This window comes from Streptacidiphilus sp. EB129 (genome assembly GCF_041262645.1).
Classification (GTDB): Bacteria; Actinomycetota; Actinomycetes; order Streptomycetales; family Streptomycetaceae; genus Streptacidiphilus.
In genome coordinates, this window is record NZ_JBGCCS010000011.1 from 1 (window position 1) to 55,819 (window position 55,819).

51 protein-coding genes, 1 tRNA gene and 1 pseudogene (1 of these 53 cut by a window edge) are annotated in these 55,819 nt (G+C 72.1%); 37 read left to right on the forward strand and 16 right to left on the reverse strand.

What is annotated here, in order from left to right:
* The coding region (locus tag ABH925_RS15700; RefSeq protein ID WP_370148323.1) for an acyl-CoA carboxylase epsilon subunit at positions 1 to 187 on the forward strand (187 nt) is incomplete at its 5' end.
* Between the two features lie 88 nt (positions 188 to 275).
* Positions 276 to 797, forward strand: coding sequence for a hypothetical protein (locus ABH925_RS15705; RefSeq protein WP_370148325.1), 522 nt, complete (start codon positions 276 to 278; stop codon positions 795 to 797).
* On the opposite strand, the gene ABH925_RS15710 is transcribed toward ABH925_RS15705, so the two are convergent.
* From ABH925_RS15710 to ABH925_RS15725, 4 genes are all read right to left on the reverse strand, one after another.
* A complete protein-coding gene (locus ABH925_RS15710; RefSeq protein ID WP_370148327.1) occupies positions 771 to 1,169 on the reverse strand; it encodes a hypothetical protein in 399 nt (132 codons plus the stop codon). The genes ABH925_RS15705 and ABH925_RS15710 overlap by 27 nt on opposite strands.
* A 114-nt stretch (positions 1,170 to 1,283) precedes the next feature.
* Positions 1,284 to 1,604 carry a hypothetical protein gene (locus ABH925_RS15715; protein WP_370148328.1) on the reverse strand — a complete coding sequence of 107 codons (321 nt, stop codon included), beginning with the start codon at positions 1,602 to 1,604 and terminating at the stop codon, positions 1,284 to 1,286.
* On the reverse strand, positions 1,604 to 2,209 hold the full coding sequence (locus ABH925_RS15720; RefSeq protein ID WP_370148329.1) for a TIGR03086 family metal-binding protein: 606 nt from the start codon (positions 2,207 to 2,209) through the stop codon (positions 1,604 to 1,606). Before ABH925_RS15720 ends, ABH925_RS15715 begins: the two co-directional genes overlap by 1 nt.
* Before the next feature lie 161 nt (positions 2,210 to 2,370).
* Positions 2,371 to 2,841, reverse strand: a complete 471-nt coding sequence (locus ABH925_RS15725) for a pyridoxamine 5'-phosphate oxidase family protein (protein WP_370148330.1) — start codon at positions 2,839 to 2,841, stop codon at positions 2,371 to 2,373.
* Positions 2,842 to 2,977: 136 nt separating this feature from the next.
* Between ABH925_RS15725 and ABH925_RS15730 the strand changes: the two genes are divergently transcribed.
* Entirely contained in the window at positions 2,978 to 6,298 is a 3,321-nt protein-coding gene (locus ABH925_RS15730) for a LysM peptidoglycan-binding domain-containing protein (protein WP_370148331.1), read from the forward strand.
* Positions 6,298 to 7,533, forward strand: coding sequence for a transglycosylase family protein (locus ABH925_RS15735; RefSeq protein WP_370148332.1), 1,236 nt, complete (start codon positions 6,298 to 6,300; stop codon positions 7,531 to 7,533). The genes ABH925_RS15730 and ABH925_RS15735 overlap by 1 nt, the downstream gene beginning before the upstream one ends.
* A 165-nt stretch (positions 7,534 to 7,698) precedes the next feature.
* Here the strand turns inward: ABH925_RS15735 and ABH925_RS15740 are convergent, their stop codons facing one another.
* Both ABH925_RS15740 and ABH925_RS15745 read right to left on the reverse strand, forming a co-directional pair.
* Positions 7,699 to 8,856 (reverse strand): acyl-CoA dehydrogenase family protein, encoded by a 1,158-nt coding sequence (locus tag ABH925_RS15740; protein WP_370148334.1) that lies wholly within the window; start codon positions 8,854 to 8,856, stop codon positions 7,699 to 7,701.
* A gap of 234 nt (positions 8,857 to 9,090) precedes the next feature.
* Entirely contained in the window at positions 9,091 to 12,276 is a 3,186-nt protein-coding gene (locus ABH925_RS15745; RefSeq protein WP_370148336.1) for an N-acetylmuramoyl-L-alanine amidase, read from the reverse strand.
* 279 nt (positions 12,277 to 12,555) lie between these two features.
* Between ABH925_RS15745 and ABH925_RS15750 the strand changes: the two genes are divergently transcribed.
* The 11 genes from ABH925_RS15750 to ABH925_RS15800 all read left to right on the forward strand — a co-directional run bounded on the left by ABH925_RS15750 (position 12,556) and on the right by ABH925_RS15800 (position 26,942).
* On the forward strand, positions 12,556 to 13,593 hold the full coding sequence (locus ABH925_RS15750) for an aldose 1-epimerase family protein (protein ID WP_370148338.1): 1,038 nt from the start codon (positions 12,556 to 12,558) through the stop codon (positions 13,591 to 13,593).
* 95 nt (positions 13,594 to 13,688) lie between these two features.
* Positions 13,689 to 14,456 (forward strand): rhomboid family intramembrane serine protease, encoded by a 768-nt coding sequence (locus ABH925_RS15755; RefSeq protein ID WP_370148340.1) that lies wholly within the window; start codon positions 13,689 to 13,691, stop codon positions 14,454 to 14,456.
* Positions 14,457 to 14,555: 99 nt separating this feature from the next.
* Positions 14,556 to 15,317 (forward strand): response regulator transcription factor, encoded by a 762-nt coding sequence (locus ABH925_RS15760; protein WP_370148342.1) that lies wholly within the window; start codon positions 14,556 to 14,558, stop codon positions 15,315 to 15,317.
* Entirely contained in the window at positions 15,314 to 16,825 is a 1,512-nt protein-coding gene (locus ABH925_RS15765) for an ATP-binding protein (RefSeq protein WP_370148344.1), read from the forward strand. The genes ABH925_RS15760 and ABH925_RS15765 overlap by 4 nt, the downstream gene beginning before the upstream one ends.
* Positions 16,826 to 16,920: 95 nt before the next feature.
* Complete coding sequence (locus ABH925_RS15770; RefSeq protein WP_370148345.1) at positions 16,921 to 19,140, forward strand: glycosyltransferase family 39 protein; 2,220 nt, start codon at positions 16,921 to 16,923, stop codon at positions 19,138 to 19,140.
* Between the two features lie 185 nt (positions 19,141 to 19,325).
* Positions 19,326 to 20,414, forward strand: a complete 1,089-nt coding sequence (locus ABH925_RS15775) for a S1C family serine protease (RefSeq protein ID WP_370148347.1) — start codon at positions 19,326 to 19,328, stop codon at positions 20,412 to 20,414.
* 205 nt (positions 20,415 to 20,619) lie between these two features.
* Entirely contained in the window at positions 20,620 to 21,852 is a 1,233-nt protein-coding gene (locus ABH925_RS15780) for an amidohydrolase family protein (protein ID WP_370148349.1), read from the forward strand.
* Positions 21,845 to 22,768: a TIGR03619 family F420-dependent LLM class oxidoreductase gene (locus ABH925_RS15785; RefSeq protein WP_370148351.1), complete on the forward strand. Its 924-nt coding sequence runs from the start codon at positions 21,845 to 21,847 to the stop codon at positions 22,766 to 22,768. The genes ABH925_RS15780 and ABH925_RS15785 overlap by 8 nt, the downstream gene beginning before the upstream one ends.
* A 92-nt stretch (positions 22,769 to 22,860) precedes the next feature.
* Positions 22,861 to 23,706, forward strand: a complete 846-nt coding sequence (locus tag ABH925_RS15790; protein ID WP_370148353.1) for an SDR family NAD(P)-dependent oxidoreductase — start codon at positions 22,861 to 22,863, stop codon at positions 23,704 to 23,706.
* Between the two features lie 158 nt (positions 23,707 to 23,864).
* The gene (locus ABH925_RS15795; protein WP_370148354.1) at positions 23,865 to 24,995 is read left to right on the forward strand and encodes an LLM class flavin-dependent oxidoreductase; all 1,131 of its coding nucleotides are present in this window, start codon (positions 23,865 to 23,867) and stop codon (positions 24,993 to 24,995) included.
* A 207-nt stretch (positions 24,996 to 25,202) separates the two neighbouring features.
* Positions 25,203 to 26,942, forward strand: coding sequence for an amidohydrolase family protein (locus ABH925_RS15800; RefSeq protein WP_370148356.1), 1,740 nt, complete (start codon positions 25,203 to 25,205; stop codon positions 26,940 to 26,942).
* Between the two features lie 73 nt (positions 26,943 to 27,015).
* Here ABH925_RS15800 and ABH925_RS15805 read toward each other — a convergent pair whose 3' ends face one another.
* The 3 genes from ABH925_RS15805 to ABH925_RS15815 all read right to left on the reverse strand — a co-directional run bounded on the left by ABH925_RS15805 (position 27,016) and on the right by ABH925_RS15815 (position 29,841).
* Positions 27,016 to 27,837: a sensor domain-containing protein gene (locus ABH925_RS15805; protein WP_370148357.1), complete on the reverse strand. Its 822-nt coding sequence runs from the start codon at positions 27,835 to 27,837 to the stop codon at positions 27,016 to 27,018.
* 165 nt (positions 27,838 to 28,002) lie between these two features.
* Positions 28,003 to 28,440: a hypothetical protein gene (locus ABH925_RS15810; RefSeq protein WP_370148359.1), complete on the reverse strand. Its 438-nt coding sequence runs from the start codon at positions 28,438 to 28,440 to the stop codon at positions 28,003 to 28,005.
* A gap of 189 nt (positions 28,441 to 28,629) precedes the next feature.
* Positions 28,630 to 29,841 carry a sensor histidine kinase gene (locus tag ABH925_RS15815; protein WP_370148361.1) on the reverse strand — a complete coding sequence of 404 codons (1,212 nt, stop codon included), beginning with the start codon at positions 29,839 to 29,841 and terminating at the stop codon, positions 28,630 to 28,632.
* Positions 29,842 to 30,175: 334 nt separating this feature from the next.
* Here ABH925_RS15815 and ABH925_RS15820 point away from each other — a divergent pair, with 334 nt between their 5' ends.
* The 12 genes from ABH925_RS15820 (at position 30,176) to ABH925_RS15875 (ending at position 42,091) form a co-directional block, all read left to right on the forward strand.
* Positions 30,176 to 30,592, forward strand: coding sequence for an NADH-quinone oxidoreductase subunit A (locus ABH925_RS15820; RefSeq protein WP_370148618.1), 417 nt, complete (start codon positions 30,176 to 30,178; stop codon positions 30,590 to 30,592).
* A complete protein-coding gene (locus ABH925_RS15825; protein ID WP_370148363.1) occupies positions 30,583 to 31,275 on the forward strand; it encodes an NADH-quinone oxidoreductase subunit B in 693 nt (230 codons plus the stop codon). Before ABH925_RS15820 ends, ABH925_RS15825 begins: the two co-directional genes overlap by 10 nt.
* Positions 31,272 to 32,471, forward strand: coding sequence for an NADH-quinone oxidoreductase subunit C (locus ABH925_RS15830; RefSeq protein ID WP_370148365.1), 1,200 nt, complete (start codon positions 31,272 to 31,274; stop codon positions 32,469 to 32,471). Before ABH925_RS15825 ends, ABH925_RS15830 begins: the two co-directional genes overlap by 4 nt.
* Positions 32,468 to 33,430 (forward strand): NADH-quinone oxidoreductase subunit H, encoded by a 963-nt coding sequence (locus tag ABH925_RS15835; protein ID WP_370148367.1) that lies wholly within the window; start codon positions 32,468 to 32,470, stop codon positions 33,428 to 33,430. Before ABH925_RS15830 ends, ABH925_RS15835 begins: the two co-directional genes overlap by 4 nt.
* Positions 33,431 to 34,027 (forward strand): NADH-quinone oxidoreductase subunit I, encoded by a 597-nt coding sequence (locus ABH925_RS15840; protein ID WP_370148368.1) that lies wholly within the window; start codon positions 33,431 to 33,433, stop codon positions 34,025 to 34,027.
* On the forward strand, positions 34,024 to 34,593 hold the full coding sequence (locus ABH925_RS15845) for an NADH-quinone oxidoreductase subunit J (RefSeq protein WP_370148369.1): 570 nt from the start codon (positions 34,024 to 34,026) through the stop codon (positions 34,591 to 34,593). The genes ABH925_RS15840 and ABH925_RS15845 overlap by 4 nt, the downstream gene beginning before the upstream one ends.
* A 5-nt stretch (positions 34,594 to 34,598) precedes the next feature.
* A complete protein-coding gene (gene nuoK, locus ABH925_RS15850; protein ID WP_370148371.1) occupies positions 34,599 to 35,069 on the forward strand; it encodes an NADH-quinone oxidoreductase subunit NuoK in 471 nt (156 codons plus the stop codon).
* Positions 35,066 to 37,156: an NADH-quinone oxidoreductase subunit L gene (locus tag ABH925_RS15855; RefSeq protein WP_370148372.1), complete on the forward strand. Its 2,091-nt coding sequence runs from the start codon at positions 35,066 to 35,068 to the stop codon at positions 37,154 to 37,156. The genes nuoK and ABH925_RS15855 overlap by 4 nt, the downstream gene beginning before the upstream one ends.
* 52 nt (positions 37,157 to 37,208) lie before the next feature.
* A complete protein-coding gene (locus ABH925_RS15860) occupies positions 37,209 to 38,801 on the forward strand; it encodes a NuoM family protein (protein ID WP_370148374.1) in 1,593 nt (530 codons plus the stop codon).
* A gap of 3 nt (positions 38,802 to 38,804) precedes the next feature.
* Positions 38,805 to 40,370 carry an NADH-quinone oxidoreductase subunit N gene (locus tag ABH925_RS15865; protein ID WP_370148375.1) on the forward strand — a complete coding sequence of 522 codons (1,566 nt, stop codon included), beginning with the start codon at positions 38,805 to 38,807 and terminating at the stop codon, positions 40,368 to 40,370.
* Between the two features lie 315 nt (positions 40,371 to 40,685).
* Entirely contained in the window at positions 40,686 to 41,552 is an 867-nt protein-coding gene (gene htpX / locus ABH925_RS15870) for a zinc metalloprotease HtpX (RefSeq protein ID WP_370148376.1), read from the forward strand.
* Between the two features lie 137 nt (positions 41,553 to 41,689).
* Positions 41,690 to 42,091: a YccF domain-containing protein gene (locus ABH925_RS15875; protein WP_370148378.1), complete on the forward strand. Its 402-nt coding sequence runs from the start codon at positions 41,690 to 41,692 to the stop codon at positions 42,089 to 42,091.
* Here the strand turns inward: ABH925_RS15875 and ABH925_RS15880 are convergent.
* Entirely contained in the window at positions 42,036 to 42,521 is a 486-nt protein-coding gene (locus ABH925_RS15880; protein WP_370148380.1) for a DUF3995 domain-containing protein, read from the reverse strand. The genes ABH925_RS15875 and ABH925_RS15880 overlap by 56 nt on opposite strands.
* Positions 42,522 to 42,719: 198 nt before the next feature.
* Here ABH925_RS15880 and ABH925_RS15885 point away from each other — a divergent pair, with 198 nt between their 5' ends.
* Positions 42,720 to 43,223 carry an RNA polymerase sigma factor gene (locus ABH925_RS15885; RefSeq protein WP_370148382.1) on the forward strand — a complete coding sequence of 168 codons (504 nt, stop codon included), beginning with the start codon at positions 42,720 to 42,722 and terminating at the stop codon, positions 43,221 to 43,223.
* Positions 43,220 to 43,678, forward strand: a complete 459-nt coding sequence (locus ABH925_RS15890; protein ID WP_370148384.1) for a hypothetical protein — start codon at positions 43,220 to 43,222, stop codon at positions 43,676 to 43,678. Before ABH925_RS15885 ends, ABH925_RS15890 begins: the two co-directional genes overlap by 4 nt.
* A gap of 140 nt (positions 43,679 to 43,818) precedes the next feature.
* Here the strand turns inward: ABH925_RS15890 and ABH925_RS15895 are convergent, their stop codons facing one another.
* The 3 genes from ABH925_RS15895 to ABH925_RS15905 form a co-directional block, all read right to left on the reverse strand.
* Entirely contained in the window at positions 43,819 to 44,415 is a 597-nt protein-coding gene (locus tag ABH925_RS15895) for a PadR family transcriptional regulator (protein WP_370148386.1), read from the reverse strand.
* A gap of 27 nt (positions 44,416 to 44,442) precedes the next feature.
* Positions 44,443 to 46,464: an FAD-dependent oxidoreductase gene (locus tag ABH925_RS15900; RefSeq protein ID WP_370148388.1), complete on the reverse strand. Its 2,022-nt coding sequence runs from the start codon at positions 46,462 to 46,464 to the stop codon at positions 44,443 to 44,445.
* Between the two features lie 129 nt (positions 46,465 to 46,593).
* Complete coding sequence (locus tag ABH925_RS15905; protein ID WP_370148390.1) at positions 46,594 to 47,112, reverse strand: ArsI/CadI family heavy metal resistance metalloenzyme; 519 nt, start codon at positions 47,110 to 47,112, stop codon at positions 46,594 to 46,596.
* Positions 47,113 to 47,227: 115 nt separating this feature from the next.
* Between ABH925_RS15905 and ABH925_RS15910 the strand changes: the two genes are divergently transcribed.
* The 4 genes and pseudogenes from ABH925_RS15910 (at position 47,228) to ABH925_RS15925 (ending at position 49,618) form a co-directional block, all read left to right on the forward strand.
* Positions 47,228 to 47,644: an ArsR/SmtB family transcription factor gene (locus ABH925_RS15910; protein WP_370148392.1), complete on the forward strand. Its 417-nt coding sequence runs from the start codon at positions 47,228 to 47,230 to the stop codon at positions 47,642 to 47,644.
* Positions 47,641 to 48,318 (forward strand): annotated as a pseudogene (locus ABH925_RS15915) (aquaporin); the annotation flags it as partial. The gene ABH925_RS15910 and the pseudogene ABH925_RS15915, both read left to right, overlap by 4 nt.
* 374 nt (positions 48,319 to 48,692) lie before the next feature.
* Positions 48,693 to 49,112 carry an arsenate reductase ArsC gene (locus ABH925_RS15920; RefSeq protein WP_370148393.1) on the forward strand — a complete coding sequence of 140 codons (420 nt, stop codon included), beginning with the start codon at positions 48,693 to 48,695 and terminating at the stop codon, positions 49,110 to 49,112.
* Complete coding sequence (locus tag ABH925_RS15925; protein ID WP_370148395.1) at positions 49,109 to 49,618, forward strand: N-acetyltransferase family protein; 510 nt, start codon at positions 49,109 to 49,111, stop codon at positions 49,616 to 49,618. The genes ABH925_RS15920 and ABH925_RS15925 overlap by 4 nt, the downstream gene beginning before the upstream one ends.
* A 109-nt stretch (positions 49,619 to 49,727) precedes the next feature.
* On the opposite strand, the gene ABH925_RS15930 is transcribed toward ABH925_RS15925, so the two are convergent.
* Positions 49,728 to 50,216, reverse strand: a complete 489-nt coding sequence (locus tag ABH925_RS15930; protein WP_370148397.1) for a YajQ family cyclic di-GMP-binding protein — start codon at positions 50,214 to 50,216, stop codon at positions 49,728 to 49,730.
* Positions 50,217 to 50,443: 227 nt separating this feature from the next.
* Between ABH925_RS15930 and ABH925_RS15935 the strand changes: the two genes are divergently transcribed.
* Positions 50,444 to 50,528 (forward strand) — tRNA-Tyr (locus ABH925_RS15935).
* Positions 50,529 to 50,701: 173 nt separating this feature from the next.
* Here the strand turns inward: ABH925_RS15935 and ABH925_RS15940 are convergent.
* On the reverse strand, positions 50,702 to 51,292 hold the full coding sequence (locus ABH925_RS15940; RefSeq protein ID WP_370148399.1) for a Uma2 family endonuclease: 591 nt from the start codon (positions 51,290 to 51,292) through the stop codon (positions 50,702 to 50,704).
* Between the two features lie 313 nt (positions 51,293 to 51,605).
* Positions 51,606 to 52,001 (reverse strand): nuclear transport factor 2 family protein, encoded by a 396-nt coding sequence (locus tag ABH925_RS15945; RefSeq protein ID WP_370148400.1) that lies wholly within the window; start codon positions 51,999 to 52,001, stop codon positions 51,606 to 51,608.
* Positions 52,002 to 52,516: 515 nt separating this feature from the next.
* Between ABH925_RS15945 and ABH925_RS15950 the strand changes: the two genes are divergently transcribed.
* The 3 genes from ABH925_RS15950 to ABH925_RS15960 all read left to right on the forward strand — a co-directional run.
* Positions 52,517 to 55,210, forward strand: a complete 2,694-nt coding sequence (locus ABH925_RS15950) for an AAA family ATPase (RefSeq protein WP_370148403.1) — start codon at positions 52,517 to 52,519, stop codon at positions 55,208 to 55,210.
* Between the two features lie 61 nt (positions 55,211 to 55,271).
* Complete coding sequence (locus ABH925_RS15955) at positions 55,272 to 55,679, forward strand: 6-pyruvoyl tetrahydropterin synthase family protein (RefSeq protein ID WP_370148405.1); 408 nt, start codon at positions 55,272 to 55,274, stop codon at positions 55,677 to 55,679.
* A 137-nt stretch (positions 55,680 to 55,816) separates the two neighbouring features.
* On the forward strand, positions 55,817 to 55,819 hold the 5' end (the start) of the coding sequence (locus ABH925_RS15960) for a GNAT family N-acetyltransferase (protein WP_370148407.1). Its footprint extends 534 nt past the window's final position; 3 of the gene's 537 nt are visible here — the first part of the coding sequence; the start codon lies at positions 55,817 to 55,819; the stop codon falls past the right edge of the window.

Sequence of the window (55,819 nt, forward strand, 5' to 3'; positions counted from 1 at the left end):
CGGGACCGCCGCCGTGGTCCGGGTCGTCAAGGGCCACCTCGCCGCCGAGGAACTCGCCGCCCTGACCGCCGTCCTCCTCGCCCGAGCCGCCAACCTTCGTACCGTCAAAGGCCACAGCCGTCCCCGGGCACGCTGGCACCGGCTGGGGCTGCACTCCGCCTACCACTCCCCGCTCAGCTGGCGCTGACGTACTCCCGGCACTCCAACGCTACCGGCACTCCAACTCTCCTAAAAACACAGCTCCTCTGGCTGGACCTCTGGAAAGGACGGCCGCCGTGACCCACTCCGCGACCCTGCACCTGCACGGCGTGCTGGTCGTCTTCGAACGCGTCCCGCTGCTGAGCTGGGACTACACCGCCCCGGTGCACTGGACCCCGAGCGGGCAGTGGCCCAGCCCCCGGCAGCGCCGGGAACTGCAGGAGCATCTGGACCAGGGTGCGCCGCTGCTGGTGGTGGTCGGCGAACCCGCCGGACCGTCGGCCTCGGCCGCCCCGCTGGACTGGCTGCCGCAGGCCCTGCGGGCCCGTGGCCTCGGTTTCCTGCAGGCCACGGGGGTCAGGATCCTGGAGACCCCGGCCGCCCTGCGGCCGCCGCTGCTGCTGGACGACGTGGCCGGAGGCCAGGTCCGCTTCGGCCGCTGGACCGGCACCGACGCCGGTGCCGCCGCATCGCTGGGCGCTGTGGTCCGCACCCTGTTCGGCGCGGCGGCGATGGGTGCCTACGTGGCGTCAGCCGGCTTCCTGGAAACCGACATCGACCCGTTCTGCTGGTCAGTGGCCCGGCCGGAGACCGACTGAGCGGCGCCGGACCAGGACCAGGGTCAACGCGCCGAGGGCGAAGAGCAGCAGGCCGGAGACCAGCCAGGGCCAGGGGCTCCACTCGTCGCTGCACTCCTGGCCGCCGCCGGCCAGCGCGCTGCACACCGTGCCCGGACCGGAGCGGTTGAGAAAGGCCACGTAGAACAGCGGGAGGCTGATCCCGGACACCAGTCCGGGCAGCCCCCGCACCGCGGCGGGCCGCCGCACCAGCAGCACCACGCCAACGACCACCACCGGCGCGATGTACACCCCCACCGTGAGCAGCGTCAGCAGCGACAATGTGCCCGCGCCCCCGGCCACCGCCCAGGCGACGAACCAGAGCCAGTCCCGTCTTCCGTCCGTGCCGGTCATTTCGCTCTCCCCGTGGTCGATCACGGCGCGGCGGACCGCCGCCTCCGCGTGACGATGTCGAGCATAGGCAGGCCCGCGCCTCCAGGGCTGCCCCGCCGTCCGTTGGCGTCTCCGTCAGCGGGGCATGGCGAGGGCGGCTTCGGTCAGCGGGAGCCACTGCGTGTGCTGGGCGAGCGGTACGCAGATCCAGTCCTTCATCGGCCGACCGCCCATGGGGTCGAACAGGTGCGCCTCGGGCAGGGCGAGCGCGTCCGCGTGCACGGTGGTGTCCCGGTTCAGCCGGACCACGAGGAGGCCCTTGTGCAGCCCGACGAAGGCCTTGCCCGCGCTGTCTTTCAGGCAGGGCATGCCGAACATGGTCGAGGTCTTCACCCCGTAGGGCTCCAGCTCCTCCGCGAGTTCGGCGAACAGCGACTCGGGTGAGGGCGCGGACATCAGGCCACCGTCGCGTCGGCGGTGCCGGGGGTTACCGGGGTGCGGCCGGTGAAGGCGATCAGGCGGTCCAGCGCCGGGGCGTCGGCCGGGACCACGACCTCCGGGCCGAAGGCACCGGCCGACCGGGCGTCCGGGGCGATCTGCGCGGCGACCGCGGCGGCGGTGGCGACGATGTCCGGGTCGGTACGGAAGGGCTGGCCGGTGGCGGTGGCCAGGTCCCAGCCGTGGACCGTCAGTTCCAGCATGGTGATCATCCCGGCCAGCATCGCCGGGAAGGTGCCGGGGCCGAAGGGGGTCTCGCCCTCCCATGCCTCGGGCCGGGACCAGGCGGCGGTCAGCCGCTCGACCAGCGGCGGGTAGGCGTCCCAGGGAGGCTGCGTCAGCGTCATCGGCGCGTCGGCGGGCAGCGCCTCCTTGGCGGCGGCACAGCTGCTCATGGTCAGTACGCCGAGCAGGTGTTCGCTCAACTCGTGGACGGTGAACTTCGTGCAGGGCGTCGGGAATTCACGCTTGCCGTCGAGGGCGGGCTGCTGCGCGTGCGCGAGCAGGGCGCTCGCGGCGCGGGCGAGCTGGTCGGAGAGTTCGGTGGGGGTGCCGGTGCTCATGGCAGTTGCTCCTGGTTTGGTTGAGGATTAGCACCAGTGTGTCGGCATACGTCCTATTCTGCTTGCTTTGACGTCGGCTTCGGCACGGTCTCCCGGCGGTGACCCGGGCCCGGACATCCGGATGCCGCAGGCGGGCGCGGCGGTCGGCCGCGCTCAGGACGTCACGGGGCCGTCCACTCCAGTTTGTGGCCGAAGCCGCGCGCGTTGTCGACCAGCCGCAGCCGGGTCGGCCGCAGTTCCCACAGCTCGGTACGGGCCAGCGCCCCGGCCAGCCGGGGGTCGGCGTCGACGAAGGGGAAGCGGGCCCGGTACACGGCCCAGGCCCGGTCCCGCTCCGCGCCGGTCAGCAGGGCGCAGACGCCACTGCCCTGGATGCCGGTCAGGCTCTGCCAGTCCTGCCCGTCGGCCTGCGCGGTGAAGGCCACCGTGCCGTCGGCGGCCAGCGCCCGACCGTGCCGGGTGGTCCGGGCCGAGACGAAGACCAGCCGCCCCTCCGGCGTCACCGCGTACAGCACGGCACAGGCACCGGGGCCGTCGGCGTCGCCGTAGGCGAGGGTCACCGTGGTGTGCGCGTCCAGGCCGCGCAGGATCTCCGGCGGGCAGTCCTGGGCGTCGTTCGTACCGGGAGTCATCCCATCATTGTGCCGCCAGGGTGACCATCCTTCTTGTCGACTGCCTCTGGCGATCACTGGGGCGAGACGTCACAGTTGTCACGTACGTGAGTGATGTCCTTGGTGAGCGATGTCCGTACGCCCGAGGGGGAGGGCCATGGGCCCGGTGAGACAGAGCGACGCGGGTGGGTCGCGGCTGCCCGTGCTGCTGCGCGGGATCGCAAGCCTGGTACTGCTGTTGGGACTGCTGGGCGGGCTCCCGGTCGGCCTGTTCCTCGGCACCCGGCTGCTGGCCGGGGTGGACGGGCTGTCCCTGCACGGCGGCCTGACGGCGTTTCTGTCCCGGCCGGACCAGGGCCAGTTGTTCGTCTGGGCGCTGGCCGTGGTCGGCTGGATCGCCTGGGCGTGCTTCGCGCTGTCGGCCGGGGTGGAACTCCGGTCCCGGCTGCGGGGGCTGCCCGCGCCCCGGATCCCGGCGCTCGGCTGGTCCCAGCGCGGGGTCGCGGCGCTGCTCGGTGCGGTGTTCGCGCTGCTGCCGGCGGCCGGAGCGATGGCTGCGGACGCAGCCCCGGCGGTCGCCGTGCACGCAGCGGCGACGGTCGCGCCCAGGCCGGTGGCGGCGGAACCGGCGGTGCGGCCTGGCTACACCGTGCAGGACGCCCGCCCGGCCGAGACGCTGTGGTCCATCGCGGAGCGGCAGCTGGGCAGCGGCGACCGCTGGACCGAGATCGCCCGGCTGAACGAGGGCGCGGTCGTCGCCCCCGACGGCAGCGTCTTCCGTGCGGACGCGGCGCTGCGCCCCGGCTGGACCCTGTCCATGCCTCCACACGCCCCCACCCCCGGCCCGGTCACCACCCCCCACCCCGCCCCCGCGCCGAGCGGTGCTGTCGGCCCGGGAGCCGTCGTTGTCGTGCGGGCCGGTGACACCCTGGCGGGCATCGCCGCCCGGCACGGGCTGCCCGGGGGCTGGCAGGCGTTGTACGCGGCGAATCGTCAGGTCATCGGCCCCGACCCGGACCTGATCCAGCCGGGCGTCCGGCTGACGCTTCCCGGAACGGCCGCAGTCGCGACCCCCGGCGAGGTCGATGCCGCCTCGATCCCGGCCCCATCGACGACCGCGCCCGCCTCCGGGCCTGCGCCCGCGGCGGCGATCGCCGCCGCAACCGCGCACCACCCCGAGCCCGGCACCCCCCTCGCGCCCGGCTCCGAGCCCGCGCGCGCTTCGTCCCTCGCGCCCGGACCGGGGGCGCCGTCCGGCCCGGTGACGCCGCCCGGATCGGTATCCGGCCCGACGCCCGCGCCTGCCGCCGCGCCCGCATCTGCCGGCGCGCCCGCGCCCGCTGCGGCGCGCGCGGACGCGCCGGTGATGCCCGCCGCAGGCGTCGGCGCGGCCGGGTTCCTCGCCGCGAGCCTGCTCGGCCTGCTGGCCCGGAACCGGCGCGTCCAGCAGCGGAGCCGCCGTCCGCGCCGTCGCATCCCGCTGCCCGACGGCAGCGCCGAGCAGCGGTTCGAGGCAGCGCTCCACGCCGCCGCCGACCCGGTCAACCTCGACCTGCTGGACCGCACGCTGCGCACGCTCGGCATGTCCTGTCTGACCACCGGCGCGGAGCTGCCCGCACTGGCCGCCGTGGCCGTCCACCCCGACGGCACCGTCGACCTGCACCTCGCCGAGCCCGCCGCCGGACCCGAGGCCGCCGGACCCGGGGACGGCACCAGCGGCATCGCACCCTTCCGCCCGCTGGAGGACGGGCGGATCTGGCGCTGCCGAACCGCCGACGCCGAGCTGCTGGACCCGGAGCAGGCCCGCGACGTCCCCGCCCCGTACCCGGCCCTGGTGACCCTGGGCCGGGATCGCGACGGGGCGCACGTCCTGGTCGACCTGGAGCAGATCCGGCACCTGCGGCTGGACGGTAGTCCGGCGCAGGTCGCGGCCGTCGTCCGGGCGCTGGTCGTGGAACTCGCCGCGACCCCGCTCGCGGATCCGGACCAGCTGACGCTGACCGCGCTGGGCAGCTCCGTCCCACTCGTGGGAACCGCCGACCTCGACCGGCTGCGTACCGAGGCCGACGCCGAGCACGCCCTGCTCGCGCTCAGTGCCCACCGTCGGGCGGTGGAACGCGTGCTGACGGCTTGCCAGATGGCCCATCCCAGGGCCGCGCGCTCCCGGGGTGTCGCCACCGCCTCCTGGGCCCCGGCGCTGCTCTGCACCGACGAGCCGCTCAGCCCGGACGAGACCGACCTGCTCGGCTGGGCCCTGGCCGGGCGCGAGCACAGCTGTCTGGCGGCGGTGACCCCGGTCGGCGACGCCGACGACGGCGCCGGACGCCGTCTGCACGCCGGACCCGGGTACCAGCGCATCGGCACCGGCCTGCCCTTCGAGGTGGCACTGCAGCGCCTGGACGAGGCCGAGTTCGCTGCGGCGCTGCGGCTGCTCGCCGTCAGCGTGGAGGAGTCCGACCGCCCCGCGCCGGAGTGGACCGGCCACGACCCGGAGGACCCCTACGTCTTTCCGGTGCTGGCGACCCGCTCCGCCGCGACGGCGGGGGCGGACCCGGCCTCGGCCACCGCCGTCCCGTTGCTGAGCCCGGACATCCCCAGCGCCTTCACCGCGCCGTCGCTCCCGGGCGTCGGCCCCCGGCTGCTGTTGCTCGGACCGCTGCGGCTGACCGGTGCGACCGGTGTCGCCGCACCGGCCCGGATGCCCCGGCTGACCGCCGTCGCCGCCTACCTCGCCCTGCACCCGGACCCCGCGCTCCGGGCCGGCTGGCAGGCCGAAGCGGTGCTCGGCCCCGAGCGCAGCCCCGAGCGGGCGGAGACCCTGTCCCTGCTGCGCGACTGGCTCGGCCCGGACGCCCACGGCGCCCCCTGCCTGGACGTGGACTCGGCCCGGCTGCACCCGGCGGTCAGCTGCGACTGGACCGACTTCCAGCAGCTCTACCGCCAGGGAATGAACGCCCACGGCATGAAAGCTAACGGTATGAACGCCCAGGGCATGCACGGCGTGGGCCTGAACGGTGTCGACCGGACCGCCGACTCCTGCCTGCGCGCCGCCCTGGACCTGGTCCGCGCCGCGCCGTTCGCCGGCGCGTCAATGCCCGAACTGCTGTGCTGGGTCGAGCCGTTCCGTCAGGACATGCTCGCGGCCGTCGTCGACGCCGCGTACGAGCTGGCGATGCGGCTGCTCGTGGCCGGCGACCACGACGGCTGCGAGCGCGCGCTGCACCATGGGATGGCGGCCGTCCCGGAGGCGGAGAGCCTGCACCGGGGGCTGATCCGGCTCTACCGGGCCACCGGCCGGCGCGACCACCTCTCCGCGACGCTGACCCAACTCGCGCAGATCAACGCCTCATTGGGACGTCATGGCTACGAGCCGGAGACGGTCGAGCTGTTCGACCTGATCTCCGGGCGACACCCTCGGACCGGGTCGGTCGGTCCGAGCCCGCAACCCCGTCTCCACCTTCCCCAGGGAGCATCCTGATGGCCGGCACCAACGGACGACACCGCAAGCCCCAACCCCCGGTCGCCGGCGTCACCCTGGCCAAGGCGGCCGGGGTGACCGCCGTCGGCGCCGCTGCCCTGCCCGCGCTCACCGCCGGGGCCGCGCACGCGGCCACCGCCGGTTCGGTCTGGGACAAGGTCGCCGCCTGCGAGTCGGGCGGCGACTGGCAGATCAACACCGGCAACGGCTTCTACGGCGGCCTGCAGTTCACCGCGTCCACCTGGGCCGCGTACGGGGGCACCCACTACGCCGAGCGCGCGGACCTGGCCGACCGGAACCAGCAGGTCACCGTGGCCCAGCGAGTGCTCCAGGGACAGGGACCGGGCGCCTGGCCGGTCTGCTCGGTCCGGGCCGGCCTCACCCGGGCCGACGGCGCCACGGCCCCCGCCGTCCCGACGCCGAAGCCCGCCAAGGCCGCGAAACCTGCGAAGCCGGCCGCACCGGCCGTGCCCGCGATGCCGGTCAGACCGCCCGTGCCGCACCAGCCGACCGGCGGCGGGCGTTCCGAGTACACCGTCAGAGCCGGTGACACCCTCTCCGGCATCGCCGAGTCGCAGCACGTCCCGGGCGGATGGCAGGCGCTCTACGCCGCCAACCGCACGGCGATCGGCGCGGACCCCAATCTGATCCAGCCCGGCGCACGGCTGTACTGGGGCCCGGCCAAGGCCGCGCAGGCCCCGGCGAAGCCGGCCGCCGCGAGTCAGGCCGCTACGAACAAGACGCCTGCGAAGCCCGGGAGTTCGGCCGGGCCCACCTGGGCCACCAGCATCGTCCACCACCCCGTCACGCCGTCCACTCCGGCGGAGACCGGCTTCGTCGCCCCGCTCAGCGGGCACATCGTGATCTCCGAGGGCTACGGCGTCCCGGGCCCCTGGGCGGCGGGCCACCACACCGGCGTGGACCTCGCGGTGCCGGTCGGCACCCCGGTCCGCGCGGTGGGTGCCGGCACGGTGGTCACGGCCGGCTGGGGCGGCGCCTACGGAAACATGGTGGTGATCCACCACGCCGACGGCCGCTACAGCCTCTACGCCCACCTCTCGGTGATCGACGTCCATGTCGGCGAGACCGTCGAGGCGGGCACCGGCCTCGGCCGCTCCGGCGCCACCGGCAACGTCACCGGACCGCACCTGCACTTCGAGGTGGACACCGCCGACCACTACGGCACCGACATCAACCCGATCCTCTGGCTGGCCTCGCACGGTGTCCAGCTCTGACCGGCGTCCAGCTCTGAACGCGGCGGCTCCCGGCGGGGCGACCCGGGTACGGGCGGGGGACTCCCGCCCGTACCCGGGGTGGGGGTGGGTCAGGCGGTACGCGGACGCACCCGCCCCGCCCCCGGTGTTCGGCCGGGGACGGGGCGGGTGCGTGACGAGGGCCGGTTACAGGCCCAGGGACTTCGCGATGACGAGCTTCATGACCTCGCTGGTGCCGCCGTAGATGCGGAACACCCGGTTGTCGGTGTAGAGGCGCGCGATCGGGTACTCCAGGATGTAGCCGTAACCGCCGTGCAGCTGCAGGCACTTGTCGACCACGCGGGAGCACACCTCGGTGGTGAACAGCTTCGCCTTGGCGACGTCCGCGGCGGTCAGGTCGCCGGTCTCGAACTGCTCCAGGGCGCGGTCGACCACGGCCTGGGCGGCGTCGACCTCGGCCTCGCAGCCGGCCAGCTCGAACTTGGTGTTCTGGAACTCGGAGACGGCCTGACCGAAGACCTTGCGGTCCTTGGTGTAGGCGACCGCCAGGTCCACCGCGGCGCGGGCGGCGGCGTACGCGCCCACCGCGATGGCCAGGCGCTCCTGCACCAGGTTGTGGGCCAGGTAGAAGAAGCCCTTGCCCTCCTCGCCGAGCAGGTTCTCGACCGGGACCTTGACGTCGACGAAGGACAGCTCGCCGGTGTCCGAGGTGCGCAGGCCGATCTTCTCCAGCTTGCGGCCGACCGTGTAGCCCTCGCTGGTGGTGTCGACGCAGAGGATCGACAGGCCGGTGCGGCGGTTCTCCGGGCTGGCCGGGGAGGTGCGGGCGACGACCAGCATCAGGTCGGCCTGGACGCCGCCGGTGATGAAGGTCTTGGCGCCGTTGAGGACGTAGTGCGTACCGTCCTCGGACAGCTTGGCGTTGGTGGTCATACCGGCCAGGTCGGAGCCCGTGCCGGGCTCGGTCATGGCGATGGCGGTCATCATCTCGCCGGAGACGAACTTGGGCAGCCAGCGCTTCTTCTGCTCGTCGTTGCCGTACTCCATCAGGTACGGCAGGCACAGGCCGGTGTGCACGCCGGCGCTGCCGAAGCTGACACCCGCCCGGGCGCACTCCTCGGTGACGATGGCCTGGTACTTGAACCCGGTCATCCCGGCGCCGCCGAACTCCTCCGGCACCTCGATGCCGAACACGCCCAGCTCGCCGAGCTTCAGGTAGAAGTCCTTGGGGGCACGGCCGGACTGCTCCCACTCGGAGTAGACCGGGACGACCTCCTTCGCGATGAAGTCGCGGATGGTCTCCCGGAACGCCTCGTGGTCCTCGGTGAATACGGTGCGGCGCACGATGGCGCTCCCTTCTGAGCTGATCCAGGCTGAGCCGTTCAAAACTGTCGAACGAACGTTAAGTTAATCGCCAGTAGCCCGCCTGTCCAGAGGGGGCGCGTGTGACCTGCGCGGCAGTCGCGCCGCACCGCGCAGAACGATCGATAGGTAACGGCGGACGGCGCCGCCCCCCGCGAGTGGATCGCGGGGGACGGCGCCGTCTTGATGAGGCCCGCCCCGAAAGCTCCGGCCGGCTCAGCTCGTGTAGTAGTACCCGGTGAGGTCGGCCAGCAGGTCGACGTTCCCCTGGTTGTTGTAGAACGTGACCTGCCCGTTGTTCACCGGGACGATCACCAGGTTGGGGATGGTCTGGTTCGCGGTGAAGTTGATGTTCGACACGCTCGGCACGCCGGTCTGTCCGCCCGCCCTGACCGCGACGTAGCCCGCCGTCGACGGGTTGACCACCGTGACGTTCAGGACCACGGCGGTGGCGTTCAGCGGGACCCCGTTGTGGGCGCCGACCTGAAGGGTCACCACGCCGCCGGGGCCGACCGGCCCGGAGCGGACACCGGTACCGGCCAGCGTGCTCATGACGCGGGTCGGGCCGGCCGTGTGGAAGACCGCCCCGGTGCCGTCCTTGGTGTAGTAGCCGGTGATGTCGCCGGCCAGGTCGACGGTGCCGGCCGAGGCGAAGAAGTCGACCTTCCCGTCGTAGACCGGGACGATCACCAGGTTGGCGATGGTCTGGTTGGCGTTGAAGTTGATGTTGGACACGCCCGGCTTGCTGACGCTGTCCGGGTAGACCGAGACATAGCCCAGACTCGACGGGCTGATCGCGGTGACGTTCATGACGACCGCGGTGACACCAGTGGGGGGCACGTTGTTCGCCCCTGTCACCTGCAGGCTGACCGAGCTTCCGCCGTTGACCTTCGCCTTCGGCACGCCCGTGCCGGCCCGGGTGTCCATGATCCGGTTCGGGGTCAGGCTGACCAGCTTCGCCCCGCTGCCGTCCTGGATGTAGTAGCCGGTGAGGTCCGCGGCCAGGTTGACGGTGCCCGCGTTGTTGTAGAAGTCGACCCTGCCGTCGACCACGGGGACGGTGACCAGGTTGGCTATGGTCTGGCCGGCGGGGAAGTTGAGGTTGGACACGCCCGGCCTGGGCTGGCCGTCCGGGTAGACGGCGACGTAGCTCGCGGCCGACGGGCTGATCGCGGTGACGTTCAGGACCACGGCGGTGACGCCGGTGGGGGGCACGTTGTTCGCCCCCGTCACCTGCAGGCTGACCGAGCTTCCGCCGTTGACCTTCGCCTTCGGCACGCCGATGCCGGTCCGGGTGTCCATGATCCGGTTCGGGGTGAGCGGGACGAGGGTGCCGCTGGGCGGAGCGGCCGCCGTGATCGTCTGGACGTCGGACGCCTTCACAAAGGCAATCCGGTGGTTGTAGCGGATCTGGTAGTACTGGGTGGTTCCGATGACCTCGACGCAGGCCGGTGTCGTGCAGCCGCTGTCGTCGTAGTTGTAGTAGTCACCCGCGACCTCGGCGGACGAGGCGTAGGCCTGCCCCGCCGGGATGGTGTAGTGCGGCAGCGGGGTGATCGCCTGCGCCGCCGACGCGCCGAAGGCGCTCAGCGAGCCCTGGTAGGCGGCCGCCTCCGGGTAGGCCCTGCCGTACACCGGAACGGCCGCGGTACCCACCGGGGTGATCAGGGTCTGCGTCGTGCCACTGTTCGCGAAGGCGTTCTGCCCACCGGGGTTGTAGAACCACGCCTTCTGGCCGCCGTACCAGATGGCGGTCCAGTCGCCCGACAGCTGCGCCACGACGAAGGTCTGGCCGTAGACCGCCTTGTCGCTGACGTCGCCGCCCTGGGTCGAGGCGGACGCCATGCCGACCGAGCTCAGCAGCGAGTCGCCGATCAGCGCGGAGGTGGCCGACGGGTCGGTGTACAGGTAGACGAAGTTCGTCGGACGTGCGGCGCACGCGGTCGTGCTGGAGCCGCAGCCGGTCAGCGCGGGCTGGTTGGCGGAGGAGTACGACGGGGCGATGGTGACCGTGCCGCCGACGACGGCGGTGCCGTTGCCGCTGAGCGGGTTGCCGATCAGGGTGAGGAAGTGGCTCCAGTCCCAGTAGGGGCCCGGGTCGTAGTGCTGGGTCGTGACGGTGGTGCCGAGCGCGTAGGGCGCGTCGTCGTGGCCCAGGATGTGCTCCCGGTCGAGCGGGATCTGGTACTTCCCGGACAGGTACTTGACCAGCGTCGCGTCGGTCTCGTACTCCTGCTCCGTGAACCAGCTCCCGGAGACCAGCGCGTAGCCCTCGTTCTCGATGCCGACCGAGTGCATGTTGACGGTCTTGTTGTCGGCGTGGATGCCGGTGTCCTTGGTGTCCACCAGCTGCGTCAGTCCACCGGTCGCGGAGGCGACGTAGTGGGCGCTGACGCCCGCACCCGTGGAGGAGAAGAGGTTGACGGCGCCGGCGGCCGAGCCCTCGGTGTCGTGGATGACGATGTAACGGATCGCGTCGCCGTCGGCGGGCCGGTTCGCCACGTCGAAGGCGGTCGACGCGGCGGCCGTGAACGTGCAGCTCAGCCCGGAAGGGATTTCGGGGCACGGGGTCGTGGTGCCCGCGGTGGCGTTCGCGCTCCGGGTGACCCCGCCGGCCGCCGAGGAGGTCTGCGGTGTGACCGAGGGGTCGGCAGCAAGGGTCACCGACTGGTCCTCGGTGGTGACACGGGAGGCGCCGGTCCTGATCGTCTCGTAGACCCGGTTCGCGAACTGCTGTGCCGTGCCCGCGTCCTGTGCCTGGGAGTACTCCTCGACCGCCGCGTACCACTGGCCCGGGTCGCTCGACAGCGAGCCGCGCAGCTTCTGCTGGTAGGACGCGATGAGGGCGGCACCGCCGCGAACGCTCTGCTTCGAGTCGCCGCGCAGCGCCGATGCCGGTTGCCGGAGCAGTGCCGCGGCCTGGTCCAGGGTGTGCAGAGCGGGGAGTGCGGTGTTCACCGTGTCGACCTCGGCGAGCAGCTTCGAGGCGTTGGCCGTGGCAGCAGCCGCGCGCCGCTGGTTCTTGCCGACACGGTCGTGCACATCGTCACCCGCGCCGTCGAGGTCCGCCTTCTTGTCGGCGGTACTGATCGGCTTGAGGTCGGCGGGGTTCACCTGGGTGAGCCCCATCACGTTGTAGTTGCCGGTGGAGCTGGGCTGCCCCTGGTGGGACTCCCAGAGCGTCTCCTGGTACGACAACGCCAGCAGCACGCTCGCCGGGACGTGGAACTCGCCCGCCGCCGAGGTGAAGTCCTCCTGCAGCGTGGTGAGCGCGGCGGGCGTGGTCGACGGGGCGGGACTGCTGGTCGCGGCCGCCGTCGAGGAGGTGGTGGGCGCGGCCTCGGCGACCGCGCCTATCACCAGTGCGGACACGGCCAGTGCGGCGGCGCCGCCGGTCCACATCCGGGATTTCTTGCGTGTGTGCCTTGCCTTCACTGCCCGACCATGTCGTGCTGTCAACGCCGTACCCCTGCCATGTCTTCGGATCCGGGCCGACCGTGGTGACAAACCCTCGGTTCCATGCCCCGCTGCGTGAGTATCGCCTTGCGCCACCAACGACGGTGGTGACTGGCCCCCGCGCCAATCGAACACGCGTCAAATGTTTTGAGACGGTAGCAGGGCCCGCCACGCTAGGGACCGTTGGGGCGGCTGGGAACTTCCTGATCGTGCGACGATGGCTCCATGGCCGACGCGAACCGCATCCCCGGTACTGACACCGCGAGCATCGACACCGCCAGTAGTGACACCCCCGGCGGCGACACCCCCCGCAGCGGGCGGAACGACCGGAGCGAGCGCAGCGAGCCGCTCGCCCCGACCGGCCCGCAGCAGGTGATCGAGTACGGCGACTACCGCGCGGTGCTCACCGGCGTGGGTGCGGGCCTGCGCGGGCTGAGCCATCGCGGCCGTCCACTGGTGGTCAAGTACCCGGCGGAGCAGGCCCCGCCGGGCGGTGCCGGCCAGCTGCTGGCCCCCTGGCCCAACCGGGTCCGCGACGGCCGGTACGGCTTCGACGGCCACGAGCAGCAGCTGGACATCAGCGAGCCGGCCAACCACAACGCCAGCCACGGCTTCGTCCGCTGGCTGCCCTGGCGGGTCGTCGCCGAGGACGCCGCCTCGGTCCGTTTCGGGTTGCGGCTCTACCCGATGCACGGCTACCCGCACATCCTGGAGCTGACGGCCGGTTACCAGCTGGGTGAGGACGGCCTCAGTGTCGAGGTCGCCGCCCGGAACGTCGGCCCCACCCCGGCCCCGTACGGCATCGGCGCGCACCCCTACCTGACTCTGGGCCGCGGACCGGGCAGCGTCGACGGTGCGGTGCTGGAGCTGCCGGCCGACACCTGGATCCCGGTGGACGAGCGGCTGATCCCGGTCGGCCGCGAGGACGTGTCCGGCACGGCGTACGACTTCCGCAAGGCCAGGCCCATCGGCGACACCGTCCTCGACACCGCCTACACCGGCCTGACGCGGGACCGGGACGGCCGGGCGACGGTCCGGCTGACCAGCGGCGACGGCGGCCGCGGGGTGGAGCTGTGGGTCGGCCCCGAGATCGGCTGGCTCCAGGTCTACTCCGGTGACGGCCTCCCCGCCGCCTACCGCAGGGCCGGTGTCGCGGTCGAGCCGATGAGCTGCCCCCCGAACGCGTTCGCCACCGGCGAGGACGTGCTCCGCCTGGAGCCGGGGCAGCGGGTCGCCCACCGCTGGGGCATCCGCGCGCTGTAGCCCGCGTGCCCCGGTACCGTGCCCCGGTCCGTGCCTATGGGCCCGGCCCCGTTCGGCATAGAGTTGGGAGCAGGGCGGAACGAGGGGGCGGACTGATGGTCGGATTGTCACAGCTGCGCACTGCGAGGCCGGACACGGCGGAGCAGATGATCAGGGAGGCGCGGAAGGCGTTCTTCGTGATGTTCGGCTTCATCGTGCTGATCTGGGCGGTGCAGGTCGTCAACTGGGCGGGTCAGTACCAGCTGGACCAGAGCTACAGCATCATCCCGCAGCAGCCGGGCCGGCTGCCGGAGATCTTCACCGCCCCGTTCCTGCACTTCGGCTGGCAGCACATCGAGGGCAACTCGGGCCCGCTGTTCATCTTCGGCTTCCTGGCCGCCTACCGGGGCGTGGTCCGCTTCCTGTGGCTGACCCTGCTGATCGCTGTCACCAGCGGACTGACGGTGTGGTTCTTCCAGAGCGGGGACATCGGCACGGTCGGCGCCAGCGGCCTGATCTTCGGCTACCTCGGCTACGTGGTGCTGCGCGGGATCTTCGACCGGCACCTCATCGACACCCTGATCGGCCTGGTCATGGCCGCCTCCTTCGCCTACCTGCTCACCGTGGCGGTGCCCGGTACCCCGGGCGTCAGCTGGCTCGGCCACCTCGGCGGCCTGGTCGGCGGCCTCATCGGTGCCTGGCTGCTGCGGGACCGTCACCCGAAGGCCGAGGTGGCGTCCGGTGCGGGAGCCCCGTCCGGCGCCACGCTCCCGGTGTCCCGGACCGAGGGCACGCCGGCAACGTCGTCGGGGCCGTCGTCGGGACCGGCCGATCCCAGCCGCAGCGACCTGCACAAGGAACTCGGCGACCTGGGTCTGCTCTGAGCGAGGGAGTGCCCGGCATACCAAATCCGCACCGAATCCACAGGTCGACCACAGAGCGGCCTCATCGGTTTCTCATCTGCGCTCGGCACGGTTACCACCATGACCACGACGCCCTCTGCCCCCGACGTGGCAGCCGATCTCCGGCGGCCCGACGGCAGCCCCGTACGCGTCCTCGTCGTCGACGACGAGGCCCCCCTCGCTGACCTGCTCTCGATGGCACTGCGCTACGAGGGCTGGCAGACGACGACCGCCGGTGACGGCGCCGCCGCGCTGCGCGCCGCGCGCGAGTTCCGTCCGGACGCGGTGATCCTGGACGTCATGCTGCCCGACCTCAGCGGGCTTGAGGTGATGCGACGGCTGCGTGCCGACCAGCACGACGTGCCGGTGCTGTTCCTCACCGCGAAGGACGCGGTGGAGGACCGCATCGCCGGCCTCACCGCCGGCGGCGACGACTACGTCACCAAGCCGTTCAGCCTGGAGGAGGTCGTGGCCCGGCTGCGCGGCCTGCTGCGCCGCTCCGGCGCGGCCGCCGCCCGCTCCGAATCGGTGCTGGTCGTCGGCGATCTGACGCTGGACGAGGACAGCCGCGAGGTGTACCGCGGCGACGTCTCCATACGGCTCACCGCCACCGAGTTCGAGCTGCTGCGCTTCCTGATGCGCAACCCGCGCCGGGTGCTGAGCAAGCCGCAGATCCTGGACCGGGTCTGGTCCTACGACTTCGGCGGCCAGGGCAACGTCGTCGAGCTCTACATCTCCTACCTGCGCCGCAAGATCGACGCGGGCCGGGCCCCGATGATCCACACCATGCGTGGTGCGGGCTACGTGCTCAAGCCGGCGGACGCGGGAGCGCCGCTGCGATGAAGCGGGCGGCAGGCGGATTCCGCAGGTGGTCCACCTGGTCCCTGCGGACCCGGCTGCTGGTCACCACGACGCTGATGCTCGCGGTGGTGAGCGGCGTGATCGCGCTGGCGATCACCCTTGTCGTCAAGGCCGACCTGCAGGGGGCGGCGCAGGACAAACTGGACCAGGCGACGAACCGGCTCTTCTCCCCCAGGGGCGCCGCGCCCGACGGTCCGCTGCAGGACGGCCACGCCCAGCTGAACCCGCTGGGCTTCGTCGGCACGCTGCCCGACGGCGCGGTCGGCGCCCTGGTCGTCGGGGGAACGGTGTCGGGGGCCACGGCACAGAACAGCTCGGACACCAGCAATCCGCTGACGCGCAGCCTTCCCGGTCTCACGAGCACGCAGGCGGCACCGCTGCTCGCCGCCCGTGACGGGGTGTCGGACCTGACGATCACGCTGCCCGGCATAGGTGATTTCCTGGTGTCCTCGAAGGTCACGCCCGACGGGAAGACCATGGTCGTCGGCATCCCGCTCAGCGGCGTCGAGAACACCGTCAACACCCTGGTCGTGGTCGAGGCCGTGGTCACCGTCGGCGGGCTGATCGTCGCCGGGTTCCTCACCTTCGCGCTGATCCGGCTCTCGCTGCGGCCGCTGGACCGCGTCGCCGCCACCGCCGTGCGCATCTCCCGGCTGCCGCTGCACCAGGGCGAGGTCGGCGAGCTGGTCCGGGTGCCCGAGGCGTACACCGACCCCAGGACCGAGGCCGGCCAGGTCGGCTCCGCGCTGAACCGGCTGATCGACAACGTCTCCGACGCCCTCGCCGCCCGGCACGCCAGCGAGACCCGGGTGCGGCAGTTCGTCGCCGACGCCAGCCACGAGCTGCGCACCCCGCTCGCCTCCATCGCCGGCTACGCCGAACTGACCCGGCGCGGCCACGAGACCGTGCCGCCGGACACCGCCTACGCGCTGAGCCGGGTCGAGTCGGAGGCCGCCCGGATGACCACACTGGTCGAGGACCTGCTGCTGCTGGCCCGCCTCGACGCGGGCCGCCCGCTGGAACGTGAACCCGTCGACCTGTCACCCCTGGTCGTGGACGCGGTCAGGGACGCGCACGCGGCCTCGCCCGACCACCGCTGGCAGGTAGAGCTCCCGGACGATCCGGCCACCGTCGACGGCGACGCCCACCGGCTGCACCAGGTCCTGGTCAACCTGCTGGCCAACGCCGGCAAGCACACCCCGCCCGGCACCACGGTCACCACCTCCGTGGTCACCGGTCCCGGGGTCTGCGAGCTGCGCATCGCCGACGACGGCCCGGGCATCCCGCCGGAGCAACTGCCCACCGTCTTCGAGCGCTTCGCCCGCGGCGACAGCTCACGCTCCCGCGCGGCCGGAAGCACCGGACTCGGCCTGGCCATCGTCGCGGCGGTCACCGCCTCCCACGGCGGCGAGGTCGACGTCACCAGCGCCCCGGGCCGCACCCTGTTCACGGTCCGGCTGCCGGGCGCCGTGGCACCGGTCGGCAACTGACACTTCTCCCACAGCATCGGCACACTCCACCGACAGGGCGCCGGGCGAGATTGGGCGGGTAGACGCACAACCGCCGATCGCCGAGAAGGTGCCCGATGCCCGAGACAGCCCAGCCCGCCACCCTCGCCACCGCGCCACCGCCAACGGCGCCGGACGCCACCGCCGGGCAGAGCACCCGCGCAGCCGACCCGCGCTGGGCCCGGCCCGCGTTCCTCGCGCTGCTCGCGCTGACGGCGGTGCTCTACCTCTGGGACCTGAGCGCGTCCGGCTGGGCCAACCAGTTCTACTCGGCCGCGGTCCAGGCCGGAACCAAGAGCTGGGAGGCGATGTTCTACGGCTCCTCCGACGCCTCCAACTTCATCACTGTCGACAAGCCCCCGGCGTCGCTGTGGGTGATGGAGCTCTCCACCCGGATCTTCGGCGTGCACTCCTGGTCGATCCTCGCTCTCCAGGCGCTCGAAGGCGTCGCGACCGTCGCCGTCGTGTACGCGGCAGTCCGCCGCCGCTTCTCCGCCGCCGCCGGACTGATCGCGGGCGCGGTGCTGGCGCTGACCCCGGTCGCGGCGCTGATGTTCCGCTTCAACAACCCGGACGCCCTGTTGGCGCTGCTGCTCACCCTCGCCTGCTACGCCGTGCTCCGGGCCCAGGAACGGGCGGGGACCCGGTGGCTGCTGCTGGCCGCCGCCTGTGTCGGGACGGCGTTCCTGACCAAGACCCTGCAGTCGTTCCTGGTCCTGCCCGCCCTGGCGACCACCTACCTCGCCTTCGCCCCGACCGGGTTCTGGCGGCGAGTCAGGCAGCTGCTGCTCGCCGGTCTGGTGCTGGTGGTCAGCGGCGGCTGGTGGGTCGCCGTGGTCGAACTGACCCCGGCCCAGTACCGCCCGTACATCGGCGGCAGCCAGCACAACAGCTTCCTGGAACTCACCTTCGGCTACAACGGCTTCGGCCGCCTGGACGGCTCCGAGACCGGCAGTGTCGGGGGCGGCGGCGGGGGCGCCGGTACCACCGGCATGTGGGGCAGCACCGGGCTCGGCCGGCTCTTCGGCTCCGAGATGGGCGGGCAGATCGCCTGGCTGCTCCCGGCGGCGTTCGTCCTCCTGCTGGCCGGGCTCTGGCTGACCCGCCGTGCGCCCAGGGCGGACCGGACCCGCGCCGCCCTGGTGCTGTGGGGGCTGGCGCTGGTGACCACCTTCCTCACCTTCAGTCTGATGAAGGGCATCTTCCACCCCTACTACAACGTGGCCCTGGCCCCGTCCATCGCGGCGCTGACCGGTATCGGATCGGCGCTGATGTGGCGGCACCGGCGCCACTGGGCGGCATCGGCCGTGCTGGCGACGGCCGTCGCGGTGACGGCGGTGTGGTCCTTCGTGCTGCTGGAGCGCAGCGCGGACTGGTACCCGTGGCTGCGCTACGCGGTGCTGGTGGTGGGGCTGCTCGCGGCGCTGGCCCTGGTCTTCGTCGGCCACCTGCCGCGGCGCGTCGCCACCGCCCTCGCCGTCACCGCCCTGGTGACCGCGCTGGCGGGTCCCACCGCCTACACCCTGCAGACCGTGGGCACCGCCCACGGCGGCTCCCTCCCCAGCGCGGGCCCGACCGTCGCCGGCGGGATGGGCGGCGGCATGGGCATGGGCCGCGCCGGCGGCTTCCCCGGCGCCCGCCGCCTACCCGGCACCGGCTTCCCCGGCGGCACCGGCGGCACGGGTCTCCCGGGCAGGACCGGTACCGCAGGCGGCACGGGAACCGGCACCGGTGGTGGCGCGGGCACGGCGGGTGGCACCCTCCCGGGCGGCGCGAGCGGCGCGGGCCTCCCCGGCGGCACCGGCACCGGCGGCGCGGGCGGCACTGGCGCGGGTAGCGCCGGCGGCGGCATCGGCGGTGGAACCGCCCCCGGCGGGGCCGGGATGGGCGGCCGAGCCGGAGGTGCCGGCGGCGGAGGAGGCACCTTCCTCAGCGGCTCCACCCCGACGACCGCGGTCACCGCCCTCCTCGGCACCGACGCCGCGAAGTACACCTGGGTCGCCGCCGCGATCGGTTCGCAGAACGCGTCCGGCTACCAACTCGCCACCGGCGACCCGGTCATGGCCATCGGCGGCTTCAACGGCACGGACGCCGCCCCCAGCCTCGCCCAGTTCGAGCGGTACGTGAACGCCGGCAAGATCCACTACTTCATCGCCGGCGGCACCGGCATGCCCGGTAGGGCCGGCAGCGGCGGCAGCTCCGACGCCAGCCAGATCTCCACCTGGGTCGCCGCCCACTTCACTGCCAGGACCGTCGGCGGCACCACCCTCTACGACCTCACCCACCCCACCACCTGACCCCCTCCCACCCGACACTCCCTCACCCGTGTGCGGAACCGCCCCAGCGGTTCCGCACACGGGTGCGCCACGCCGGGGGCGGAGTTACGCGGGAACCATGGGGATGAAAGGGACAATAAGGGCAAATCTCCCATCCATGCCCGGGAAGTCAGCAGAGCCGCGGGCAGAGACGAAGGGCGCGCCCCATGCAGAGTGCAGGCACACCCCGCCCCCTCCGTCGCGCCCGTCGGGTGCCCGTCGCCGTCGCGGTGGGCGGGCTGATGGTGCTGGCCGCAGCGGGCTGCAGCGGTGGCGCGGCCGCCTCGGGGAGTACCAGCGGTGGTTCGGCTGCTCCCGCGCCCAGCGTCAGCAATGATCTGCAGACCGACTATCAGAACACCGTCAAGGGTGTTCTCCCCTCGGTCGTGCAGATCACCGCAGGCGCCAGCCTCGGATCGGGCATCGTCTACGACACCAAGGGCGACATCGTCACCAACGCCCACGTCATCGGCGGCGCCTCCAGCTTCAAGGTGACGCTCGCCAACAGCTCGACTGTGCTCGACGCGACGCTGATCTACTCCTACCCCACCAACGACCTCGCCGTGATCAAGCTGACCTCCCCGCCGTCCACGCTCAAGCCGGCCGTCTTCGCGGACAGCGGCAAGGTCGAGGTGGGCCAGATCGTCCTGGCCATGGGCAATCCCCTCGGGCTGTCCAGCAGCGTGACCCAGGGCATCGTCTCGGCGGTCGGCCGCACCGTCTCGGAGCCGCCGAGTGCGGAGTCGCCCGGGGCGACCATTCCCAACATGGTGCAGACCTCGGCCGCGATCAATCCGGGCAACAGCGGCGGCGCGCTGGTGAACCTGTCGAACCAGGTGGTGGGGATCAACACGCTCGCCGCCACGGACTCGGCCGAGGGCGGTGGGCAGGCGCCCGGCATCGGCTTCGCCATCCCCAGTTCGACGGTGACCAGCCTCGCCGATCAGATGATCAAGGACGGCAAGGTCATCAACTCCGGCCGGGCCGCCCTCGGCATCACCAGCCGTACCGTGCTGACCACCGCCGGGGACACCACCACCGGGGCCGGCGTGGTGTCGGTGATCAGTGGCGGGCCCGCCGCGCAGGCCGGGCTCCAGCCGGGGGACGTGATCACCAGGATCGGTGACGCCACCGTCTCCAGCTCCGCCGATCTGAGCGACACGCTGGCGGGGCTGCAGCCCGGGCAGAAGGTCTCCATCACCTATGTGCGCGACGGGAGTACCAAGACCACGACGGTGACGCTCGGCACGCTCTGAGCCTGCCGACCCGTCTCCCCGCCTCCCCGCGTCGCGCTGCCTGTCGGTGCCGGGGAGGGGAAGCGCCTCGCTGCCCTGCGGACCAGCGAGGCGCTTCCGCCCCCCACTGCGCCCCACCGCGCGCCCGCCCCGCGCCTCCGTTCCGCGCGAGAGACCGCTGACACAACTCCTGACGGATCGTCAGATCGGCGCTAGCCTGACCGTCATGGAGAGCTTCCCCTGGATCATTTCGGTCGACGACCACACCGTCGAGCCGCCCAACGTCTGGCTGGACCGGCTGCCGGCCAAGTACCGGGATGCCGGCCCCCGTATCGTCCGTGCCCCGCTCGCCGAGATGACCTTCGTCGGGGGGCGGTTCGCCCCGCGAATGGGGGAGCCCGGCAGCGACGGGCCGATCGCCGACTGGTGGGTGTACGAGGACCTGCGCCGTCCGCTCACCCGTCTCGACACCGCGGTCGGCTACCCCCGGGAGGAGGTACGGCTGGAGGCGATCACCTACGAGCAGATGCGCCCGGGTTCGTTCTCGATACCGGAGCGGCTGGCCGACATGGACATCAACCACGTCCAGTCGGCGCTGTGCTTCCCCACCTTCCCCCGCTTCTGCGGCCAGACCTTCACCGAGGCCAAGGACCACGAGCTCGGCCTGCTCTGCGTCCGCGCCTACAACGACTGGATGGTCGAGGAGTGGTGCGGGCCGCAGGCGCAGGGCCGGATGATCCCGCTGGCCATCGTGCCGCTGTGGGACGCCGAACTCGCGGCGGCGGAGGTACGCCGCAACGCCGCCCGCGGCGTGCGCGCGGTGTGCTTCAGCGAGATCCCCCCGCACCTGGGCCTGCCCAGCATCCACACCGACAGCTGGGACCCCTTCCTCCGCGCCTGCGAGGAGACCGGGACGGTGATCGCCATGCACATCGGTTCGTCCTCGCGGATGCCGTCCACCTCGGCGGACGCCCCGCCCGCCGTCGGCTCCACCATCACCTTCGCCAACTGCTGCTTCTCCATGGTGGACTGGCTGATGTCGGGGAAGTTCGACCGCTTCCCGGGCCTGAAGATCATGTACGCCGAGGGGCAGATCGGCTGGATCCCCTACATCCTGGCGCGCGCCGACGTCGTCTGGGAGGAGAACGCGGCCTGGGGCGGGGTGGCCGACAAGGTGCTGACCCGGCCCGGCGAGCTGTTCGCCGAGCACATATTCGGCTGCTTCTTCGACGACCCGCACGGGGTCCGCAACCTGGACGCGATCGGCGCGGCCAACGTCCTCTACGAGACCGACTACCCGCACTCGGACTCGACCTGGCCCCGGAGCCGTGAGGTCGCCGAGGAGCAGATGGGGCATCTGCCGCCGGAGACCGTCGAGCAGCTGGTGCGCGGCAACGCGATCAAGCTGCTCGACCTCACCCCCGAGGGGCTGTGGAAGGGGGCCCGCGCGCATGGTTGAGACAGGTGTCCAGCTGCCGGTGCAGTCGCAGAGCACCATCTACGTCGAGGCGTGGGAGACCGCCCCGGGCGTCGGCGCGGCCGAACTCGCCCGGGCGGCCCAGGCCGCCGACCGGCTCGGCTTCGGCTACGTCGCCTGCTGCGACCACGTCGCGATCCCGCGCCGGCTGGCCGGGCCGATGGGCGCGACCTGGTACGACCCGGTCGCCACGCTCGGCTACCTGGCCGCGGTGACCACCAGGACCCGGCTGATGTCGCACGTCGCCGTGCTGCCGCTGCGGCATCCGCTGCTCTCGGCGAAGCAGTACGCGACGCTGGACCTGCTCAGCGGCGGGCGGCTGCTGCTGGGGGTGGGCGCCGGGCACGTCCAGGAGGAGTTCGAGACGCTCGGCGTGGACTTCCACCGGCGCGGCGCGATCCTCGACGAGACGATCCAGGCCCTGGACGTGGCGCTGCGCGAGGAGTATCCGGTGCACGAGGGGCCGCTCTTCCCGTTCAGCGAGCTGGCCGTCAGTCCGCGCCCGGTGCAGCAGCCCCGGCCGCCGATCTGGGTCGGCGGCTCCTCCCCGGCGGCGGTGCGCCGCGCCGCGCGCCTCGGCGAGGGCTGGCTGTCGCAGGGGGACACCCTGGAGTCGCTGCCCGCGCAACTGGAGCTGATCCGGGAGACCCGGGAGCGGGCCGGCCGCGAGGGCGCGTTCGCGGTGAACGCCATCCCGCCCACCGTGTACGTGGGCGAGCCCGGCTGGGACACCGGCAGGCGCACGCTCACCGGCAAGCCGGACCGCCTGGCCGAGGCCCTGCGGGCGTATCCCGACCTCGGGGTGACGCACCTGCAGCTCCGCCCGCGCAGCCGCAGCCTGGACGAGTACCTGGACCAGCTCGAAGCCCTGGCCACCGACGTCCTGCCGCTGCTCTGACCCCCTGCCACATCCAGCCACCGCACCGCCCCCGCGCAGAGCCACCGCACCGCCTCCGCCTGCCGCAATCCTGAGACCCGAGGAGTGTCCGAATGTCCGAGACCCGGGGAAGCAAACTCGCCGGACGTACCGTCCTGATCACCGGTGCCGCCCGTGGCCAGGGCGAGCAGGAGGCCCGCCTGTTCGCCGCCGAGGGCGCCCGACTGTTGCTCGCGGACGTCCTGGACGACCAGGGCGAGGCGCTCGCCAAGGAACTGGCGCAGCAACTGGGCCAGGACCGGGTCCGCTACCAGCACCTGGACGTCAGCAGCGAGTCGGACTGGACGGCGGCGGTGGAGGCAGCCGTCTCCGCCTTCGGCCGGCTCGACGGGCTGGTCAACAACGCCGGGATCCTGCGCTTCAACGAGCTGGTCAGCACCCCGCTGGAGGAGTTCATGACGGTGGTGCGGGTGAACCAGGTGGGCTGCTTCCTGGGGATGCGCGCGGCGGCCCCGCTGATCGAGGAGGCCGGCGGCGGCACCATCGTCAACACCGCCTCCTACACCGCGCAGACCGGCATGGCGCTGCTGACCTCCTACGCCGCGACCAAGGGCGCGATCCTCAGCATGACCCGGGTCGCCGCGCTGGAGCTGGCCGCCAAGGGCATCCGGGTGAACGCCATCTGCCCGGGCGCGGTGGACACCCCGATGTCCAACCCGGCCAACGCCTTCGGCGGCTCCGAGGCGGGCGGAGCTCCGATGCTCAGTGCCGAGGACTCCGCCGCCATCGCCGCGGCGACGGCGGAGCTGTATGCCAAGGCGGTCCCGCTGGGGCGGATCGGGAGGCCGGAGGAGATCGCGAAACTGGCGCTCTTCCTGACCGGTGAGGACTCCTCCTACATCACCGGTCAGCCGATCATCGCCGACGGCGGCTGGCTGGCTGGCGTGTCCATCGGCTGAGCATCCGAGCATATCTGACGGAGCATCAGGTATTGACTGGCATGCGGCCCGCTGCGAGAGTCTGAGCATATCTGATGGTCCGTCAGATTACCGGAACGGAAACGGCATCGGCCCCGGCCCCGGCTTTCGCGGACACCATGGACAGGACGGTGAACCCAATGGAGTTCGGCATCTTCATCCAGGGCTATGTGCCCAGGAGTCGCTCCCAGGTCGACCCGCAGGCGGAGCACCATGCCCTGATGGAGGAGCTGGACTACGTCGTCAAGGCCGACCGGGCGGGCTTCAAGTACGCCTGGGTCACCGAGCACCACTTCCTGGAGGAGTACTCCCACCTCTCCGCGAACGACGTGGTCATCGGATACCTCACCCACGCCACCGAGCGGATCCACCTCGGCTCCGGCATCTTCAACCCGCTGGCCAAGGTGAACCACCCGGTCAAGGTGGCCGAGCGGGTCGCGATGCTGGACCACCTCTCCGGCGGGCGCTTCGAGTTCGGCTCCGGGCGCGGTGCCGGCAGCCACGAGATCCTCGGCTTCATGCCCGAGCTCACAGACATGAACGGCACCAAGGAGATCTGGGAGGAGACCATCGCGGAGTTCCCCCGGATGTGGCTCCAGGACGAGTACCAGGGCTTCCAGGGCAAGCACTGGTCGCTGCCGCCCCGCAAGGTGCTCCCCAAGCCGTACGGGGGAGCCCATCCGGCCATGTGGTACGCGGCGGGCAGCCCCTCCTCCTACGAGATGGCCGCCCGCAAGGGCCTGGGCGTGCTGGGCTTCAGCGTCCAGAAGGTCTCCGACATGGAGTGGGTGGTCAACTCCTACAAGAACGCCATCCGCGAGGCCGAGCCCATCGGCGCGTTCGTGAACGACAACGTGATGGTGACCTCGACCGCGATCTGCGCCGAGAGCGGCCGGGAGGCGCGCCGGATCGCCGCCCGCGGCGGCCTCAACTACCTCCAGTCGCTGCTGTTCCGCTACCACGACACCTTCCCCCGGATCGAGGGCATCCCGGTCTGGCCGGAGCTGATCCCGGACTACACCGAGGAACTCGTCGACATCCTCATCCAGGAGGAGCTGCTGATCTGCGGCGACCCGGACGAGGTGCTGGGCCAGTGCAAGCGCTGGGAGTCCGCCGGGGCCGACCAGCTGGTGTTCGGACTGCCGGTCGGCATCTCGCCGGAGGACACCGCGACCACCATCCGGCTGATCGGCGAGCACGTCGTCCCGAAGATCGACACCGACCCGGTGCACCGCACCACCCGCTTCCGTCAGGCAGCCGCAGGGCTCTGACGGACCACCGACCGGGCGGGTACGGGGTGGCGGCGGCCTGCCCCCCGTACCCGCCCTGCCAACTGCCTTGAGCAGACGAGCAGCCCGTTACTACCTGGGGGCGGGGGCACGGGCGCCCCCACCCCCCCCCCGCGGTCGGGGGGGGGCCGCGCTGCCCCCCCCGCCCCTGGGGAGTGCAACTGAATCTTCGCCGAAGGGACCGCGATCATGCTCGACCACCTGATCAAGGGCGCGACGCTGGTGGACGGCACCGGCGCCCCCGCCCGTACCGCCGACGTCGGACTGCGCGGCGGACGGGTCGTCAGCATCGCGGCCCCCGGCGCCACCGAGGAGCCCGCGGCCTCGACCGAGGACGTCACCGGTCTGGTGCTGGCGCCCGGCTTCGTCGACCCGCACACCCACTACGACGCCCAGCTGTTCTGGGACCCGTACGCCACCCCGTCGCTCGGGCACGGCGTCACCACCGTCGCGGGCGGCAACTGCGGCTTCACCCTCGCCCCGCTCAACCCGGCCCGACCGGACGACGCCGACTACACCCGCCGGATGATGTGCCGGGTCGAGGGGATGTCCCTGGCCGCACTGGAGGAGGGCGTCCCCTGGGGCTGGTCGTCCTTCGGCGAGTACCTGGGCGCGCTGGACGGACGGGTCGCGGTCAACGCCGGGTTCATGGTCGGCCACTGCGCGCTGCGCCGCTATGTGATGGGCCCGGACGCGATCGGCGGCACGGCCACCCCCGCGCAGCTGGACGCCATGGTCGGACTGCTGCGGGCCTCGATGGCGGAGGGCGCGTGGGGCCTGTCCACCACCCAGTCCTCGACCCACTCGGACGGTGACGGCAGGCCGGTCGCCTCCCGGCACGCCTCCCGCGAGGAACTGGTCGCGCTCAGCCGGGCCGTGGGGGAGTACCCGGGCACGCAGCTGGAGGCCATCGTGGCCGGCTGTCTGGACCAGTTCGCCGACGCCGAGATCGACCTGCTGGTGGAGATGTCCGCCGTCGCCGGACGCCCGCTCAACTGGAACGTGCTCACCGTGGACGCCGCCGTCCCGGCCCGGGTGCCGCGCCAGCTGCTGGCGTCCACCCGGGCCCGCGCCGCCGGCGCCAGGATCGTCGCGCTGACCATGCCCATCCTCACCCCGATGAACATGAGCCTGGGCACCTTCTGCGCGCTCAACCTGATCCCCGGCTGGGGCGAGGTGCTGGGCCTGCCGGTGCCCGAGCGGATCGCCCGGCTGGCCGACCCGGAGGTCCGCGCCGAACTGCTGCGCCGCGCCGACAGCCCCGAGGCGGGCGTCTTCCGGCGTCTCGCCGACTTCGGCCGCTACGTCATCGGCGACACCTACACGCCCGCCAACGCCGGGCTCACCGGTCGCGTCGTCCGCGACATCGCCGCCGAACGCGGCCAGGACCCCTTCGCGACGCTGGTCCAGATCTGCTCCGCCGACGAGTTGCGCACCGTGCTGTGGCCGATGCCGACCGACAACGACCCGGCCAGCTGGGAGCTCCGGCGCGACACCTGGCAGCAGCCGGACGTGATGCTCGGCGGCTCCGACGCCGGTGCGCACCTGGACCGGATGTGCGGCGCCCCGTACACCACCCGCTTCCTCGGCGACTGCCTGCGGCGGCGGCGCCTGGTCCCGCTGGAGCGGGCGGTGCAGATGCTCAGCGCCGACCCCGCCGAGCTGTTCGGCCTGCGCGAGCGCGGCACGGTGGCCGTAGGCAACCACGCCGACCTGGTGCTCTTCGACCCCGAGCGGATCGACGCCGGACCGGCCACCCTGGTGCACGACCTGCCGGGGGACAGCCCCCGGCTGGACTCCAGGGCCGAGGGCATCGTCAGCGTGCGGGTCAACGGCGTCGAGACCGTCCGGGACGACAAGCTGACCGGCGCCGTCCCCGGCACGGTGCTGCGCTCCGGACGCGACACCCGTACGGTCAGCACCCGTTGACCGTGCGGCCCGTGCGGCCCGTGCGGGTTCGCTGTTCCGGCCGGGTTCGCGGACCCGGCCGGTCGGGGCCGGATCAGGCGGACAGCAGTCCGCGCACCATCAGCCGCTGCAGGTTCGCCAGCGCGCGCACCACCCACGGGGTCACGAACATCACCAGCAGCCCGGCCAGGCACACTCCGGCGATCTGCGGGGCGCTGCTCAGGTACACGGTGTGGCCGTTGTGGCTGTAGAGCTGCAGTCCGGGCATGTCGGCGTAGGTCGGGAAGACCCACTGCCACAGCGGGTAGGAGGCGTAACCGATACCGAAGGTCCACAGGAGCACCGTCGCGCTGAAGGAGAGCACGGCCATCGGCAGCATCAGCACGCTGTAGAGCATGGAGCGCCAGCCCGGGCCGTTCAGCAGCGCGGCGCTGAGCCGGGCCCCGATCCCCGGCCGGGCGGGCCGCAACGGCTCGGGTGCTGTCACCCTCAGGTCCAGCGTCGACGCCGCGCGGGCCCGTTCCATCGCGCCGAAGCCCCGGCAGGTCACGATCAGCACGGCCAGCACCGGCAGGCCCACGAAGGTCAGCACCGTGCCCACACCGGCCACGAACAGGGTCACCGCACAGCTGAAGGTGAGGATCCCGATCGGCAGGTTGAGCACCAGGTGCAGGGTCTCCCGCCAGGTCCTGGCGGAGAACGGGGCACTGAGGAAGTTGGGCTGACGCACCGGCAGCCGCTCGCCGCCGCCCGCGCGGCGGTCGCGAAGGTCGCGGTCGACCGGGAAGCCGTCGTAGTCGTACTCGCGGTCCGCCTGGCGGTCGTAGCCGGTGCCGGACGCGGTGCCGGACGGCGAGTCGCTGCCGGAGCCGTCCGCCCGGTGGTCCAGGTACCAGTTCCCCGACGTGCTGCTCATGATGTCCGTTCCCCTGTCCACGCAGTTCACCGCTTGGGTGGCCGTTCGGTGTCTCCGCCGGTCTGCTGCAAGCCTGCCGGGTGGCGCCGGGGAAGTCGCTGGTGCGGCTCGGTGTCCCGGGGTGGGGTTGTCCCCACCCCGGGGTCCCCCGCAGGGGCGTCCGGCTCAGTGGGAGTTCTTGCCCAGGCAGAGCAGGGTGTCGCCCTCGTTGCCGCCGGACTGCGTGTACGCCGCGACGGTGCCGGGCACGTTGTTGCAGTCGTCCGTGTTGGTGCTGCTCAGGGTCTTGAGCACCTTGTAGTCGGCGGTGGCGTCCTTGCAGTCGACGATGGAGACGTCGGGGCTGCTGTCCGTGCCCTTGTTGTGCACGCAGTCGCCGACAGACGCCGTGCTGGGGTTGCCGCTGGCGTAGTTGTAGACGACCACACCGCCCGCGATCAGCACGAGGACGCCGAGGCGTATCGCCAGTTTGCCCCCGAAGCCCTTCTTCTTGCTGGGCGCGGGCACCGGGGGCACAGGGTACTGAGCAGCGGGCTGCTGGCCTGGCTGCTGGTCCGACTGCTGGTTCGCGTAGCCGTCGATGCCGGGCGGAGGTGTGGTCATGGTGAGAGAAGTTCCTCGTGTCGATGGAGTGCTGGACAGTTGAGGAACTCTAGTGATACCGCGTCAGCTCTGGGGCCAGATGATCGAATAGTTGTGCGATGGATCTTGCATTGTGATCATCCGTCAGTGCGGGCCCGCCGCCTCCGTCCTGTTTGCCCCGCCTGCCCTGCTTCGGCGGGGCCGTCCCCGCTAGCCCCGGGTGCGGGTGCGCCAGGGCAGCTCGACGGTGACGACAGTCGGCCCACCGACCGGGCTTTCGACCACGAACACCCCGTCCACGGCCCGGATCCGCTCGGCGAGCCCGGCCAGCCCGCCTCCCGGGTTCTCCACCGCGCCGCCGTTGCCGTCGTCCCGGACCTGCAACATCAGCTTCTCGCCGGAGCGCCAGGCGTCGACCGTCGCGGTACGGGCGCCCGCGTGCTTGGAGATGTTGGTGAGCAGCTCGCTGACGGTGAAGTAGGCGATGCCCTCCACCGCCGAGTCCGGGCGCGAGGCCCGGTCCGAACCACCCGGCAGGTCCGCGTTCACCCGGACCCCGCCCGGGACGGTACAGCGGGTGGCGACCGACGACAGCGCGGCGTCCAGGCCGCGGTCGGTCAGCACCGCCGGGTGGATGCCCCGGGCCAGGTCGCGCAGCTCCTGCAGGGCGAGCTTCACCTCGCCGTGCGCGTCCGCGACCATCTTCGCCGCGGTCTCCGGGTCCTCGGTCAGCTTCTCCTTGGCCAGCCCCAGGTCCATGGCCAGCGCCACCAGCCGGGCCTGCGCGCCGTCGTGCAGATCGCGCTCGATCCGGCGCAGGTCGGCCGCGGCGGAGTCGACGACGGTGCCCCGGTCCTGCTCCAGCTCGCGGACCCGCACGGTCAGGGCGGCCGGGGAGAGCAGCGAGGTGGCGAGCGCCCGGTCCACCACCGACAGCCCCCGGGTGATCCACGGCAGCAGCGGCCAGAGCGTGACCAGGGCGACCAGGGTGACGGTGAAGGTGAGGATGCCCCACGGCAGCTTGATGAAGAGGTAGAGCGCGGTACGCCAGGCCAGCCCGTCGGAGAGCACCGCGAAGGTGCGCCGCATCGCGCCCTCCTTGCCGTCCGTCGCGCGGACCGGCAGCGGCTCGGGGATGTCCTCGTCCAGCAGTTTCCGGACCAGGGCGCGCTCCACCGCCCCGTAGCGCCGGATCGCGAACAGGCCGCCGGCGAGCACCCAGAAGCCGACGATGGTGACCACCAGCCCGGCGCCGAGCGTGAGCGCGGTGACCGTCAGTACGAATCCGGCGACGCTCAGGAACAGGTTCGTCAGCAGGAACGCGACCTCGCGCCACATGGTCCGGTTGAAGGCGGGGCGGCCCCGCGGTACCGCCCGGACCGGGGCCTCGGGCGCGACGATGCTGCTGCTGTCGTGTGGCATGGGGTCCATCCTCGGGTACACCGGTCAGGCGCAGGGGCCTGTTTTCCGCGAGATACAGCCTGTGGGAGCCGGCCTGCGGGACCCAGCCTGCCGCAGCGGGTCGTCCGGGGGCGATGGGGCGCATCGGCATCCCCGGAGGGGGGATAACCCCACCCGTAGTGGGATAGCGGCATCTCGCTTAGCGGGTACAGTTCACGCACCTCCCGTCCGTGGACCTAGACTCCCGTGCGTGTAGAACGTCATGGATACGTAAAGGCACTCATGTGCCTGAAGGGACCGGAGGCGACCGGGCATGGAGGGACAGGCGTCAGCGGCGTCCGCGCTGGCCGCGCAGATGCTGGGGCACGCGCAGGTCACGGCTGCCGTCGGCGCGTCCCAGCAGCCGGGATACTTCCGCGCCTACGCGGTGGTGGGGCTGCTCGCCGTGATCGGGGTGCTGTTCGTCGCGGTGTCTTTCGGGGCGAACCAGCTGCTCCGCCCGTACGCGCCGACGCCGGAGAAGCTGCTGGCGTACGAGTGCGGCGTGGACCCGGTCGGGGAGGGCTGGGCGCAGACCCAGATCCGCTACTACATCTATGCCTTCCTCTACGTGATCTTCGCGGTAGACGCCATCTACCTCTTCCCCTGGGCCACGGTCTTCGCCGCCCCGGGGTTCGGAGCGGGGACGCTCATCGAGATGTTCGTCTTCATCGGCTTCCTCGCCATCGGCCTGCTCTATGCCTGGAAGAAGGGCGTCCTGGAATGGACGTGACCCAGCACGCTCACACGCACGGCTCCGGTTCCGGCAACGGCTCCAGCCTCGGCGCCGGCCCGGTCGGGCTGGGCATGCCCGACCCGGCGCGGCCCGGCGGCAGCCTGGAGCCGCGTCGGCTCGGCCCGCTGGCCCGGCTGGCGCCGGACCCGGTCAAGGTGGTCCTGAACTGGGGCCGCCGGTACAGCCTGTGGTGCTTCAACTTCGGCCTGGCCTGCTGCGCGATCGAGTTCATCGCCGCGTCCATGGCCACCCATGACTTCATCCGGCTCGGCGTCATCCCGTTCGCCCCGGGTCCGCGCCAGGCCGACCTGATGATCGTCTCGGGGACGGTCACCGACAAGATGGCCCCCGCGATCAAGCGCCTGTACGAGCAGATGCCCGAGCCCAAGTACGTCATCTCCTTCGGCGCCTGCTCCAACTCCGGCGGGCCCTACTGGGACAGCTACTCCGTCACCAAGGGTGTCGACCAGATCATCCCGGTCGACGTCTACGTTCCCGGCTGCCCTCCCCGGCCCGAGGCCCTGCTGCAGGGGATCCTGAAGCTCCAGGAGAAGATCGCCGGGGAGTCGCTGGCCGCCCAGTACCCCGTCCAGCCCCGCACTCCGTCCGTGGCAGCCCTCACCCGTCCCCTGGTCAGCGGGGACGCCGCCGCTGCTCCTTCGGAAGGCGCCCACCCATGACCCCCGACCAGCCCCACCCCGCCGAGCCCGAGCAGCCGGCGACGGTCGATCCGGTTGCCGGGACGGCTGCCGCCATCGGGCCTTGGGCCACCGGCTCCAGCGCCTTCGACCTGCTCACGGTCGACGTCCCCGCGGAGCACTGGATCGAGGCGCTCACCGCCGCCCGCGACGCCCTGGGCCTCACCTTCTTCGACTGGCTCAGCGCCGTCGACGAGCTCGCGGACGGCTTCACGGTCGCCGTCCACCTCGCCGCCGTCGGTACCGCCGACCTCCGCCACCTCCTGCTGCGTACCCGGATCCCGCGCGACGCCGCCGCACTGCCGACCGCGACCGGCCTCTACGCCGGCGCCGGCTGGCACGAGCGCGAGACGCACGAGATGTTCGGCATCGACTTCCCCGGCCACCCCCATCTGATCACCCTGCTGCTGCCGGACGGCTTCGAGGGGCATCCGCTCCGCAAGGAGTTCGTCCTGGCCGCGCGGGTGGCCAAGGCCTGGCCGGGCGCGAAGGAGCCGGGGGAGAGCGACCACACCGTGGGTGAGGGCGCCCCCACCGCGGCGCGCCGCCGCATGCTGCCGCCGGGGGTGCCGGACCCCAACGAGTGGGGCCCGCTCGCGGGCACGCTCCCGCCCGTTGCCGAGCGCCCCGCCCGCACCCCCCGCGCGGCGGGAGCGGCAGCCAGGGGTGCGGCCGCGGGTACGACCACCGCGGGCACGACCACCGCAGGTGCGGCGGCTGGGGGTGCTGCGGCCGACCGTCCGATCCGGGCGGACCGACCGCGCCGCACCCGCAGCGTCGGCGAAGGCTCCACCAGCCAGGCCCCGACAGCCGCCAGCACCCCCGAAGCGCCCTGGCACCAGCCCGCGACCCCAGCCGCCCCCGAGTCGGCTCCCACCACCCCCCCGCAGCCTGAGCAGCCGCAGGCCGCGCCCGAGCCGCAGCCCACGTCCGAGCAGCCGCAGGCCGTGCCCACACCCGAGCAGCCGCAGCCCGCGTCCGACGCCGACGCCCCGGCGCCGATCGAGGCCCTGGCCGAGCCGCAGCCGAACTCCGAGCCGCAGGCCGCGCCCGCGCCCGGGCAGCCGCAGGCCGCGCCTCCGCAGGCCGCGCCCGCGTCTGAGCAGCCTGCGCCCGAGCAGCCGCGGCCCGCGCCCGAGCAGCCGCAGGCCTCGCCGACGACAGGAGACGACGCATGATCACCGCGCTTGAAGCGCTGCTGCGGTGCGTCGCGGCGCTGGTCGTCTTCCTGACGTTTCCGCTGATCATCGGTCAGACCGAGCACAAGGCCATGGCTCATATGCAGGGCCGCCTCGGTCCCATGTACGCCGGTGGGTTCCACGGCTGGGCGCAGCTCGTCGCGGACGGGGTGAAGTTCGCGCAGAAGGAGGACGTGGTGCCGGCCGGCGCGGACCGGCGGATCTTCCAGCTGGCGCCCGCCGTCGCGCTGCTCCCGTACCTCCTGGTGCTGATCGTCATCCCGGTCGGTCCGGGTGGTTTCGTCGGGCAGACCCTCGACGCCGGGCTGTTCTTCGTGCTCGCAGTGATGGGCATCGGCGTGCTCGGCTCGCTCATGGCGGGCTGGGCCTCGGCCAACAAGTTCTCCCTGCTGGGCGGAATCCGTACCGCCGCCCAGCTGATGGCGTACGAGCTGCCGATGCTGCTCGCCGCCGCCTCCGTGGCGATGGCTGCCGGGACCGTGTCGCTGACCGGGATCCTCGGGGCCTTCCACTGGTGGTGGGTGCCGTGGCAGATCGTCGGCGGGTTCGTGTTCTTCACGGCCGGGCTGGCCGAGCTGCAACGCCCGCCGTTCGACATGCCGGTGGCCGACTCCGAGATCATCTTCGGCGCCTACACCGAGTACACCGGCCTGCGCTTCGCGTTCTTCCTGCTCTCCGAGTACGCGGGCATCCTCGTGCTCTGCGCGCTCACCTCCGTCCTCTTCCTCGGCGGCTGGCACGGCCCCTTCGCGGCGGGCCTGGGCTGGCTGTGGACCCTGCTGAAGACCTTCGTCCTCGCCTTCGTGGTGATCTGGGTCCGGGTCACCTACCCCCGGCTGCGCGAGGACCAGCTGATGCGCTTCGCCTGGACCGTCCTGATCCCGCTGTCCCTCGCCCAGCTCGCCCTCACCGGCATCGTCAAGGTGGTGATCTCCTAAATGCCCGCTCTTCCTGGTCGAGGCCTGGCCAAGGGCCTCGCCGTCACCCTGCGGACGATGACCCGGCGCACGGTCACCCAGCAGTACCCGGACGCCCAGCCGGAGCTGCCGCCGCGTTCCCGCGGCGTCATCGCACTGCTGGAGGAGAACTGCACGGTCTGCATGCTCTGCGCCCGTGAGTGCCCGGACTGGTGCATCTACATCGACTCCCACAAGGAGACGCTGCCCGCCGTCGAGCCCAACGCGCGCGCCCGCACCCGCAACGTGCTGGACCGCTTCGCGATCGACTTCTCGCTCTGCATGTACTGCGGTATCTGCATCGAGGTGTGCCCCTTCGACGCGCTGTTCTGGTCGCCCGAGTTCGAGTACGCGGAGACCGACATCCTCGACCTCACCCACGAGCGGGACCGGCTCCGCGACTGGATGTGGACCGTCCCGCCGCCGCCGGCGCTGGATCCGGGCGCCGAGGACCCCAAGGAGATCGCCGCCGCCCAGAAGGGCGCCGCCAAACTCGCCGCGGCCCAGGCAGCCGAGGCAGCTGAGTCAGCCCAGGCGGCCCAGACGGCACAGCCGACCGGAGAGGAGCCCGCGTCGTGACCGCCGCCGCCCTCCTCGCCGTCCCGCCGCTCTCCTCGGCGGGACACTCCTTCCTCTCGCCCTCCGGCGCCGAGATCGTCTTCGTCCTGGTCGGCCTAGCCGTCCTCGGCGCGGCCCTGCTCACCGTCACCACCCGGCAGCTGGTCCACGCCGCGCTCTGGCTGGTGGTCGCGCTGGGCGGCCTCGCCATCGAGTACCTGCTGCTCACGGCCGAGTTCATCGCCTGGGTGCAGGTGCTGATCTACCTCGGCTCGGTCGTGGTCCTGGTGCTCTTCGGGCTGATGCTCACCAAGGCCCCCATCGGGGTGTCTCCCGACGCCGACTCCGGGAACCGGTGGATCGCCCTCGCTGTGGCGGTGGCAGCCGCCGGGACCCTGGTCACCCTGGTCGTCGACGCTTTCAGGACCACCTGGATGAGCCTCGACGCCGGCAACGGCAGCACCGCGGCCAACGGCACCAGCCTCTTCCGCTACTGGGTGCTCCCCTTCGAGGCGCTGTCCGTGCTGCTGCTGGCCGCCCTCGTCGGAGCCGTCATCATCTCGCGCCGTCACCGAGAGGAGAGCTGACCCGGATGCATCTCGCCTATCCCGCCGTCCTCGCGGCCCTGCTGTTCTGCGTCGGCCTCTACGGGGTGCTCGCCCGCCGGAACGCGATCCTGGTGCTGATGTCCGTCGAGCTGATGCTCAACGCCGTCAACCTCAACCTGGTGGCCTTCGACGTCTGGCTGCGCGACGCCCTGCACGGCGGCCAGGCGCTCACCCTCTTCACCATCACCATCGCCGCCGCCGAGATCGGCCTCGGCCTGGCCATCGTCCTCATGGTCTTCCGCACCCAGGGCACGGCCGACATCGACCGACTGCGCGCGCTCTCCGACCAGCCCGGCAGCCCCGGCGCCGAAGGCGGCGACACCGGTCTCGACGGCAGCGGTTCCGACAGCAGCGGTCCCGACGGCGGCGCCGGTACCGCCCCCGGTGCCGACAGTCCGTCCGGTCCGTCCCGTCCCGCATCCGCCGATTCCCAGGGGAAGGCCACCGTCGCATGACCCTCGCCCTGGCGGTGCTCGTCCCGCTGCTCCCCTTCCTGGGCGCCTTCGCCGGACTCGCAGCAGGCCGCCGCGCCCCCGGCCTGGTCCGCCCGCTCGCGGTGCTGCCCACCCTCGCCTCGGCGGGGCTGGCCATCGCGGTGGTCTGCAGCCTCGGCACCGGACGTCACCTCGACGCGGCCACCCGGCTGACGCCGACCGGCAGCGTCCCCATCGACCTGGCGCTGCACCTCGACGGCTTCGCCACGCTGCTCGCCGTGCTGGTCGGCGTGGTCGCGGCCTGCGTGCAGATCTACTCCACCTCGTATCTCCGCGACGACCCGCGGTACCCCTCCTACGCCGCGCTGGTCTCGCTGTTCACCTCGGCGATGCTGCTGGTCCTCTACTCGGGCGACCTGATCGTGCTGCTGGTCGGCTGGGAGGTGATGGGCATCTGCTCGTACTTCCTGGTCGGCCACCACTGGGAGAAGGACGACGCCCGCTCCGCCTCGCTCAAGGCCTTCCTGGTCACCAAGCTCGGCGACGTCCCCTTCCTGTTCGGGATCTTCCTGCTCGGCGCCGACGCCGGCACCTTCCGGATCAGCGGCGTGCTGAGCGCCGCCGCCGGCGGGCAACTGCACCACCCCACGCTGATCGCACTGCTGCTGCTCTGCGGCGTCGCCGGCAAGTCCGCGCAGTTCCCGCTGCACACCTGGCTGCCGGACGCGATGGCCGGCCCCACCCCGGTGTCCGCGCTGATCCACGCCGCGACCATGGTCGCCGCCGGCATCTACCTGGTGGCCCGGCTGCTCCCGGTCTTCCTGCTCTCCTCGGCCGCCCTGGTCGTCCTCGGCGTGATGGCCGCCGTCACCATGGTCGGATCCGCGCTCTGCGCCCTGGCCCAGGACGACATCAAGCGCGTCCTCGCCTACTCCACCGTCGGCCAGCTCGGCTACATGGCCGGGGCCCTCGCCACCGGCGACCGTGACGCCGCCGTCTTCCACCTGCTCACCCACGGCGCGTTCAAGGCGCTGCTGTTCCTGGCCGCGGGTGTCGTCATCCACGCCACACACACCAACTCGCTCACCGCCATGTCCAGGATGGGCGACCTGCGGCGCCGGGTGCCGGACGCGTACTGGACGATGACCGTCGGTCTGCTCGCTCTGGCCGGGATCCCGCCCTTCGCCGGGTTCTTCAGCAAGGACTCGGTGCTCACCGCCGCCGAGCACGCCGCGAACGGCGACGCCCTCACCGGCGGTCTCGGCCCCGCCGGTGCCGTCCCCAGCGCCGTCGGCTGGCTGGTCCTGGTGGCCGGGCTGCTCACCGCGCTGCTCACCGCCATGTACGCCACCCGGCTGTGGCTGCTCGCCTTCCGCGCCCCGCTGGCGGCCGGCAGCGCCGCGCCGGCACATGCCACGGACGAGCCGCCCGCCATGCGCTGGCCGTTGTGGCTGCTCGCCATCCCCGCCGTCGCCCTCGGCCTGGTCGGTCTGCGCACCTCCTGGCTGCCTTCCTTCCTCGACGGGACCTCGCTCACGCCCTCCGGCACCACCGCGATCCTCGGTACCGGCACCGCCCTGGCCGGTGTGCTGATCTCCTACGCCGCCTGGCGGCGCGCCACCGCGCTGGTCCACGACGCGGCGACCGCCGCACCGGCCCTCGCGGCCCATGAGCTCGACGAGTCGACCCGGCCGGTCGGCACCCTCGCCGAGCCCGCGCAGATCAGCGCCGACCTCGCCACCGTCCCCGGCCGCACGCTGGACCAGGCCCTCGCGGATGCCGACGCCGCCGCTCGCACCGCCACCGCCGCCCACGCGCCGGACCCGGCCCGGCTGCTCCTCGGCCCGCTGCTCGGCCCGGCCGGCCACGGCTTCGGCCTGGACCGCCTCTACTACGCCGTGTTCGTCCGCCCCGTGCTGGCGGCGGCGAGCCTGGTCCGGTTCCTCGACCGTGAGGTCATCGAGACCTACCTGGCCGGGGCCACCGGGGCACCGCGGCTGCTGGGCGCGGCGGTCCGCCGGGCCCAGAACGGCAACGCCCAGACCTATCTGAGCGCTCTGCTCGCGGGTGCCGTCGTGCTCGCCGTCGTGGTGGCGGTGGCCCAGTGACCACCACTCAGCCGACGCCCCCTCACCGTTCGCGCAGATTGGCAGCCGCCGGATGAACGCCGTCCTGATCGCCCTGCTCCTGCTGCCGCTGCTCGGCTCGGCGGCCACCCTGGTCCCGGCCCTCTTCGGCGCCGACGAGCACACCGCCGGGCGCCGTGCTCTCGGCTTCGGTGCCGTGGTCAGCGGCGCGGCGCTGATCCTGGCAGTCGTGCTCGCGGCCGGCTTCGACCGCGGCCACTCGGCCCGGATGCAGGCCGTCACCGACGTGGCGTGGATCCCCGCGCTCGGGGTGCGGCTGCACCTCGGCGTGGACGGGATCTCGCTTCCGTTGCTGGTACTCACCGCACTGCTCACCTTTCTCTGTGCGCTCTACTCGCTGCGCCGCCTTCCGGACGGCCCGGGCACGCCCAGCCCGCGTGCCTACACCGGCCTGCTGCTGCTGCTGGAGACCGGCATGCTGGGCACCTTCGCGGTGCTCGACCTGCTGCTGTTCTTCCTGGCGTTCGAGGTCGTGCTGGTCCCGATGTACTTCCTGATCGCCCGCTGGGGCGGCGCCAACCGGGGCCCGGCGGCCACCCGCTTCATCCTCTACACGCTGCTCGGCTCGGCGGTCATGCTGCTGGGCTTCCTGCTGCTCGGCCTCAAGGCCGGCACCTTCGACATGACCGTCCTCGCGCAGCGGCACGGCAACGGACTCTCACACACCACCCAGATCCTGGTGGTCCTCGCCATCGGCCTCGGACTCGCCGTCAAGGCGCCGATGTGGCCCTTCCACAGCTGGCTGCCGGACGCCCACACTGCGGCGCCGACCACCGGATCCGTGCTGCTGGCCGGCGTCCTGCTGAAGATGGGGACCTACGGGTTCGTCCGGGTGCTGCTCCCGTCGGCCCCTCAGGGCATGACCACGCTCGCGCCGTACCTGGCCGCCTTCGCGGTGGTCGGCATCCTCTACGGATCCCTTGCCTGCCTCGCCCTGGTGCGGCCCGGAGCCAAGGGCGACCTCAAGCGTCTGATCGCCTACTCCTCCGTCGGGCACATGGGCTTCGTCCTGCTCGGCATCGCCACGCTCACGCCCACCGGGGTCAACGGGGCGTTGTTTGCCAACGTCGCCCACGGCCTGATCACCGGCCTGCTCTTCTTCCTGGTCGGCGCGGTCAAGGACCGCTACGGCACGGCCGATCTGGACCGTCTCACCGCCACCACCGGCGGCACCGGCGCAGCCCTGTACGGGCGCGCGCCCCGGCTCGGCGGTCTGCTCGCCTTCGCCGCCGTCGCCAGCCTCGGCCTGCCCGGCCTGGCCGGGTTCTGGGGAGAACTCCTCGCCATGTTCGGCTCCTTCCAGCCCGCGGCGGGACTCTCCCGCCCCGCGTTCCTGGTCTTCATGGCCCTGGCCGGCCTCGGCACCCTGCTCACGGCCGGCTACCTGCTCAGCGTCGTCCGCCGGGTCTGCATGGGCGACCCCGCCGGAACCCCGGCGCCGGTCGGCGCCACCCCCGCCCTCCGTCCTTCCTTCGCGGACGTCCAGAGCTACGAAGTCGCCGCCTGGACCCCGCTCGTCGCCCTCACCCTGATCACCGGGCTCTGGCCGGCCGTGCTCCTCGGCCTCAGCAACCCGGCGGTCACGGCACTCCTTGGAGGCAGCTGAGCCATGGTCACCCTCGCTGTCGCCCAGTCAGGCTCGCTGATCCAGTCCATCGACTGGCAGGCCGTCGCCCCTCCGCTGATCACCGCCGCGGTCGCCCTCGGCGTCCTGGTCGCCGACCTCTTCATGCCGGCCCGGCGCAAGCCGCTGCTCGGCTGGATCTCCGTCGCGGGCCTGGCCGCGGCCCTGCTCTCGCTCGTCCCGCTGCGGGACGGTACCCACGCCACCTTCTGCCTCAGATCGCTCACGACGGTAGCGGGCGCCACTGACAACGTCCCCTGCTCCTATGTCGCCGACCACTTCGCGCTGGTCTTCCAACTGCTGGTGCTCGGCGGGGCGCTGCTGGTCGCCCTGCTCTCGCTGCACAGCGTCGAGGAGAGCCGGCTCCCCGTCGGCGAGTTCTGGTTCCTGCTGCTCAGCTCCGCCGCCGGCGCCGCGCTGCTGCCCGCCGCCCGGGATCTGGCCACCCTGGTGGTGGCCCTCGAAGTCGTCTCGCTCCCGGCGTTCGCACTGGTCGGCCTGCGTCGTGACGGCCGGGGCGGCGAGGCCGCGCTGAAGTTCTTCCTGTCCTCCGTCACCGCGACCGCGGTGATGCTGCTCGGCGTCAGTTTCGCCTACGCGGCCACCGGCAGCCTCTACCTCAGCCAGATCGCTGCGGCGCTGCCCCGGGTCCCGGCGCAGCTCAGCACCCTCGCCATGGTCGGCGCGGTGCTCACGCTGGTCGGCTTCGCCTTCAAGACCGCCGTCGTGCCCTTCCACTTCTGGGTCCCGGACACCTACACCGGTGCGCCCGTCGCCGTCGCCGCGTACCTGTCCGTCGTGAGCAAGGCTGCCGGACTTTCCGGCCTCGCGCTGGTCGCAGTGGTCGGTTTTCACTCCTATGGGCGAACCTGGGGTCTGGCCCTCGCCGTGCTGGCCGCGCTGACCATGACCATCGGCAACACCGGCGCCCTGCGTCAGCGCCCCGCCGCGCCCGACAGCGCGGTGCGGCTGCTGGCCTGGTCGTCCATCGCCCAGGCCGGCTACCTGCTGGTGCCGATCGCCGCCGCCGGCTACGAGACCGCCGCGACGGTCCGTGACCCGCTCGGCGCGACCGTGGCCTACGGCCTGATCTACGGGCTCGTCAACATCGGCGCGTTCGCCGTGGTCGCCCTGGTCGCCCGTCGGATCGACGCCTACCGGGGCCTGTTCGCCACCCGCCCGGCCGCCGCGCTGGCGATGGCCTTCTTCCTGCTCTGCCTGGCCGGACTGCCGCCGGGCGTGATCGGCCTGTTCGGCAAGATCGTGGTGTTCCGGGCCGCCGTCGACGCCGGCCTGGGCTGGCTCGCGGTGCTGATGGCGGTGAACGTCGTGGTGGCGCTCTACTACTACCTGTCCTGGACGGCCACGCTGTTCCAGTCCGCCACCGAGCCCGACGCCGTGCCCACCGCAGGGGGTGGAGGCACCGCCCGCCCCCGACGGATCCCGCTGCCGCTCGCGCTCTGCCTGGGTCTGGCCGCGGTGATCGGCGTGGTCCTCTCGGTCGCGCCCCAGCTCGTGCTCCAGGTCGCCTCCGGGTCCCTGTTCGGCTGACCGCCCCGACCCCGTCCCGGCGACCGCCCCGGCCGCGGCACGGCCCCGCCATGGCCACGGTCCCGCCCCGGCCCCGGCCGCGTCACGGCCACCCGGCCCAAGGCCCGGGTCCGGTCCGTCCGGGCCGTCAGGTCCGTTCTGGCCGGAGGCCGACCGGCTGTGACGTGGTGCGGCCGCCCGCTTGCGTACCCCCGCCCAGCAGGGCACAAGGGAACCAGGGCGTCCGCCCCAGCCGTTGAACCCGACGAGTGGACAGAGTGGACTCACTGGGCTGTAAGAGAAGACGCCCCTCATCGCACGTCTTGGAGGGCTCCCGTGCACCGCCAGCACAACGGTCTCAAGACCGCCGTACTTCTCGGCGGACTCTCCGCGCTGATCGTTCTGATCGGCAGCTTCTGGGGTCGCACGGGGTTGCTGATCGGTCTGCTGGTGGCGCTGGGGACCAACGGCTTCGCGTACTGGAACAGCGACAAGCTGGCCCTGCGGGCGATGCGGGCCCGCCCGGTGAGCGAGTTCGAAGCCCCCTGCCTCTACCGCATCGTCCGCGAGCTCTCCACCTCCGCCCGCCAGCCCATGCCGCGCCTGTACATCTCCCCGACTGAGGCCCCGAACGCCTTCGCCACCGGCCGCAACCCCCGCAACGCGGCGGTCTGCTGCACCCAGGGCATCCTCGGCATCCTGGACGAGCGCGAGCTGCGCGGCGTCCTCGGCCACGAACTGTCGCACGTCTACAACCGGGACATTCTGATCTCCTCGGTCGCCGGAGCACTGGCCTCGGTGGTGATGTTCCTGGTCAACTTCGCCTGGCTGATCCCCTTCGGCCGGGACGACGAGGACGGTCCCGGGCTGACCGGGATACTGCTGCTGATGCTGCTCGGCCCGATCGCCGCGAGCATGATCCAGCTCGCCGTCAGCCGGTCCAGGGAGTTCCAGGCGGACGCGTCCGGAGCCCACCTCACCGGGGACCCGCAGGCGCTCGCCGACGCGCTGCGCAAGCTGGAGGCCGGCGCGCAGCGGCTTCCGCTCCCGCCGGAACCGCAGTTGCAGACGGCCAGCCATCTCATGATCGTCAGCCCGTTCCGGCCGGGCGAGGCGGGCGCCAGGATGTTCTCCACCCACCCGCCGATGGCCGAGCGCATCGCCCGACTGGAGCAGATGGCGGGCCACCGCGACGGACGGTGACGGTGCTCTTCGGGTCGCACCTCAGGGTTGTCTCCAGGGTTCTCTCCGGGTCGGCCGACGACCTGCGGGCGATGCCCGATCGCGTCCCGGCTGCTTCAATGGGGATCACGTAGCGTCACACCTGGGAGGCGACGGCCGTGAAACCGCTGAACCTGGTCCTGAACGTGCTGTGGCTGATCCTCTGCGGCTTCTGGATGGCGATCGGCTACGCCATCGCTGGGATCATCTGTTGCGTTTTGATTATCACCATCCCGTTTGGCATTGCAGCCTTGCGCATTGCTGCCTACGTGCTGTGGCCGTTCGGACGTACCACCAGGGAACGCGACGACGCTGGGGCCGCGTCCTGCGTGGGGAACGTCATCTGGCTGGTCGTCGCCGGCTGGTGGCTGGCCCTGGGACACCTGCTCACCAGCATCGCCCTCGCGGTGACCATCATCGGGATCCCGTTCGCCTGGGCGAACCTCAAGATGATCCCCGTCTCCCTCATGCCGCTCGGCCGTGAGATCGTCCCCACAGACCAACCCTTCGGCGCCCGCTGAACGAGGCGGCCCGCGGTCCCAGCGCCACCGACAGCGCCATCGGCGCCAGGGCCAGGCAGACCGGCGTGTAGGCGAAGAGGTTCAGCCAGTAGAAGGGGGTCTGCGGATCGCTCCCCAGACCGGTGATCCACACCAGCCCGGCCGCCCCGCGCAGGCTCAGTCCGATTCCCACGGCCAGGCTGCCCAGGGCGGCGGCGCGTCCGCCCCGGCCCTGCGCCCGGGCCAGCAGCAGCGCCGATCCGGTCAACAGCATTCCGACGATCGGCAGCAGCACCGGCGGTGTCCAGTTCACCTCCGCGTTCAGCACCGCGTGGGACAGCGCGTCCAGCGAGGTGGCGGGCCAGATCGCCCCGGTCGTCCAGTAGAGGTGGATCGCCGCGTCCACGGTCAGTACCGTGGCGACGGTCAGTGCCTTGGTGCGATTCCTCATCGGTTCCTCCGTCAGTGGCTGTCGAGTACCCGACTGTCGGGTGGCTCTGCCGGGAAGAGGCGGCCGACCGCCCGGACGTTCCCCGGAGAATCCGTGGAAATCCGAGGGAACCTCTGCGGATCCGCGCTCCTCCTGTAGGTGTGGAACCGACACCGGCGTGCCCCGGCACCGCTCACACCACCGAACCGGGAGGCGGTCATGCCCGATGACGACCTCGCCGTTCTGGTGCGCAGCGCCCAGGGCGGCGACACCATGGCGATGAGCGAGCTGCTCGCCCGGCTCACCCCCTACGCGGCGCGGGTCTGCGGCCCGATCGCCCTCGCCGACGGGCCGGACGCGACCCAGGAGACCCTGATCGCGGTCTTCCGTAACCTGCGTTCGCTCAAGGACCCGGCGGCCTGCCACGGCTGGGTCCGGGCCATCGCCGTCCGCGAGTCGGTACGGCTGGCCAGGCGTTCGGCACGCAGCATCCCGGTCGACCGGCTCGACCACATCCCCTCCCGCGGAGACATCGAGCAGGCAACGGACGTGTCCGACGTGCTGGCCCGGCTGACCCCGGAGCACCGGGCGGTGATCGTGCTGCGCGATGTCGAGGGCCTGGACGAGGCCCAGGCCGCCGAGCTCCTCGCGCTCCCCGTGGGCACCGTCAAGTCCCGGCTGCACCGGGCCCGCGACAACTTCCGAAAGGCGTGGGGCGTATGACGCCGAATTGGCCGGTGCCCGGTCTCGACCCGGTGCGTCGACTGCGGGTGCTCGCCGCCGGGATCTCCGGTGCGGCGCTCGCCGAGCGGGTCATCCCGCTGCCGTTCGACCGGCTCTGGGGGATCGTCAGCGACCTGGAGCACGAACTGGGCACCTTCGAGGTCGACATGCGGGACATCACCCTGCGCGAGGTCGACGGCAGGCTCGAAGCCCATGCCCGGGGACGCCTGGGCTTCCGGGCGCGGTTCGACGTCCAGCTGGAGCCCGGCTGGTGCTGGATGCAGAGCCGGTTCCTGATGATCGGCATCGCCGCGGTGCCGGTCCCGAACGGCACGCTGGTCGCCGCGACCGGCGGCTTCCGGCTCCCCGGGCGGGCCGCGCTGTTCCCGATCGGCGTCCGCCGGGCCAACGCCCACGCCCTGGCCCGCCTCGCCCGCCGCGCCGCCCAGCCGTGACCCACCGCCCGGCGGTCGCCCGCCTCCGGCCGTGACCGACGGACCGCCGTGCCGTGCCGGGCGGCGGAGGCTCGGTCGCCCGGCGGTCGCCCGTCGCAGCCGGACCGTCGATCCGGGCGAAGGCCCGGCTGCCGGTCCGGCTACCGGTCCGGCTCCCCGTTCGACGGCGGGTCCGACGGGGAGCCGGGCTGCGGATCGGCGTCCTGGTCCTGGTCCCGGAGGTCGGCGAGGGCCTGGTTCAGCCACTCGATCCAGAACGCCTCCATGCCGATCCCGGCGCGCAGCACCGCATGCTGCAGCCGGTTCTCGGTCTCCGCCGCCTCCGGCGGGAAGTCGCGCTGTTCGATCGCCAGGTAGTCCGCCAACTGCCGCTCGTGCAGCGCCAGGTGACGGCGCAGCTCGGCGTCGAGACCGGCAGGCCCGACCACCGCCGCCGCGCGCAGCCGCAGCAGCAGCGGCTCGCGGATCGCCTTGGGCTCCTGGCGTTCCGCCACCCAGCCGACCAGCGCCGCGCGGCCGGCCGGCAGCACCTCGTACTCCTTGCGCTGCCCCCGGCTGGGTGGCTGGGGCAGCGGGTGAATCAGCCCGCTCTGCTCCAGCCGCCCCAGCTCCCGGTAGATCTGCTGGTGTGTCGCGGGCCAGAAGAAGCCGATCGACTTGTCGAACCGCCGCGTCAGCTCCAGCCCCGAGGAGGGCTTCTCCAGCAGGGCGGTGAGGATGGCGTGCGGCAGCGACATGGGCCGATCCTAGAGAGTGTGAACGTGCTAGATCTCCGCCGCCAGGCGGGTTCCCTGGTCGATGGCGCGCTTGGCGTCGAGTTCGGCGGCGACGTCGGCGCCGCCGATCAGGTGCGGGGTCAGGCCGCGGGCGCACAGGGCGTCGTAGAGGTCGCGGCGCGGCTCCTGCCCGGTGCACAGCACCACGGTGTCGACCGGCAGCAGCTGCTTCTCGCCGTCGACGACCAGGTGCAGACCCTCGTCGTCGATGCGGTCGTAGCCGACCCCGGCCACCATGCTGACGCCGCGGTGCTTGAGCTCGGTGCGGTGGATCCAGCCGGTGGTCTTGCCCAGGCCCGCGCCGACCTTGCTGGTCTTGCGCTGCAGCAGGTGGACAGTGCGCGGCGGGGCGCTGCGGACCGGCTCGGTCAAGCCGCCCGCGGTGCGGTGGTCGGTGTCCACGCCCCACTGCTCGAAGAACGCGGCCGCGTCGCGTCCGGACCGCGGTGCCGGGTCGGTGAGGTACTCGGCCACGTCGAAGCCGATGCCGCCGGCGCCGAGGACGGCGACCCGCTCACCGACGTGGGCCCCGTCGCGCAGCACGTCGAGGTAGCTGAGCACGCTGGGGTGGTCGACGCCGGGGATGTCGGGCCTGCGCGGGGTGACCCCGGTGGCCACCACGATCTCGTCGTGTCCCGCGGCGGCGAGGTCGTCGGCGTCGACGGCCGCGCCGAGGCGCAGCTCGACGCCGCGGGCGTCGAGCTGGTGCCGGTAGTAGCGGATGGTCTCGTCGAACTCCTCCTTGCCGGGCACCTGACGGGCGATGTTCAGCTGGCCGCCGATGGTGTCGGCGGCGTCGTAGAGGGTGACCGCGTGGCCGCGTTCGGCGGCGGAGACGGCGAAGGCGAGTCCGGCCGGTCCGGCGCCGACCACCCCGATCCGCTTGGCGCGGCGCGTGGGCGAGAGCACCAGCTCGGTCTCGTGGCAGGCCCTCGGGTTGACCAGGCAGGAGGTGATCTTGAGGCTGAAGGTGTGGTCCAGGCAGGCCTGGTTGCAGCCGATGCAGGTGTTGACGGCCTCGGGGGTGCCGGCGGCGGCCTTGGCGACGAACTCGGGGTCGGCGAGCAGCGGCCGGGCCATCGAGACCAGGTCCGCGTGGCCGTCGGCGAGCAGCTGCTCGGCCAGCTCCGGGGTGTTGATCCGGTTGCTGGTGACCAGCGGCACGGACACCGCGCCCATCAGCTTCCGGGTGACCCAGGTGTAGGCGCCGCGCGGGACGCTGGTGGCGATGGTGGGGATCCGGGCCTCGTGCCAGCCGATGCCGGTGTTGATGATGGTGGCACCGGCCGCCTCGATCGCCCGCGCGAGTTCCACCACCTCGTCGAAGGTCGAGCCGCCGGGGATCAGGTCGAGCATGGAGAGCCGGTAGATCAGCACGAAGTCCTTGCCGACCCGCTCCCGGACCCGGCGGACGATCTCGACCGGGAAGCGCATCCGGTTCTGGTACGAGCCGCCCCAGCGGTCGGTGCGGCGGTTGGTGGGGGCGGCGATGAACTCGTTGATCAGGTAGCCCTCGGAGCCCATGATCTCCACGCCGTCGTACCCGGCCTGCCGGGCCAGCGCGGCGCAGCGGACGAAGTCCTCGACGGTCTGCTCGACCTGCTCGTCGGTGAGCTCATGGGGGACGAAGGGGCTGATCGGAGCCTGGAGCGGGCTGGGGGCGACCAGGTCCTGGTGATAGGCGTACCGGCCGAAGTGCAGGATCTGCATCGCGATCCGGCCACCGGCCGCGTGCACCGCGTCGGTGATCGTGCGGTGCTGCTCGGCCTCGGCGTCGGTGGTGAGCTTGGCGCCGCCCTCGTAGGGCCGGCCGACCTCGTTGGGAGCGATACCGCCGGTGACGATCAGTCCGACGCCGCCCCGGGCGCGATCGGCGTAGAACGCAGCCATGCGCGCGAACCCGTCGGGGGCCTCCTCCAGCCCGACGTGCATCGAGCCCATGATCACGCGGTTGGGCAGGGTGGTGAAGCCCAGGTCCAGCGGGCTCAGCAGGTGGGGGTACGCGGTCATCCGTGGCCTCCTCGTCGGGTCCTGACCCGCCCTTTGTAGACCGCGCCGGGCGATTATGCAACTAGGTGCAAAACGCGATGCCGCCCGGCCGGCCCCGAGCGCGTCGTCCCGGCCCGCCCGGGAGGTGTCTCAGCCGCCGCAGACGCATCCGCGCGTGGCCGCCTCCGCGCCCTCCGCGCCCCCCGCGCCCTCTGTGCCCTCGGCGCCGTCTGTGCCACCGGCGCCACCGCAGCAGGCGTCGCCCGTGACGCCGGCGACGGTGGCACTTCGTCCGAGAGCGTCGGCGTCGGCCTTCACGACGTAGACCTCCCACGGCTCCCCGCCGGGGCCGTGCACCCACACCTTGTCCTGCAGGGCGTAGCAGCATGAGGCGTCGTTCTCCTCGAAGGTCGCCAGACCGGCGTTCCTGAGCCGCTCGGTGGCGATGGCGACCTCGGCGGTGTCGGCCACCTCGACGCCGAGATGGTCCAGGCGGGTGTCCTCGCCCGGCCCGCCCTCGATAAGGACCAGCTTGAGCGGGGGCTCGGCGATGGCGAAGTTGGCGTATCCGGGGCGGCGCTTGGCCGGGGCGGCGCCGAAGAGCCTGGAGTAGAACGCGATCGAGGCGTCGAGGTCGGCGACGCGGAGTGCGAGCTGGACACGGGACATGGCGGTCTCCTGGTTCGGGGTCTCTGGTCTTCGTTTCTTTGTTCGAGGTATTGCATCGACAGCTGTCGATACAGCTGAGGTTGCTCCTGGAATAGATGGATGTCAACATAGACATATGTCGAATCTGGAACTGTCGATCCTCGGCCAGGACGACGCGGTGGTCTGCTGTTCGCCGATGGTCCGCGAGCCCCTGGACGAAGCCGCCGCCGTCGATCTGGCGCGGATGTTCAAGGCGCTCTCGGATCCGGTGCGCCTGCGGCTGCTGTCGCTGATCGCCTCGCATGAGGGTGGCGAGGCCTGCGTCTGCGATCTGACCAGCCCGTTCGACGTGTCCCAGCCGACCATCTCGCACCATCTGAAAGTGCTGCGCGAGGCCGGTCTGGTGGGCTCCGAGCGGCGTGGGACCTGGGTCTACTACTGGGTACTGCCCGCTGCGCTGGCCCGGCTCTCCGCCCTCCTGGAGGCTCCGGTCGGGGCGGCGCTCGACGCTCAGGCCGTGGCGGTCCCGGCGAGAGCCGGAGGCCTGACATGACGGCGGCCGAGACCGCGCCGCTCGGCCGCCGGGTCGCCGCCGAGTTCGTCGGGACGGGCGCGCTGGTCGCGGTCGTGGTCGGCTCCGGCATCCAGGCCGCCGCGCTCTCCCCGGACGTCGGGGTGCGACTGCTGGCCAACGCGCTCGCCACGGTCTTCGGTCTTGGCGTGCTGATCGCACTGCTCGGCCCGGTCTCCGGCGCCCACTTCAACCCCGCCGTCACCCTCGCCGCCTGGTGGAACGGCAGGCGCGGGACCGACGGGCCGACTCTGCGCGAGGTCGCCGCGTACCTGCCCGCGCAGGTCGCCGGTGCGATCGGCGGGGCGGTGCTGGCCAACGCGATGTTCGCCGAACCGCTCGTCCGCTTCTCGGTGCACGACCGCTCGTCCGCCCACCTGTGGCTGGGCGAGGTCGTGGCGACAGCCGGCCTGGTCCTGCTGATCCTCGGCCTGACCCGCACCGGCCGCTCGCACGCCGCTCCGGTGGCGGTCGCCTGCTACATCGGTGCGGCCTACTGGTTCACGTCCTCGACCAGCTTCGCCAACCCGGCGGTGACCGTCGGCCGGGCCTTCACCGACACCTTCGCCGGCATCGCCCCCGGCTCGGTGCTGCCCTTCGTCGCCGCGCAGCTCGTCGGTGCGGCGGTCGGCGTGGCCCTGGTCGCGATGCTGTTCGACCACCGGCCACTCGACCGACCGGCCGCCGCGCGCCTGGCGTCCGAGCGTCCCGGGTCCGTCCCGCCCGCGTCGGTCCCGCCTACCTCCGTCCTGCCCGCGTCCGAACTTCCCTCGTCCGACCACCCCGCCTCCGATCTGCCCGCCTCCGAGGGCACGGCGTCCGTCCGCACGGCGTCCGTCCGCACGGCGTCCGTCCGCACGGCGTCCGTCCGCACGGCGTCCGTCCGCACGGCGTCGCTCGGCGAGGACGTCGCCGCGTCGGAGGGCGAGCCGCACCGTGTCGCCCCCACCCGCTGACCGCGCCCCGCCAACCGGTCTCTCCTGCCGGCCGGGCCCCGGTACGTCCCCCGTCGACCAAGGAAGCACCTGCCGTGAGTACCCCCACCGTCCCCTCCGTGCTGTTCGTCTGCGTCCACAACGCCGGCCGTTCGCAGATGGCCGCCGCATTCCTCACCCACCTCGGCGGGGACCGGGTCCAGGTCCGCTCGGCGGGTTCCGCTCCCGCCGACGCCGTGAACCCGGCTGTGGTCGAGGCGATGCGCGAGGTCGCCGTCGACATCTCCGCCGAGGCCCCGAAACTGCTGACCGTCGATGCCGTGCGGACCTCAGACGTGGTCGTCACCATGGGCTGCGGCGACGCCTGCCCGGTGTTCCCCGGCAAGCGCTACCTGGACTGGACCTTGGCGGATCCCGCCGGCCAGGGTGTCGAGGCCGTCCGGCCGATCCGGGACGAGATCGAACAGCGCATCTGCGGTCTGCTGGCCGAACTCGGCATCGAGGCACGGGAATGACGGCGGGCTCGGGCGACCTCCGGGTCGCCCCGATGCTGCCGGAGCACGCCGAGCAGGTCCTGGCGGTCTATCAGCTCGGCATCAGCGAGGGCAACGCGACGTTCGAGACCGCCGCTCCCGACTGGGCGTCCTTCGATGCCGCGAAGCTGCCCGACCACCGGCTGGTCGCCCTCGCCACCGATGGCCGGGTGCTGGGCTGGGCGGCGGTGACGCAGGTCTCGGACCGGTGCGCGTACGCGGGCGTGGTCGAGCACTCCGTCTACGTCCACCCGGCTGCCCGGGGCCTGGGCGTCGGCGCCGCACTGCTGGAGGCGCTGATCTCCTCGACCGAGGAGGCCGGGATCTGGACCATCCAGTCCGGCATCTTCCCCGAGAACACCGCCAGCCTGGCCCTCCACCGGCGTGCCGGCTTCCGCGTCATCGGTACCCGCGAGCGCATCGGCAGGCACCACGGCGTCTGGCGCGACGTCGTCCTCATGGAACGCCGCAGCCCCACCATCACCTGACCGGCCCGAACCGCGACCGTGCCGGTCACCGTCACCCATCGCGGGCGGTGACCGGCACGGTCGCCTCGTCCAGGCCGGCCGACTCGGCGGTACGACTCAGCCGTGCGGCTCAGCGGTAGTTGACGAACTGCACCGCGAAGTCCAGGTCCTTGCCCTTGACCAGCGCCTGCACGGCCTGCAGGTCGTCCCGGCTCTTGGAGGTGACCCGCAGCTCGTCGCCCTGGACCTGGGCCTTCACGCCCTTGGGGCCCTCGTCGCGGATGATCTTCGCGACCTTCTTGGCGTTCTCCTGGGAGATGCCCTCCTCGATCGTGGCGAAGATCTTGTACTCCTTGCCGGAGAGCTGCGGCTCGCCCGCGTCCAGGGACTTCAGCGAGATGCCGCGCTTGACCAGCTTGGTCTGGAAGACGTCCAGGATCGCGTTGACCCGGTCCTCGGAGTTCGCCTTCATCTCGATCTTGTCGCCGGACCACTCGATGGAGGCGCCGACGTTCTTGAAGTCGAAACGGGTGGCCAGTTCGCGGGAGGCCTGGTTGAGCGCGTTGTCGACCTCCTGCCGCTCGACCTTCGAGACGATGTCGAAACTGGAGTCGGCCATGATCAGTGAGTCTCCTTGACGGTGCTACGACACGGATGGCGTCGGCCGCCCGTTGCGCGGGCCGACGGTCCAGCCTAGCCATCGCAGGCCCCCGACGCCCTGCTGTCGCCGCCGTCACCCTGCTCCGTGCCGTGCCGGAGTCCGGCGCGCGAATGGAGTGGCGAAGCACCCCTCTCGATCAGGTATTGTTTACGACGTCGAGCGGGAGACCGCGAGACACCACCCCTGGCGGGTTGCCCGAGTGGCCAAAGGGAGCAGACTGTAAATCTGCCGGCTCTGCCTACATAGGTTCGAACCCTATACCCGCCACCAGGGAACGGGAACGCCCCCCACCTGCGGAAACGCAGGCGGGGGGCGCTTTCTTATGCCTGAGTGCTGGTTGCAGGCTCCTACTACGCGCCCGGAGTCCTCGGCGGCGTCATCAACGAGTCTCGCCATGCCGCATGACCTGCAGCGATGAATCTCCGAGCCTCACGGTCATTGGTTCATGCGAAGCGGGTTGTATCGAGGCTGAAGTTGAGGGGCGTGGGTAGTTCGAGAGGCTTGCCGAAGGGAGCGATTGCGGCGGGAGGGCCGTAGGCGGCCTCGGCCTCGTCCAGGCAGTACAGGCGACAGATGCCTTCCTGTCGGTCGATGATCAGGTAGTTCGGGATCTGCGCGGTTGCGTAGGCTCGCATCTTCTCGCCGTAGTCTTTGGCGCGGGTCGAGCTGGAGGTGACCTCGACCACCAAGTGGATCGGTTCCCCTGCGGGGTTGCTGTATTCGACCGGTTCCGCGAAGGCGTCCTGGCCGGTGATGATGATGTCGGGCTTGACGCCGAGGCCGAGGCCGAGGCGTAGTCCGCTTCCGCCCGCCCAGAAGGTGAGGTCGAGGTGGCGTGTGTGCTTCTCGATCACGATTTGCTCGACAGCGTCCGTGATGATGCGCTCGTGGTCGGGCAGCGGCGGCGGCGTCAGGGAGATCTCTCCGTCGATGAGCTCGGCCCGCCAGCCCTCGAGGGCCGGGTCGTTGTCGAGGTGTGCGAGGGTTGCCCAGCGGTCCTCGAAGGGCGTGGGCTCGATGGGCTGGGCGCTCATCGTCACTTCCTCGCTCGGGCTTCGGAATGGCCTGATGGGGGCCGGCCGGGGACGCGGGCGGCGTCGCAATGCCATGCTACCGAGGTGGTGGGAGAGGGAACAGCGTGACCGGTAGCAGACGGTTGCCGTGCGCGGGACCACAGCGGTCGAAGGGGACTCGCGCAGCATCCCAGCCGCCACCGAGGCCCTTGCACGCGAACTCCCACCTGCAGTGATGACCTTACGGGCCCCACAGGTGCGGCGGGGCCGGCTGTCATGGTCGGGGTGTGCGCACGTGCTCAGCGTCCACCGGCTCGGGGTGCCGTCGGGGCGGTCAGGCCCAGAACTCGTCCGACGCCGCCATGTCGGCGACGCACTCGTCGAGATCGGTGATCTTGTCTCCGACGATGCGGAAGACGATGCCGCCCGCCATGTCGATCTTCTTGCCGCCTCGCTCGGCGGTGGTCCGGTGGACGGAGATCACATGGCCTCGGCCGTCGACGAACGTGTCGCGCAGCTCGACCCGCAAGGTGCCGTTCGTCTGGGCGGCGAGCTGCCCGTAGTAGCCGAGGACCGCGTCGATCCCCTTCATGTCACCGGAGAGCTGGTGGCTCCCGGGCACGTGGTGCGTGCAGTCGGATGTCATCATCCCCCTGAGGGTGTCCATGTCCCCCGCCGAGAACGCCGCGTATCCCCTTCGGATCTGTGCTGCGTGCGGATGTTCAGCCATCGCCCTTCGCCACCTTTCGTAGGACCTGGAGCATCGGCCGGAATCAACACTTCCACTACTGCGGCGGGTCGTCCACCGGATCACGCCCCCAGTGAAGCGCTCTCGCCCCGCCGCCCTCGGATGCCGAGAGCGACAGGGGCAAACCGGCCCTGGTCGGTGGTGCCGCTGGGCGCGGTCTTCAGCGACCCGCGGCGGCTCGATGCCGGGGTCACCGCTCTGGGAGGCGAGTGATCAGCCGTCTGTGATGCAGCACGCATGTCGTCGCTCGGTTCCGGAAGGCGTGGTTGAGCGGGCGCCGAGGCGAGGTGGGGAGGGTGCTTCGTCCTCTTCCTGCTCGTGCGGCGCGGCGGGAGTCCGTGCGGGATGGATGTTGGTAGCGTGTCCGCGTCAATGTGGCTCGGGCGTCGGCCCCGGCGCGCGGGCCGCGTGCTGCGCGCCGGTGTGGTCGCGGCGGCTAGGGTTGCCCGAGGGGCCGTCACATTCACTGCCTGGCCGGTGCTTTCGATGGGGGACGTGTGCTGACCGACTTCGTGGACCGGGTCGACGACATGGACCGGCTCCGGTCGCTGGTGGCCGAACTGGCGCAGCGTCAGGGGCGGTGCCTGGTCGTCGAGGGCGGCCCGGGGATGGGCAAGACCGCCCTGCTGGCGGAGTTCGCACGGCGCACGGCTGCTGACGCCGCGCCGGATCTTCCCTGCCGGGTCGTGGCCACCCGGTGCTACGCCCAGATCGGCAGCAGTCTCAGCTACGTCCCGGCCGTGGACATCCTCTACCAGCTCGCCACCCCGGCGCAGCGGTCCCCGTGGTGGCGGCGTGCACTGGGTCAGGCGGGCAAGACCGCCATCAACTCGGCGCCGGACGTGCTCTCCTCGATCGTCCCCGGCCTGGGAGCGTTCTGGACGGCGGGCCGGGAGATCGCCGCCGCAGCCGTGAACACCACCACCGCGCCCCTGGACAGCGTCATGCCGGTCCAGCTGGGCACCGCCGTCCGGGTCGCGGAGGCGATCCTGGACGCGGCGCGGTCCGGCCCGGCGACCGTCGTCGTGGTCGACGACGTCCAGAACATCGACCCGAGCAGCCTGATGATCATCGACCGGCTGGTGCGCGGCCTGCAGGGCCAGCCGCTCAGCCTGGTGCTCAGCTATGCCCGGGACGCCCGGCCGGCCAGTCCCGCAGCGGCGGTCGAGGAACTGATGGACACCTGGATCGCGTCGCGGTTGGCGGAGCGGCGCAGCCTCGGCGGCCTGCCGACCGAGGCCATCGCCGAGCTGGTGCGCAGCCGGCACCCCTCGGCGCCCGCGGAACTGCCCGGGCAGCTGGCCGAACTCACCTCCGGCCACCCCATGTTCGTGTCCCTGTGCCTGGATGAGTGGAATGCCGGCAACGGCGCCCGCATCGTGCTGCCGCCCACGCTGAACCGGGTCGTGGAGAACCGGCTGCGGGCCCTGGACGACCCGGACCGCGACCTGGTCGTGAACGGCGCCGCCCAGGGGTCGGTGTTCCTGTCCCGGGTCGTCGCCGAGCTCGCCGGCCGCCCGCACGAGCTGGTCATGGAACGGCTCCGGCGCATCGCCGCAGACCACCGCCTCATCGTCCGGCAGGACCCGCCCGCCTGGGCCGAGCACGAACCGGCGGACTGCTACCGCTTCGAGCACCGCGCGCTGTGGCAGGTCGTCTACGACCTGCAGACCGGCGAGCAGCGGCGCTCCCGCCATGCCCGGATCGCCCAGGCCCTCTCCGTCGGGGATCCGGATCAGGCGCCCTGGGGCCGGCGGCTGGAGATCGCCCACCATCTGGACCACGCGGGTCCGGGGTCGCTGGCGGCCTCGGCGCAGGCCCACTACCGGCTGGCCCGCTCCGCCGCACTGGACGGGTTGTCCTTCGTCGAGGCCGAGCAGCACTGCGAGACCGCGATCACGGCCGCCCGGGACCTGCCCGCCGATGACACGCGCCGGGACGAGATCCTGATCACCGCCATCGAACTGCTGCTCTCGCTGACCGAGGTCCGCTGGCGTGGACAGCACCAGCCCGCCGGCGGCCCGGACATCGACGCCCTGGCCGCCGAGGCGGAGCAGGCGGCGGCCCGTTGCGGGGATCGGGCCCTGATCGCCCGCACCACTCTGCTGCGCGGCAAGACCCTCCTGGCGACCCAGGGGCTGGTCCCGTCCCTGGACAAGCTGCGCGAGGCGGTCGAGCAGGCCCGGCGCACCTCCGATCCGGTGGCCCTGTTCGTCGCCAGGGTCGAGTACGGCCGGCAGCTGTCCAAGCGCGACCTCGCCGCCGGGCTGGCACAGTTGCGCGAGGTGGAGCGCATGTACGCGTCCGATCCGGGTCTGGATGCCGGCGGAGACCCGGTGCTCCAGCACGCCCGCAACCTCGCCCAGATGCAGCTGGCGATCAGCCTGTACGACAGCGGCCACCTGACCGACGCACTGACCCGGCTGCAGAACTGCGTGGAGCGGCTGCGCGGCGAGGTGCTGTGCGCGGAGCTGCCGATAGCGCTCAACTACCTCGCCCAGGTCCACACCGCCATGGGCCGGCCCGAGGCGGCGGAGCGGGTCCTGCGCGAGGCGCGCGACTTCGAGGAGCGCCGCGGCGGTGACAGCGGCTGGCACGCCTACAACACCGCCCTGCTGGCTCTGCTGCTGTCCACGGACCCGGACGACGACCGGCGCGAGCAGAGCCGGGAGCTGATCGAGCAGGCCTGGCTGGAAACCGAGAACACCTGGCTGGCCAACCTGGTCCCCATCGTCAGGAACCTCTACGCCGAGACGCTGCTGAACCACGCCGCCCTCGCCGCCGCCCGTCCACGGGAGGAACTGCTCGAACAGGCGGTCAGGCTCGCGGTCGACACCTGCGTGGAGACCGAGCAGACCGGCATGGTCCGCAGCCAGATCGCGGCCCTGGTCCTACGCAGCCGCATCCACCTCGGGCAGGGGGACACCACGGCCGCCCGCGCCCTCGCCCAGGAGGCGCTGCGGATCCTCGACCGGGTCGGCGACATGCCGGCCCTGCGCTCCGAGGAGGTCCTCTTCCACACCGCTCGCGCGCTGCGGGCCGATGGCGAGGACGGCGCGGCACGGGAGACGATGGAGCAGGCCAGGGCGGAAGTGGCACGCAAGGCCGACCGGATTCACGACGCCCGGGTGCGCGAGGTCTATCTGCGGGACGTCCCGCTCAACCGGATGATCCTCGCGGACCGGTCATGACATCGTTTCGTCGACACCGATCGAACGGACGACGGCAGAAGGGCCCGGGTTCGCAGGCATCATGCTGACCATCACCAAGGAGTTCGCCTTCTCGGCGAGCCACGTTCTGGACAGGCTGCCTGCCTGGCACCCCTGCGCGCGCATGCACGGACACAACTACGTCGTCATGCTCGAACTGTCGGCCGCGGACACAGCCCTGAGCGAGGCGGGATTCGTCCGCGACTACCGCGACCTCGATGCGTTCAAGAAGTGGATGGACGAGACCCTCGATCACCGGCACCTCAACGAGGCGATGGGGGGGGGTCTGTCGCCGTCGGCCGAGAACCTGGCGATCTGGATCTTCACTCTCTGGGCCGAGCGCATCCCTGAACTCGCCGCCGTCCACGTCTCCGAGACGCCGAAGACCTGGGCGGTGTATCGGCCGGACCGGCCCTGCCCCGGCTGCGGCGGCTCGAACGCGACCGGCTGAGCCCTCTGGTGACGGGGGTCGCCGGCCCGGGTGCCCAGCGCCCGGTTGACCGAATCGGACCGGTTGTCACATGGTCGTGGTAGAAAGCGAGTCAGTCGGCGAGGGGGCGTCGGAGGGCGACGGAGGGGCGCGGGCGCATG

Excerpts from the sequence above, each read along its gene's own strand:
- ABH925_RS15710 (WP_370148327.1), bottom strand. The coding sequence starts at position 1,169 with ATGACCGGCACGGACGGAAGACGGGACTGGCTCTGGTTCGTCGCCTGG.
- ABH925_RS15715 (WP_370148328.1), bottom strand. The coding sequence starts at position 1,604 with ATGTCCGCGCCCTCACCCGAGTCGCTGTTCGCCGAACTCGCGGAGGAG.
- ABH925_RS15720 (WP_370148329.1), bottom strand. The coding sequence starts at position 2,209 with ATGAGCACCGGCACCCCCACCGAACTCTCCGACCAGCTCGCCCGCGCC.
- ABH925_RS15725 (WP_370148330.1), bottom strand. The coding sequence starts at position 2,841 with ATGACTCCCGGTACGAACGACGCCCAGGACTGCCCGCCGGAGATCCTG.
- ABH925_RS15730 (WP_370148331.1), top strand. The coding sequence starts at position 2,978 with ATGGGCCCGGTGAGACAGAGCGACGCGGGTGGGTCGCGGCTGCCCGTG.
- ABH925_RS15735 (WP_370148332.1), top strand. The coding sequence starts at position 6,298 with ATGGCCGGCACCAACGGACGACACCGCAAGCCCCAACCCCCGGTCGCC.
- ABH925_RS15745 (WP_370148336.1), bottom strand. The coding sequence starts at position 12,276 with ATGTGGACCGGCGGCGCCGCCGCACTGGCCGTGTCCGCACTGGTGATA.
- ABH925_RS15750 (WP_370148338.1), top strand. The coding sequence starts at position 12,556 with ATGGCCGACGCGAACCGCATCCCCGGTACTGACACCGCGAGCATCGAC.
- ABH925_RS15755 (WP_370148340.1), top strand. The coding sequence starts at position 13,689 with ATGGTCGGATTGTCACAGCTGCGCACTGCGAGGCCGGACACGGCGGAG.
- ABH925_RS15760 (WP_370148342.1), top strand. The coding sequence starts at position 14,556 with ATGACCACGACGCCCTCTGCCCCCGACGTGGCAGCCGATCTCCGGCGG.
- ABH925_RS15765 (WP_370148344.1), top strand. The coding sequence starts at position 15,314 with ATGAAGCGGGCGGCAGGCGGATTCCGCAGGTGGTCCACCTGGTCCCTG.
- ABH925_RS15770 (WP_370148345.1), top strand. The coding sequence starts at position 16,921 with ATGCCCGAGACAGCCCAGCCCGCCACCCTCGCCACCGCGCCACCGCCA.
- ABH925_RS15775 (WP_370148347.1), top strand. The coding sequence starts at position 19,326 with ATGCAGAGTGCAGGCACACCCCGCCCCCTCCGTCGCGCCCGTCGGGTG.
- ABH925_RS15780 (WP_370148349.1), top strand. The coding sequence starts at position 20,620 with ATGGAGAGCTTCCCCTGGATCATTTCGGTCGACGACCACACCGTCGAG.
- ABH925_RS15785 (WP_370148351.1), top strand. The coding sequence starts at position 21,845 with ATGGTTGAGACAGGTGTCCAGCTGCCGGTGCAGTCGCAGAGCACCATC.
- ABH925_RS15790 (WP_370148353.1), top strand. The coding sequence starts at position 22,861 with ATGTCCGAGACCCGGGGAAGCAAACTCGCCGGACGTACCGTCCTGATC.
- ABH925_RS15795 (WP_370148354.1), top strand. The coding sequence starts at position 23,865 with ATGGAGTTCGGCATCTTCATCCAGGGCTATGTGCCCAGGAGTCGCTCC.
- ABH925_RS15800 (WP_370148356.1), top strand. The coding sequence starts at position 25,203 with ATGCTCGACCACCTGATCAAGGGCGCGACGCTGGTGGACGGCACCGGC.
- ABH925_RS15805 (WP_370148357.1), bottom strand. The coding sequence starts at position 27,837 with ATGAGCAGCACGTCGGGGAACTGGTACCTGGACCACCGGGCGGACGGC.
- ABH925_RS15810 (WP_370148359.1), bottom strand. The coding sequence starts at position 28,440 with ATGACCACACCTCCGCCCGGCATCGACGGCTACGCGAACCAGCAGTCG.
- ABH925_RS15815 (WP_370148361.1), bottom strand. The coding sequence starts at position 29,841 with ATGCCACACGACAGCAGCAGCATCGTCGCGCCCGAGGCCCCGGTCCGG.
- ABH925_RS15820 (WP_370148618.1), top strand. The coding sequence starts at position 30,176 with ATGCTGGGGCACGCGCAGGTCACGGCTGCCGTCGGCGCGTCCCAGCAG.
- ABH925_RS15825 (WP_370148363.1), top strand. The coding sequence starts at position 30,583 with ATGGACGTGACCCAGCACGCTCACACGCACGGCTCCGGTTCCGGCAAC.
- ABH925_RS15830 (WP_370148365.1), top strand. The coding sequence starts at position 31,272 with ATGACCCCCGACCAGCCCCACCCCGCCGAGCCCGAGCAGCCGGCGACG.
- ABH925_RS15835 (WP_370148367.1), top strand. The coding sequence starts at position 32,468 with ATGATCACCGCGCTTGAAGCGCTGCTGCGGTGCGTCGCGGCGCTGGTC.
- ABH925_RS15840 (WP_370148368.1), top strand. The coding sequence starts at position 33,431 with ATGCCCGCTCTTCCTGGTCGAGGCCTGGCCAAGGGCCTCGCCGTCACC.
- nuoK (WP_370148371.1), top strand. The coding sequence starts at position 34,599 with ATGCATCTCGCCTATCCCGCCGTCCTCGCGGCCCTGCTGTTCTGCGTC.
- ABH925_RS15855 (WP_370148372.1), top strand. The coding sequence starts at position 35,066 with ATGACCCTCGCCCTGGCGGTGCTCGTCCCGCTGCTCCCCTTCCTGGGC.
- ABH925_RS15860 (WP_370148374.1), top strand. The coding sequence starts at position 37,209 with ATGAACGCCGTCCTGATCGCCCTGCTCCTGCTGCCGCTGCTCGGCTCG.
- ABH925_RS15865 (WP_370148375.1), top strand. The coding sequence starts at position 38,805 with ATGGTCACCCTCGCTGTCGCCCAGTCAGGCTCGCTGATCCAGTCCATC.
- ABH925_RS15880 (WP_370148380.1), bottom strand. The coding sequence starts at position 42,521 with ATGAGGAATCGCACCAAGGCACTGACCGTCGCCACGGTACTGACCGTG.
- ABH925_RS15885 (WP_370148382.1), top strand. The coding sequence starts at position 42,720 with ATGCCCGATGACGACCTCGCCGTTCTGGTGCGCAGCGCCCAGGGCGGC.
- ABH925_RS15890 (WP_370148384.1), top strand. The coding sequence starts at position 43,220 with ATGACGCCGAATTGGCCGGTGCCCGGTCTCGACCCGGTGCGTCGACTG.
- ABH925_RS15895 (WP_370148386.1), bottom strand. The coding sequence starts at position 44,415 with ATGTCGCTGCCGCACGCCATCCTCACCGCCCTGCTGGAGAAGCCCTCC.
- ABH925_RS15900 (WP_370148388.1), bottom strand. The coding sequence starts at position 46,464 with ATGACCGCGTACCCCCACCTGCTGAGCCCGCTGGACCTGGGCTTCACC.
- ABH925_RS15905 (WP_370148390.1), bottom strand. The coding sequence starts at position 47,112 with ATGTCCCGTGTCCAGCTCGCACTCCGCGTCGCCGACCTCGACGCCTCG.
- ABH925_RS15910 (WP_370148392.1), top strand. The coding sequence starts at position 47,228 with ATGTCGAATCTGGAACTGTCGATCCTCGGCCAGGACGACGCGGTGGTC.
- ABH925_RS15925 (WP_370148395.1), top strand. The coding sequence starts at position 49,109 with ATGACGGCGGGCTCGGGCGACCTCCGGGTCGCCCCGATGCTGCCGGAG.
- ABH925_RS15930 (WP_370148397.1), bottom strand. The coding sequence starts at position 50,216 with ATGGCCGACTCCAGTTTCGACATCGTCTCGAAGGTCGAGCGGCAGGAG.
- ABH925_RS15940 (WP_370148399.1), bottom strand. The coding sequence starts at position 51,292 with ATGAGCGCCCAGCCCATCGAGCCCACGCCCTTCGAGGACCGCTGGGCA.
- ABH925_RS15945 (WP_370148400.1), bottom strand. The coding sequence starts at position 52,001 with ATGGCTGAACATCCGCACGCAGCACAGATCCGAAGGGGATACGCGGCG.
- ABH925_RS15955 (WP_370148405.1), top strand. The coding sequence starts at position 55,272 with ATGCTGACCATCACCAAGGAGTTCGCCTTCTCGGCGAGCCACGTTCTG.